The organism is Campylobacter sp. LMG 17559, assembly GCF_024723605.1.
Taxonomy (GTDB): domain Bacteria; phylum Campylobacterota; class Campylobacteria; order Campylobacterales; family Campylobacteraceae; genus Campylobacter_D.
This window is the reverse complement of the sequence record NZ_JANQCZ010000009.1, coordinates 1-57,671: the sequence shown is the minus strand read 5'-3', so window position 1 is coordinate 57,671 and position 57,671 is coordinate 1. Positions and strand designations below refer to the sequence as shown.

58 protein-coding genes, 1 tRNA gene and 1 other RNA gene (1 of these 60 running past the window's edge) are annotated in these 57,671 nt (G+C 29.4%); 39 read left to right on the top strand and 21 right to left on the bottom strand.

Annotated features, from left to right (window positions below; all coding sequences use genetic code 11):
• From CAMP5082_RS05935 to CAMP5082_RS05910, 6 genes are all read left to right on the top strand, one after another.
• Positions 1–386: the 3' portion of a phosphatidylserine decarboxylase gene (locus tag CAMP5082_RS05935; RefSeq protein WP_263702245.1), read on the top strand. 232 nt of this gene lie to the left of the window's left edge; only the last 386 of its 618 coding nucleotides appear in the window; the start codon falls outside the window, past its left edge; the stop codon is at positions 384–386.
• The gene (gene pssA / locus CAMP5082_RS05930) at positions 383–1,093 is read left to right on the top strand and encodes a CDP-diacylglycerol--serine O-phosphatidyltransferase (RefSeq protein WP_257399294.1); all 711 of its coding nucleotides are present in this window, start codon (positions 383–385) and stop codon (positions 1,091–1,093) included. Before CAMP5082_RS05935 ends, pssA begins: the two co-directional genes overlap by 4 nt.
• A gap of 62 nt (positions 1,094–1,155) precedes the next feature.
• The gene (locus CAMP5082_RS05925; protein ID WP_263682382.1) at positions 1,156–1,710 is read left to right on the top strand and encodes a PepSY-associated TM helix domain-containing protein; all 555 of its coding nucleotides are present in this window, start codon (positions 1,156–1,158) and stop codon (positions 1,708–1,710) included.
• Between the two features lie 49 nt (positions 1,711–1,759).
• Positions 1,760–1,849, top strand: a tRNA-Ser gene (locus CAMP5082_RS05920).
• 98 nt (positions 1,850–1,947) lie between these two features.
• Positions 1,948–3,417, top strand: a complete 1,470-nt coding sequence (locus tag CAMP5082_RS05915) for a Y-family DNA polymerase (RefSeq protein ID WP_337206187.1) — start codon at positions 1,948–1,950, stop codon at positions 3,415–3,417.
• On the top strand, positions 3,410–3,604 hold the full coding sequence (locus CAMP5082_RS05910; RefSeq protein WP_257904784.1) for a hypothetical protein: 195 nt from the start codon (positions 3,410–3,412) through the stop codon (positions 3,602–3,604). Before CAMP5082_RS05915 ends, CAMP5082_RS05910 begins: the two co-directional genes overlap by 8 nt.
• An 18-nt stretch (positions 3,605–3,622) precedes the next feature.
• Here CAMP5082_RS05910 and ciaB read toward each other — a convergent pair whose 3' ends face one another.
• Positions 3,623–5,458, bottom strand: a complete 1,836-nt coding sequence (gene ciaB / locus CAMP5082_RS05905) for an invasion protein CiaB (RefSeq protein ID WP_337206186.1) — start codon at positions 5,456–5,458, stop codon at positions 3,623–3,625.
• Between the two features lie 64 nt (positions 5,459–5,522).
• Here ciaB and CAMP5082_RS05900 point away from each other — a divergent pair, with 64 nt between their 5' ends.
• Both CAMP5082_RS05900 and CAMP5082_RS05895 read left to right on the top strand, forming a co-directional pair.
• Positions 5,523–5,927 carry an acyl-CoA thioesterase gene (locus CAMP5082_RS05900; RefSeq protein WP_039619080.1) on the top strand — a complete coding sequence of 135 codons (405 nt, stop codon included), beginning with the start codon at positions 5,523–5,525 and terminating at the stop codon, positions 5,925–5,927.
• A gap of 64 nt (positions 5,928–5,991) precedes the next feature.
• Positions 5,992–6,921: a ribose-phosphate pyrophosphokinase gene (locus CAMP5082_RS05895; protein ID WP_039619082.1), complete on the top strand. Its 930-nt coding sequence runs from the start codon at positions 5,992–5,994 to the stop codon at positions 6,919–6,921.
• A gap of 29 nt (positions 6,922–6,950) precedes the next feature.
• On the opposite strand, the gene CAMP5082_RS05890 is transcribed toward CAMP5082_RS05895, so the two are convergent.
• The 4 genes from CAMP5082_RS05890 to CAMP5082_RS05875 form a co-directional block, all read right to left on the bottom strand.
• Entirely contained in the window at positions 6,951–8,495 is a 1,545-nt protein-coding gene (locus tag CAMP5082_RS05890; protein WP_337206185.1) for a DUF4435 domain-containing protein, read from the bottom strand.
• A 1-nt stretch (position 8,496) separates the two neighbouring features.
• Positions 8,497–12,249 (bottom strand): class I SAM-dependent DNA methyltransferase, encoded by a 3,753-nt coding sequence (locus CAMP5082_RS05885; protein WP_337206184.1) that lies wholly within the window; start codon positions 12,247–12,249, stop codon positions 8,497–8,499.
• 225 nt (positions 12,250–12,474) lie between these two features.
• Positions 12,475–12,833: a transfer-messenger RNA gene (gene ssrA / locus CAMP5082_RS05880) on the bottom strand.
• Between the two features lies 1 nt (position 12,834).
• Positions 12,835–13,245 (bottom strand): histidine phosphotransferase, encoded by a 411-nt coding sequence (locus tag CAMP5082_RS05875; RefSeq protein ID WP_257399298.1) that lies wholly within the window; start codon positions 13,243–13,245, stop codon positions 12,835–12,837.
• Between the two features lie 87 nt (positions 13,246–13,332).
• Between CAMP5082_RS05875 and ruvB the strand changes: the two genes are divergently transcribed.
• On the top strand, positions 13,333–14,343 hold the full coding sequence (gene ruvB, locus CAMP5082_RS05870) for a Holliday junction branch migration DNA helicase RuvB (RefSeq protein WP_337206183.1): 1,011 nt from the start codon (positions 13,333–13,335) through the stop codon (positions 14,341–14,343).
• Positions 14,333–15,376 (top strand): AI-2E family transporter, encoded by a 1,044-nt coding sequence (locus CAMP5082_RS05865; RefSeq protein ID WP_337206182.1) that lies wholly within the window; start codon positions 14,333–14,335, stop codon positions 15,374–15,376. Before ruvB ends, CAMP5082_RS05865 begins: the two co-directional genes overlap by 11 nt.
• A 6-nt stretch (positions 15,377–15,382) precedes the next feature.
• Here the strand turns inward: CAMP5082_RS05865 and CAMP5082_RS05860 are convergent, their stop codons facing one another.
• Complete coding sequence (locus CAMP5082_RS05860; protein ID WP_337206181.1) at positions 15,383–16,684, bottom strand: MFS transporter; 1,302 nt, start codon at positions 16,682–16,684, stop codon at positions 15,383–15,385.
• Positions 16,685–16,772: 88 nt separating this feature from the next.
• On the opposite strand from CAMP5082_RS05860, the gene rdgB reads away from it, so the two are divergent.
• Positions 16,773–17,378 (top strand): RdgB/HAM1 family non-canonical purine NTP pyrophosphatase, encoded by a 606-nt coding sequence (rdgB, locus tag CAMP5082_RS05855; RefSeq protein WP_263702274.1) that lies wholly within the window; start codon positions 16,773–16,775, stop codon positions 17,376–17,378.
• Between the two features lie 24 nt (positions 17,379–17,402).
• Here rdgB and CAMP5082_RS05850 read toward each other — a convergent pair whose 3' ends face one another.
• Genes CAMP5082_RS05850 through CAMP5082_RS05840 form a run of 3 tightly spaced genes read right to left on the bottom strand, consistent with a single transcriptional unit; the run spans position 17,403 to position 21,133 of the window.
• On the bottom strand, positions 17,403–19,868 hold the full coding sequence (locus tag CAMP5082_RS05850) for an efflux RND transporter permease subunit (RefSeq protein ID WP_337206180.1): 2,466 nt from the start codon (positions 19,866–19,868) through the stop codon (positions 17,403–17,405).
• Positions 19,868–20,437 (bottom strand): Tgt2/MlaC family protein, encoded by a 570-nt coding sequence (locus CAMP5082_RS05845; protein ID WP_337206179.1) that lies wholly within the window; start codon positions 20,435–20,437, stop codon positions 19,868–19,870. The genes CAMP5082_RS05850 and CAMP5082_RS05845 overlap by 1 nt, the downstream gene beginning before the upstream one ends.
• Before the next feature lie 9 nt (positions 20,438–20,446).
• The gene (locus CAMP5082_RS05840) at positions 20,447–21,133 is read right to left on the bottom strand and encodes an MlaA family lipoprotein (RefSeq protein ID WP_337206178.1); all 687 of its coding nucleotides are present in this window, start codon (positions 21,131–21,133) and stop codon (positions 20,447–20,449) included.
• Between the two features lie 220 nt (positions 21,134–21,353).
• Between CAMP5082_RS05840 and modA the strand changes: the two genes are divergently transcribed.
• The 4 genes from modA to CAMP5082_RS05820 all read left to right on the top strand — a co-directional run bounded on the left by modA (position 21,354) and on the right by CAMP5082_RS05820 (position 23,839).
• On the top strand, positions 21,354–22,100 hold the full coding sequence (gene modA / locus CAMP5082_RS05835; RefSeq protein ID WP_337206177.1) for a molybdate ABC transporter substrate-binding protein: 747 nt from the start codon (positions 21,354–21,356) through the stop codon (positions 22,098–22,100).
• Complete coding sequence (locus CAMP5082_RS05830; RefSeq protein ID WP_337206176.1) at positions 22,097–22,486, top strand: hypothetical protein; 390 nt, start codon at positions 22,097–22,099, stop codon at positions 22,484–22,486. Before modA ends, CAMP5082_RS05830 begins: the two co-directional genes overlap by 4 nt.
• On the top strand, positions 22,480–23,334 hold the full coding sequence (locus tag CAMP5082_RS05825; protein WP_337206175.1) for an ABC transporter ATP-binding protein: 855 nt from the start codon (positions 22,480–22,482) through the stop codon (positions 23,332–23,334). Before CAMP5082_RS05830 ends, CAMP5082_RS05825 begins: the two co-directional genes overlap by 7 nt.
• 190 nt (positions 23,335–23,524) lie before the next feature.
• Complete coding sequence (locus tag CAMP5082_RS05820) at positions 23,525–23,839, top strand: DMT family transporter (RefSeq protein ID WP_263663411.1); 315 nt, start codon at positions 23,525–23,527, stop codon at positions 23,837–23,839.
• Positions 23,840–23,849: 10 nt separating this feature from the next.
• On the opposite strand, the gene CAMP5082_RS05815 is transcribed toward CAMP5082_RS05820, so the two are convergent.
• Positions 23,850–25,502, bottom strand: coding sequence for a 4Fe-4S dicluster domain-containing protein (locus tag CAMP5082_RS05815; protein WP_337206174.1), 1,653 nt, complete (start codon positions 25,500–25,502; stop codon positions 23,850–23,852).
• An 89-nt stretch (positions 25,503–25,591) separates the two neighbouring features.
• Here CAMP5082_RS05815 and selA point away from each other — a divergent pair, with 89 nt between their 5' ends.
• Genes selA through CAMP5082_RS05795 form a run of 4 tightly spaced genes read left to right on the top strand, consistent with a single transcriptional unit; the run spans position 25,592 to position 30,000 of the window.
• Entirely contained in the window at positions 25,592–26,923 is a 1,332-nt protein-coding gene (selA, locus tag CAMP5082_RS05810) for an L-seryl-tRNA(Sec) selenium transferase (RefSeq protein WP_337206173.1), read from the top strand.
• Complete coding sequence (gene selB, locus CAMP5082_RS05805) at positions 26,916–28,721, top strand: selenocysteine-specific translation elongation factor (protein WP_337206172.1); 1,806 nt, start codon at positions 26,916–26,918, stop codon at positions 28,719–28,721. Before selA ends, selB begins: the two co-directional genes overlap by 8 nt.
• Positions 28,722–28,772: 51 nt before the next feature.
• Positions 28,773–29,486: a thioredoxin fold domain-containing protein gene (locus tag CAMP5082_RS05800; RefSeq protein ID WP_337206171.1), complete on the top strand. Its 714-nt coding sequence runs from the start codon at positions 28,773–28,775 to the stop codon at positions 29,484–29,486.
• Complete coding sequence (locus CAMP5082_RS05795) at positions 29,473–30,000, top strand: hypothetical protein (RefSeq protein WP_263663406.1); 528 nt, start codon at positions 29,473–29,475, stop codon at positions 29,998–30,000. The genes CAMP5082_RS05800 and CAMP5082_RS05795 overlap by 14 nt, the downstream gene beginning before the upstream one ends.
• Positions 30,001–30,022: 22 nt before the next feature.
• Here the strand turns inward: CAMP5082_RS05795 and gdhA are convergent, their stop codons facing one another.
• The 4 genes from gdhA to gltX all read right to left on the bottom strand — a co-directional run bounded on the left by gdhA (position 30,023) and on the right by gltX (position 34,943).
• Complete coding sequence (gene gdhA / locus CAMP5082_RS05790) at positions 30,023–31,390, bottom strand: NADP-specific glutamate dehydrogenase (protein WP_337206170.1); 1,368 nt, start codon at positions 31,388–31,390, stop codon at positions 30,023–30,025.
• A 12-nt stretch (positions 31,391–31,402) separates the two neighbouring features.
• Positions 31,403–32,068, bottom strand: coding sequence for an MqnA/MqnD/SBP family protein (locus CAMP5082_RS05785; RefSeq protein ID WP_263679072.1), 666 nt, complete (start codon positions 32,066–32,068; stop codon positions 31,403–31,405).
• A gap of 248 nt (positions 32,069–32,316) precedes the next feature.
• On the bottom strand, positions 32,317–33,552 hold the full coding sequence (locus CAMP5082_RS05780) for a malate oxidoreductase (protein WP_039628903.1): 1,236 nt from the start codon (positions 33,550–33,552) through the stop codon (positions 32,317–32,319).
• The gene (gltX, locus tag CAMP5082_RS05775) at positions 33,552–34,943 is read right to left on the bottom strand and encodes a glutamate--tRNA ligase (protein WP_337206169.1); all 1,392 of its coding nucleotides are present in this window, start codon (positions 34,941–34,943) and stop codon (positions 33,552–33,554) included. The genes CAMP5082_RS05780 and gltX overlap by 1 nt, the downstream gene beginning before the upstream one ends.
• Before the next feature lie 64 nt (positions 34,944–35,007).
• Here gltX and CAMP5082_RS05770 point away from each other — a divergent pair, with 64 nt between their 5' ends.
• Positions 35,008–35,835 (top strand): peptidyl-prolyl cis-trans isomerase, encoded by an 828-nt coding sequence (locus tag CAMP5082_RS05770; protein WP_337206168.1) that lies wholly within the window; start codon positions 35,008–35,010, stop codon positions 35,833–35,835.
• Between the two features lie 17 nt (positions 35,836–35,852).
• Here CAMP5082_RS05770 and CAMP5082_RS05765 read toward each other — a convergent pair whose 3' ends face one another.
• Together CAMP5082_RS05765 and accB are read right to left on the bottom strand one after the other, a co-directional pair.
• Complete coding sequence (locus CAMP5082_RS05765) at positions 35,853–37,184, bottom strand: acetyl-CoA carboxylase biotin carboxylase subunit (RefSeq protein ID WP_087685488.1); 1,332 nt, start codon at positions 37,182–37,184, stop codon at positions 35,853–35,855.
• A 1-nt stretch (position 37,185) separates the two neighbouring features.
• A complete protein-coding gene (gene accB / locus CAMP5082_RS05760) occupies positions 37,186–37,635 on the bottom strand; it encodes an acetyl-CoA carboxylase biotin carboxyl carrier protein (protein WP_173787016.1) in 450 nt (149 codons plus the stop codon).
• Positions 37,636–37,766: 131 nt separating this feature from the next.
• Between accB and dcd the strand changes: the two genes are divergently transcribed.
• From dcd to CAMP5082_RS05710, 10 genes are read left to right on the top strand one after another with little or no spacing between them, the layout of a single operon-like run.
• Positions 37,767–38,327: a dCTP deaminase gene (gene dcd / locus CAMP5082_RS05755; protein ID WP_012661997.1), complete on the top strand. Its 561-nt coding sequence runs from the start codon at positions 37,767–37,769 to the stop codon at positions 38,325–38,327.
• A 50-nt stretch (positions 38,328–38,377) separates the two neighbouring features.
• Positions 38,378–39,385, top strand: coding sequence for a UDP-N-acetylglucosamine 4,6-dehydratase (inverting) (gene pseB / locus CAMP5082_RS05750; RefSeq protein ID WP_337206167.1), 1,008 nt, complete (start codon positions 38,378–38,380; stop codon positions 39,383–39,385).
• Positions 39,382–40,512: a UDP-4-amino-4,6-dideoxy-N-acetyl-beta-L-altrosamine transaminase gene (gene pseC / locus CAMP5082_RS05745; RefSeq protein ID WP_337206166.1), complete on the top strand. Its 1,131-nt coding sequence runs from the start codon at positions 39,382–39,384 to the stop codon at positions 40,510–40,512. Before pseB ends, pseC begins: the two co-directional genes overlap by 4 nt.
• A 4-nt stretch (positions 40,513–40,516) precedes the next feature.
• Entirely contained in the window at positions 40,517–41,779 is a 1,263-nt protein-coding gene (locus CAMP5082_RS05740; RefSeq protein ID WP_337206200.1) for a DUF4910 domain-containing protein, read from the top strand.
• Positions 41,776–42,558 (top strand): AAC(3) family N-acetyltransferase, encoded by a 783-nt coding sequence (locus CAMP5082_RS05735; protein WP_173787019.1) that lies wholly within the window; start codon positions 41,776–41,778, stop codon positions 42,556–42,558. The genes CAMP5082_RS05740 and CAMP5082_RS05735 overlap by 4 nt, the downstream gene beginning before the upstream one ends.
• 2 nt (positions 42,559–42,560) lie before the next feature.
• Positions 42,561–42,785: an acyl carrier protein gene (locus CAMP5082_RS05730; RefSeq protein WP_039664483.1), complete on the top strand. Its 225-nt coding sequence runs from the start codon at positions 42,561–42,563 to the stop codon at positions 42,783–42,785.
• Positions 42,779–43,681, top strand: a complete 903-nt coding sequence (locus CAMP5082_RS05725) for a class I SAM-dependent methyltransferase (protein WP_173787020.1) — start codon at positions 42,779–42,781, stop codon at positions 43,679–43,681. Before CAMP5082_RS05730 ends, CAMP5082_RS05725 begins: the two co-directional genes overlap by 7 nt.
• On the top strand, positions 43,678–45,201 hold the full coding sequence (locus CAMP5082_RS05720; protein WP_173787021.1) for an HAD-IIIC family phosphatase: 1,524 nt from the start codon (positions 43,678–43,680) through the stop codon (positions 45,199–45,201). Before CAMP5082_RS05725 ends, CAMP5082_RS05720 begins: the two co-directional genes overlap by 4 nt.
• Complete coding sequence (locus CAMP5082_RS05715; RefSeq protein WP_173787022.1) at positions 45,191–46,258, top strand: beta-ketoacyl-ACP synthase III; 1,068 nt, start codon at positions 45,191–45,193, stop codon at positions 46,256–46,258. Before CAMP5082_RS05720 ends, CAMP5082_RS05715 begins: the two co-directional genes overlap by 11 nt.
• On the top strand, positions 46,251–46,469 hold the full coding sequence (locus CAMP5082_RS05710; protein ID WP_173787023.1) for an acyl carrier protein: 219 nt from the start codon (positions 46,251–46,253) through the stop codon (positions 46,467–46,469). Before CAMP5082_RS05715 ends, CAMP5082_RS05710 begins: the two co-directional genes overlap by 8 nt.
• 13 nt (positions 46,470–46,482) lie before the next feature.
• Here CAMP5082_RS05710 and CAMP5082_RS05705 read toward each other — a convergent pair whose 3' ends face one another.
• Positions 46,483–47,721, bottom strand: a complete 1,239-nt coding sequence (locus CAMP5082_RS05705) for a DUF2920 family protein (RefSeq protein WP_173787024.1) — start codon at positions 47,719–47,721, stop codon at positions 46,483–46,485.
• A gap of 61 nt (positions 47,722–47,782) precedes the next feature.
• Here CAMP5082_RS05705 and pseF point away from each other — a divergent pair, with 61 nt between their 5' ends.
• The 8 genes from pseF to pseH are packed head-to-tail and all read left to right on the top strand — an operon-like array spanning position 47,783 to position 53,170.
• A complete protein-coding gene (gene pseF / locus CAMP5082_RS05700) occupies positions 47,783–48,484 on the top strand; it encodes a pseudaminic acid cytidylyltransferase (RefSeq protein ID WP_173787025.1) in 702 nt (233 codons plus the stop codon).
• Positions 48,475–49,161 (top strand): class I SAM-dependent methyltransferase, encoded by a 687-nt coding sequence (locus CAMP5082_RS05695; RefSeq protein ID WP_254450118.1) that lies wholly within the window; start codon positions 48,475–48,477, stop codon positions 49,159–49,161. Before pseF ends, CAMP5082_RS05695 begins: the two co-directional genes overlap by 10 nt.
• 2 nt (positions 49,162–49,163) lie before the next feature.
• On the top strand, positions 49,164–49,838 hold the full coding sequence (locus CAMP5082_RS05690) for a class I SAM-dependent methyltransferase (RefSeq protein WP_337206165.1): 675 nt from the start codon (positions 49,164–49,166) through the stop codon (positions 49,836–49,838).
• Positions 49,835–50,560: a WbqC family protein gene (locus CAMP5082_RS05685; RefSeq protein ID WP_173787027.1), complete on the top strand. Its 726-nt coding sequence runs from the start codon at positions 49,835–49,837 to the stop codon at positions 50,558–50,560. The genes CAMP5082_RS05690 and CAMP5082_RS05685 overlap by 4 nt, the downstream gene beginning before the upstream one ends.
• Positions 50,544–51,368: a UDP-2,4-diacetamido-2,4,6-trideoxy-beta-L-altropyranose hydrolase gene (gene pseG, locus CAMP5082_RS05680; RefSeq protein WP_337206164.1), complete on the top strand. Its 825-nt coding sequence runs from the start codon at positions 50,544–50,546 to the stop codon at positions 51,366–51,368. Before CAMP5082_RS05685 ends, pseG begins: the two co-directional genes overlap by 17 nt.
• Positions 51,365–52,051, top strand: coding sequence for a methionyl-tRNA formyltransferase (locus CAMP5082_RS05675; protein WP_173787029.1), 687 nt, complete (start codon positions 51,365–51,367; stop codon positions 52,049–52,051). Before pseG ends, CAMP5082_RS05675 begins: the two co-directional genes overlap by 4 nt.
• Positions 52,041–52,709 (top strand): PIG-L deacetylase family protein, encoded by a 669-nt coding sequence (locus tag CAMP5082_RS05670; RefSeq protein ID WP_173787030.1) that lies wholly within the window; start codon positions 52,041–52,043, stop codon positions 52,707–52,709. Before CAMP5082_RS05675 ends, CAMP5082_RS05670 begins: the two co-directional genes overlap by 11 nt.
• Positions 52,706–53,170: a UDP-4-amino-4,6-dideoxy-N-acetyl-beta-L-altrosamine N-acetyltransferase gene (pseH, locus tag CAMP5082_RS05665; RefSeq protein ID WP_173787031.1), complete on the top strand. Its 465-nt coding sequence runs from the start codon at positions 52,706–52,708 to the stop codon at positions 53,168–53,170. The genes CAMP5082_RS05670 and pseH overlap by 4 nt, the downstream gene beginning before the upstream one ends.
• On the opposite strand, the gene CAMP5082_RS05660 is transcribed toward pseH, so the two are convergent.
• Genes CAMP5082_RS05660 through pseA form a run of 3 tightly spaced genes read right to left on the bottom strand, consistent with a single transcriptional unit; the run spans position 53,138 to position 55,621 of the window.
• Positions 53,138–53,875: a HisA/HisF-related TIM barrel protein gene (locus tag CAMP5082_RS05660; RefSeq protein WP_337206163.1), complete on the bottom strand. Its 738-nt coding sequence runs from the start codon at positions 53,873–53,875 to the stop codon at positions 53,138–53,140. The two genes, pseH and CAMP5082_RS05660, sit on opposite strands and share 33 nt — an antisense overlap.
• A 1-nt stretch (position 53,876) precedes the next feature.
• Positions 53,877–54,488 carry an imidazole glycerol phosphate synthase subunit HisH gene (hisH, locus tag CAMP5082_RS05655; RefSeq protein WP_173787033.1) on the bottom strand — a complete coding sequence of 204 codons (612 nt, stop codon included), beginning with the start codon at positions 54,486–54,488 and terminating at the stop codon, positions 53,877–53,879.
• Positions 54,485–55,621, bottom strand: a complete 1,137-nt coding sequence (pseA, locus tag CAMP5082_RS05650; protein ID WP_337206162.1) for a pseudaminic acid biosynthesis protein PseA — start codon at positions 55,619–55,621, stop codon at positions 54,485–54,487. The genes hisH and pseA overlap by 4 nt, the downstream gene beginning before the upstream one ends.
• A 111-nt stretch (positions 55,622–55,732) precedes the next feature.
• On the opposite strand from pseA, the gene CAMP5082_RS05645 reads away from it, so the two are divergent.
• Entirely contained in the window at positions 55,733–56,512 is a 780-nt protein-coding gene (locus tag CAMP5082_RS05645) for a sulfite exporter TauE/SafE family protein (RefSeq protein WP_337206161.1), read from the top strand.
• Here the strand turns inward: CAMP5082_RS05645 and flhB are convergent.
• On the bottom strand, positions 56,504–57,580 hold the full coding sequence (gene flhB, locus CAMP5082_RS05640; RefSeq protein WP_264284921.1) for a flagellar biosynthesis protein FlhB: 1,077 nt from the start codon (positions 57,578–57,580) through the stop codon (positions 56,504–56,506). The genes CAMP5082_RS05645 and flhB overlap by 9 nt on opposite strands.
• Positions 57,581–57,671 lie beyond the last annotated feature (91 nt).

The following is a 57,671-nucleotide window of genomic DNA, read 5'->3' as shown; positions in this document are numbered from 1 at the left end:
TTGGCGAATGCATAGAAGTGCAAATTATAAACAATATCATCCATCAAGGCAGCATCATAGCTCCACTTAATATGGATATAGAAGAAACTAGACCAAGACACGGACTTTTTTTATGTCCATTTATGAAAAATACAAATTTAATGGGCGAAAGAATGCTATTTTTAGCACGCTCTAAAGGCAAACAATGGGCATTACGCATCATTTTTGGCGCCTTAAATAGAAAAGTTCATATTGATGATTTTGGTCATCATTTAAACCATGGACAAAATATAGGTTTTATGTTTGATGGCAGTGTGAGTTTATTGCTTCCAAAAGATACTAGAATTTGCGTAAATGAAAACGATAAAGTACGCATTGGTGCATTGATAGGGTATTTAAATCCATGAATTTTAAACTAATTTATATTTTACCTAATCTTTTTACAGCTGCTTCCATATTTTTAGGCATTATTTCAGTGATTGCTTCTATTAATCAAAATTTTGATAAAGCATTAATTTATATCATTTTATCATTAATTTGTGATGGTTTAGATGGACGCGTTGCAAGAGCTACTAATTCTACTTCTAAATTTGGAGTTGAGTTTGACTCACTAGCAGATTTAATAGCCTTTGGCGTTGCACCTGCTATGCTTTTTTATATGAGTATAGGTTATGAATATGATCGTTTTGGCTCCTTAATAGCTGGTTTATTTGTAGTTTTTGGCGCTATACGCTTAGCAAGATTTAATGTCACCACAGGTACTTATGAACCTTCAGTTTTTATAGGACTTCCTATACCAACAGCTGCAGTTGTAAGTGCTTTATGGGTAAGTGCTTATTTATATTATGATTTTTTACGTGATTTTTCTTTGATGATAGTATGTATTCAAATGCTTTTAGCTTTTTTAATGGTAAGCAATATAAGATATCCAAGTTTTAAAAAAATTGATTTAAAACGAGCAAATGTTTTAAAAGTATTAATCCTTTTAGTAATCTTATTTTCCATGCTTTATTTGTATTTTTTAGAAAGTGCGTTAATCGTCGCAAGCTTATATGTACTTTATGGAATCATTCGAAGCTTTTTTACTCTAGCTCGTAAATTTAAAAAAGATTAAAATTTTATTTTCACTTCACTTTTTAATAATATACTTCTCGTTATTTTCAAAAAGGAGTAAAAATGAATAAAAACAAATTATTCAGACAAATTCACATTTACATTAGCTTATTTTTCTTACCACTAGCATTTTTATATGCTGTTACTGGTTTTGCTTATATAGCTGGTTTTGATGGGGAAAGTGGAGCTAAAATTCAAACTCAAAAAGTTCAAGCTATTATCCAAGAAGGCGCTGAAGCTGAATTTTTAATTGATTTTTTAAAGAAAAATAACTTAAAACTTCCTTCATCTTTGGAACCAAAACTTAACAAAAAAGGCGATGGCATAGAGCTTGGCACTATAAACTATACTGCAAGTATTGTCAAAATAGATGAAAATAATTATGAAATTATCACAAAAGAAAGAAGTTTACTTGGAAATATGATTTTACTTCACAAAGATAAAGGTATGTGGTATTTTTCTGTTCTTGGGCTAGCTTTTGCACTTGCTATGATAATCCTTTATATTTCAGGACTTTTAATCACTATCATAGCTATACGCAAAGATAGAGGCAAACAAATCGCAGTTTTAGGTGCCGGTTTTGTTATAACTTTAATTATAGCTTATCTTAGTGTATAAATTTAAGGTATATCTTATAATCAATAAGATATACTTTCCCTTTTAATACGGACAGATGGGTGAGTGGCTGAAACCACACCCCTGCTAAGGGTGCAGATCTTAACGGGTCTCGAGGGTTCAAATCCCTCTCTGTCCGCCACCTTATAAAATCCATTTCCTTTCATCTATTTTAATAGTTTTTATTGCTATAATTAATACTATCAAACTTAATAAATCTAAAGGCAAGCTTCACATACTATGCAAATTTATGCTTCTATTGATTTGAAATCTTTTTACGCTTCAGCTGAATGTGTTTTAAGAAATCTAGATCCTTTAACAACTAATCTCATTGTAGCAGATAAATCAAGAACAGATAAAACCATCATACTAGCAGTTTCACCTGCACTAAAAACTTACAATATACCTGGTAGATTAAGGCTTTTTGAGTTTAAACAAAAAATCCACTCAATCAACCAAGAAAGATTAAAACAAACTCAAAAACACTGCTTTAAAGCTAAAAGTTTTGATACATTAGAACTTAAAAATGATTTAAATTTAGAACTAGATTACATCATCGCCAAGCCCAGAATGGCTACTTATATAGAATTTAGCACAAAAATATACAGCATTTATTTGAAGTATTTTGATGCTAAAGATATTCATATATACTCTATTGATGAAGTTTTTATTGATCTTAGTTCTTATCTTGAAAAATACAAACTATCAGCTTATGAGCTACTTACTAAGGTTTTACTTGATATTTCACACACAAGTAAAATCACCGCAACAGCAGGCATAGGTACAAATTTATACTTAGCTAAAATTGCTATGGATATACTTGCTAAAAGACAAAAAGTAGATGAAAATGGCTTGCTTATAGCCTTTTTAGATGAAAAATTATACAGATATAAATTATGGCAACATAAACCTTTAAAAGATTTTTGGCGTATAGGTAAAGGCATTGTCTTAAAACTTGCAAATTTAAACATTCATACTATGGGAGATCTTGCAAGATTTTCTTTAAAACACGAAGCTTTGCTTTATAAACACTTTGGTATCAATGCTGAATTATTAATCGATCATGCATGGGGTATTGAAACTTGCACGATGAAAGATATTAAAAACTACAAATCGCAAAATCACTCTAAAGTCATGGCTAAGGTTTTGCCTTTTGCATATGATAATAATCAAACAATAAAAGTTTTAAAAGAACTTGTTGATCATTTAGTACTTGAACTTATACAAAATAACCTTAAAACAAACCATATCACGCTAGATATACAATATGATAAAAGCAATTTAGAAAATTCAAGTTTTTTTGATTCTTACAAAGGAGCTATTACTAAAGATAATTATGGAAGAACTATACCTAAAAATGCTCACGGAAGTATGAATTTAGAAAATTTTACCCATTCTTTAAAAATCATCAATAAAAAAGCCTTAGAACTTTTTTGCAAAATCAGCGATAAAAACTTAAGCATTAGAAAAATCAACCTAAGTTTAAATAATATCACAGATAAAGCACAAGAAAATTTCCAAGAATTAAATTTATTTAGTGATTTTAATGCAATTTTACAAGAAAAAAATCAACTTGAAAAAGAAGAAAAGCTCCAAAAAGCAAGACTTCAAATCATGCAAAAATTTGGTAAAAAAGCTATTTTAAAAGCTTCAAGCTTGGATGATGAGACTAAAGAAATTACTTCTTTAATAGGAGGTCATAATGCATGATGATTATAAAGATATAATAAATATAAAATATCAAAAATCAAAACAATTCCCACCAATGCCAAGAGAAAAAAGAGCGGCGCAATTTGCCCCATTTTCAGTGCTAAATGGTTTTAGCAAAGCGATTTTAAAAACACAAAAAGATATGGAAAAAGCATTAGAAAATAGCAAATATCAAGAAGAAAGCTAAGGTCTTCTTGATAAAATTTTATTTTACATTAGAGTATTTTTCAAACTCTCCACTTTCGTCAATTTCATTACCATAAAGTTTGTGTAATTCATAGTAGTATTTTACAAATTCCTTGCATTCTTCATCAAGTGGTAAAAACACCTCATCTTCTAAAACACAAAACTCATCTAAATAATTTTTAGCATCTTCTTTTAGCATATAATGTCTTGCTAATTTATAGTAATTTTGCATAAACACAGCCTTAAAGGCTTCATAAGCCTCCTCATCAAATTTAATGTTTAATTTCTCATTTGCAAAAGATAACACCCCTGATTTAAACAACAATGATAAATGAATCAAACCTTCTGTATAATAAGGCTTAACCTCCTCTACTCTTTGCCAAGCGATCAATCCTATAGCCCTTTTAATAAGCTCATAAAACACAGGAAGCTTTAAATCATCTTCTTCATGTAAAAAGAAATTCACAAGCCCGCCTGCAGTAGCTTTAAACTCTTCTATATTTTTAAACACACCACTTTCATTCATTTTCTTTTCACTATCATTTGCCACAAAGAAAATATGTCCAAACTCATGACCTATGGTAGAAACTTCATAAATTCTTTTCCATAATTTTTCATTGTAAAATAAAATTTCTCTACCATAATCTAAAAATTCTTTTTCAAATACCATAGAAGAAAGCTTCATAAAAGGTTTGGTTTTAGCATTTTCATAAACATAATTTAAAAAAGCAAAGATCTTTTTGCCTGCTATATTGCTTACATATTCATCATTTGGCACTACTTGAGCAGAAAAAAGCCCCTTAAGCTCTGCTCCATAAAAAATCATAGGCATACAAATATAAAGCTGAGTTTTTTCAAGATTAAAATTTACCTCATCAAACAAAGCTTCATCTTCTTCATCTAAATTTGCATACACCATTGCAAAACTTTCTTTGATTTTATCTTTAAACTCACTCCCATTAAAATCACTCACATCTTCTAAGCGTATATCCCACTCAAGTGCTACTGCATGCGTATAAGAGTCTTCATAGTATTCTAAAGGATGACCAATTTGTAATGGACATTTTACTTCCATCCACGCAAGCTCTGCTTCTTGCCATTTTTTAACCACTTCATTATTATCTTTTTCACAAAATGCAAATTTTAATTTTTCTATATAATCAATATAAGCATTTTTTTCATCATCTAACGCACAATTTCTTAGTTTTTCTAAAAGTTTATCAAATTCATATTCAAGCTTTAAAACTTCATTTTCGAAAGCTTTTGCATAAGGTAAAAATCTCCAAAGTGTTCCTATTTTAACTAAAGCTCCATAGCTTCTTTCACAAATTTCACCATCTTGATTAAGCTGATAAAGCTCATTTTGCTTTAAAAACTCCAAAGCATCGCTTAAATTTGGAAATTGTTCTTTTAAGATTTTATTATTTGTATCTAAAATTTGCTTACTCCAAACAAGCTCAAAAGAATTCATAACTACACCTATATTATGCACACCTTGAATTAAAGCCAAATAAAACTCATCAAGCAAATTTTTACTTTTAATCTCATCGATTAAATCTTGGTGCTCAACTTCATAAAAGGCTCTTACTAAAGAAAAAACTTTATATTTTATTTGAGAAATTTCTTCTTCATTTAAACCTTTTTTCTCAAGTTCTTGGACTAAATTTTCCTCTTTTAAATCCACCAAACGACGCAACATTGCCAAAACATTGCTTTTTTCGTTTTCAAAATTAGCTAGTTCTAAAGCTCTATCTATCAAAGGATGACTTTGATTAGTTTGAAGTATATTATAAAGACTATTGATATTTTGTTTCCTATTTTTCACAATTTTTGCTATTTGCTTAAAATCATTCATTTTTTACCTTTCTTTATTTTTAAAACTTAATTATAATGTTTTTTTTAAAACACAAGGAGAATGTATGAAAGATATGGGAGAACCTAAGCTAAGAGTTATAGCTATGCCAAGCAATACAAACCCCGCTGGTAATATCTTTGGTGGTTGGATCATGTCGCAAATTGATCTAGCCGGAGCTATTGCCGCAAGAGAACTTTCCCCACAAAGAGTTGTCACGGTTGCGGTAGATAAGATCATTTTTAAAGAGCCAATTTTCGTAGGTGATTTAGTCTCATGCTATGCAAAAATCATCAAAGCAGGTAATACTTCTATCACCGTAGAAGTAGAAGTAGTTACTCAAAGAGCTAATGAATATGGCCGTGTGTATTGTATGCATGTAACTTCAGCTGTAGTAACTTATGTGAGCGTAGATAAAGATGGAAATAAATTTCCTATTGATGCTGATTTAAAAAGATTACACGGCTTTTAATATGTTTTATTGTATTTTTAAAAAACTTTTTATATCATCACAAAAAACTTTCTAAGGCTTATATATGCGTGGATATAAAATATTTTCTGGTTCAGCAAATGAGGAATTTGCTAAAAAGATCTCAAAATACCTTTCATTACCTCTAAGCAATGCAGGTGTGAAGCGTTTTAGCGATGGTGAAATTAGCATTCAAATAGATGAAAGCGTACGTGGTAAAGATGTGTTTATCATTCAAAGCACTTGTGCTCCAACAAATGATAATTTAATGGAACTTTTAATCATGACAGATGCTCTGCGCCGCTCAAGTGCAAGCTCTATCACAGCTATCATCCCTTATTTTGGTTATGCTAGACAAGATAGAAAAGCAAGCCCTAGGGTGCCTATTACTGCAAAATTAGTAGCAAATCTTATAGAATCAGCAGGAGTAGATAGAGTAGCTACCATAGATTTACATGCTGGACAAATTCAAGGCTTTTTTGATATACCTGTGGATAATCTTTATGGAAGTATTATTTTTAATGATTATATTAAAAATAAAAACTACAAAAACCCTATCATCGCAAGTCCTGATATAGGTGGTATAGCAAGAGCTAGAAGCGTAGCAAAAGCTTTGGGACTTGATATCGTTATAGTAGATAAAAGACGCGAAAAAGCTAATGAAAGCGAAGTGATGAATGTCATCGGCGATGTAAAAGATAAAGAAGTGATTTTAGTAGATGATATCATCGATACAGCAGGAACCATAGTAAAAGCTGCTGAAGTATTTAAAAGCAAAGGCGCAAAATCAGTTATAGCTTGCTGTACTCACCCTGTGCTTAGTGGCGTAGCTTATGAAAGAATAGCCAAAGATGCATTAGATGAGCTAGTAGTAACTGACACTATACCTTTAAAACAACAAATGGATAAAATCAAAGTCCTAAGCGTAGCGCCTATTTTTGGTGAGGTAATACGCAGAGTTTATCACAATGAAAGCGTGAATTCTTTATTTGTATAAATTCTTTGCAAGGCTATCCTCGCAAAGAATTATTCTATAAAGCTTGGAATGTATTTTAAAACTTCTTTTCTAAGCTCTTCATTTTCTCTTAATAATTTTAAAACCGATTTTGTATAAGTATCTTTTGTTTTGCCTACTTTGCTTAAAAATACACCATCATCAAAAATTCCTTTTTGATTAAATATTTTTAATAATTCATCATAATCTTTACTTTCATACACAGAATTAAATTTATTTTCAATATCTTTATGTAAGTTTTCAAAATCTATGAGTTTCTCTAAAGAACTAATCTTTTCTTGCATTTGCTCAAGTTTTTCTAAATTTATATTTATGGTTTCTAATTTATGCTTTATCTCTTTTTCTAGCTTTCTTAAAATTTGTCTTTGTAAAGTATTTTTAAATTTTGTTTTAAAGATATAATCTTTTACTTCTTCAAATTTTTCTCTTGCGTCTGATTGTTCTAAAATAGCTAAAATAATGCATTCTAATAAAAATAAGTTTTCAACTTCAGCCACTTCTAAAACTTTCACTTTATTTTTATTTGCACTATCTATTTCCTCTTGTGTTCTAAAATCTCTATCTATAATCCCATAAGCATTAAAACCATGCAAGGCATTTTGTTCGTTGAAAGTTTTTGTATAGTTTAAAACATTTTCGCAACTACTACATGGTATGATTTGATATTGTGGATATAGTATGCTATAAATTTTAGTGTCTAAACTTTCACTTTTTCCCTCTACAAATAAAATATCTCTTCTAGCACCTAAAAGTTTTAAAAATAATTCTTGCGGTATATCGTTTTTTTCTATTTTTTCTATTTCCCATTTTTGTCCATTGTAGGATTTAATCCAAAATTTATCCGCTTCTATATGATTTGCAGCAAAATTTAAATCATGAGTTATATATACAAATAAACAATCTTGCCTATGCTTTTCTAAAACACTCCAAAGTCTATTAGTTAAAGATGGATGTAAGTGTAATTCTGGCTCATCGATTAAAATAATTTTTTCTTCGATACACAAAACATACATTATCAAGTATAATACAGCTCTTTCTCCATCACTCATATTTCTTGCTTTATATTTATACTCATTCATAATGCATAAAAATTCATCATTATCACCATCAAGATCAATTTCTCTATGAGGAAAAATTTCTTTCCAAATACTTTTAGTTTTGCATATTATATTATTTTCAGTATTTCCTTTTCTTAGCTCTTGATGTTCTTTTGCCAAAACATAACCTATTAATTTTTCATAATCACTATGAAGCATTGTTGTTGCATTTTCAAATCCATTAAATTTTAATTGCCATATATCAGTATATGGGTTAATATTTCCATAGAATAAATCATTCTTAGCTTCTTTATAACTATATCTCATTATACTATCTGATATAGTCGTGTTTCTTTGAGCTGGAATTCTATATAAATTTCTATATTCATTTTCCATCCAAGCTCCAAGCCTACTTTTGCCTGAGCCATTAGCACCTACGATTATGATAGAATTTGCATTTGTTTTAAATTCTTTTTTGTTTCCATTTTCATCAGGTAAATAATAAATATATTCTTCCATCTTAATTCCTTAATAATGCTATATATTCACTTTGTTTTTCGTTTAAGACTTTAAAAGTGCTTATCATGTAAGAAAATTCATCATCACTTAAACCATAAAGTTCTTTAACTAATAAATCATTTTTTGCTCTTATTATATCATAAGCTTTTTTAGTTTTTGGAATTTCATCATTTTGTATATTAAATTCTTGTTTTAGCTCATCAAAATGATGATTTTGATCATTATAAAGCTGTAAAAGCAAGGCGTTTTTAGCTAGGGTTTTGTAGATTTCATTGTTTTGAATTTCATCATCACTTGGTTGAGGCAGAGGAATTCTTTCTAAGTAAGATTTACTTACATTGATTTGCACCATATTTCTTATGATAAAATCAACCACTAAAGAATTTAACAAAGCCAAAATAAATAAAATTCTTTCATAAGGCATTATATCTATACAAATTTTATCATCTTTTAAAATATATTGTTTTGGAATGCTACTATAAGTACTATCAGCTCCACCACAATTTTTTGGCAATAAAGAAGCTATCAAGGTTCTTTCATTAGTATCACTTGCAATTTTTCTATATCCAAGTCTAAAAAATTCTCTATCATATTTTATAAACTCAGGCTTTAATTCTTTGCCGGTGGCCTTTTTAGCTCTATAAAGTTCTTTGCTTTTTAAACGCTCGTCAAAATGAGCCTTTTTTAAAAAATAAGTAGCTTGGCTAAATTCGGCATTAAATTGATGTATCATTTTACCTTCATATAAAGGTAAAAGTCCTTCCCTAAACTCTTCTATAAACAAATCTTTATCATTTGTCATATCAAGCTCTCTTCTAAAATCTATATAATCAAAAGACAAGGTTTGAAAAGCTTTATAAGATTTTCTTAGAATTTCTAAGGCTTGTTTGTCTTTTAACTCCATTAAGGCTAGGTGAGTTGGGCTTAGCTTTTTGATATCTTTTAAGCTTAGAGTTAAAATTTCATCTTTATTTTTTAGTGAGTTTATATCTGTTTTATAAAACATCGTTTTGATTTTATGAGTGTGATTTGCTTGTGTGTTTTTTATAAGCATAAGAGCAAATTTATACCTTGAATCCACATCAGCAAATATAGCTTGTCTATTTTCAAAACTATAAAAACACTCTAAAGTTTTATTTTCTAAAATTTCTTTTCTTAAAGTCAAGCTTCCATCTTCAAACATCAAAGCACTAGGAAGCACATAAGCTAAATTTCCATCTTGTTTTAAAAGAAAAAGATTTTTTTCTACAAAAAGACGAAATAAATTTCCATCTCCACTGCCTTTATTTAGCGGATAAGCTTTTTTATAATACTCGCTTAAATCATTTATATATGCTTTTTGTTTTTCATAATTTTGCTTTATATAATCTTTCGCTAGCAAATTGTCTTGAATTTCTTTTTTCTTGCTAGCGATTAAGCTTCTATAATCGCTTTTGTATTGTGGAAAGAAATCACTATCGCTGAATTTAGTTTTATCCCAAGGTGGATTACCTATGATGATATCAAAGCCTTTAAAGACTTGATTTTCTATGATTTCAGGAAATTCCAACTCATAATTAAAGAAGTTAAATTCTTTTTGATATTTGCTAATGATAGCTTTTGCTTGTTCATTTTGGCTTAAATTTTGTATATCATCTTGACTTAGGGCTTTTAGAATTTGTAATTCCTCTTTGTTAGCAAAATGAAGTGAGTTGATATAGTCTAGATATAAATTTAACTTATCAAGCTTTGGTGTGATTTCATTTTGATAGATTTGTTTGGATTGTTTGATTTGTTCTTCGTTGGTATCTTGTAGATTATCAAGCTTTTCAAATACTTCTTGTAAAATTTCAAATTCTTGAGTAATGGAATTTGTGAAAATATTTTCTTTATTTTGCTTTATTAAATTTTCAAAATCACTTATACTTGAGCCTACCAAAGCATTGCCGCATTTTACGTGATGTTCTATAAAAGAAAGTGGAGTTCCAAAGATAAAACTATCTATCCAAAGACTAAGCTTAGTAAGCTCTATACTAAATGGGTTTAAATCCACTCCATAAATAATGCGTTTTAGCAAAAGTCGTTTTAAAACATCACTTTCATCTAACTCATAATCTTGCGTGAAATCTTTTATATGATTTGCGATATTTTCTTTTTCTTGTTCGTGGAGTTGTTTTAAATTTGTAAAATGTTCAAAATCTGATAAAACAATATGCGTGATAGCATTTAAAACCCCAACTAAAAAATGCCCACTACCGCAAGCATTGTCTAGAATTTTAAATTTCAAAATGTTTTCATTGTTTAGTTTGTCTTTTAAAGCGCTTTGGATTAAAAAATTAGCTATGGATTGAGGTGTATAAAAGCTTGCACTTGCTTTTCTTGAGTTGCTAGTATTTTTTAGATAAATTTGTCCTTTTTCATAAAAAGTGTATTTCTCTAATTTTTTTGATTTTTCTAAAATTTTAAAATCATAATTATCAAAATAACACTCTATTTCTTTTGATTTTTCTTTATAGCTTACATAGTAAATATCTTCATTTGCTACTTCAAAAAAGTAAGAAAGCAAGCCTTCATAAATCGTGCCTAAATGCTCTATGCTTAAGGTTTTATAGTCTCTTTTAAAAGTTAAATTTTTATCTTTGTAGTATAATAATTTTTCTAAAATTTTCTTTAAGTCTTTATCGTTGAAAATCTTTGGTGTGCTTAAAAGAGTAGTTTTGCTCTCATCAAACAACCCACCATTGAAAACAGGCATGTCAAAATTGCCTTTGCCTTTATTATAAATTTGAAATATCATTTCTAAATCACCAAAGCCAGCACTTGAGCTTTCATCATCACTTAAATTTTGCAATAAAGTTTTTATGCTAATTTTGCTTTTGAAGTATTTATGCTTTTCTAAGATATTTTCGAATTTATCTTCAAAATAAGCAATAAATAAAAGCCTAAATACAAAATATAAAGAATTTTCATAGATTAGCTTTAAATCAGCTTTGGTTTTGTTATAAATCTTAGAACCTATAAATTCAAATAAAGATTCATTGCCATTAGTTCCATAGATGATAGATTTTAGATCATCTTCTATTTTTATTTTTGATTCTTTATTAACTTGTAAAGATTTTTCTATGTGTTTTTCTTCTGTATAACTTGCTGAAGCAAAAATACTATAAAAATACGCAAAAGCTTGGTAATTTTTATCTTTTATGATTTGTTCTAAATTTATCTCATAAAATACCTTGTTTGCACTAAGTGTAGAGTTATCATAAAAACGCCAAAATCTACCATTGGTTAAAAAGCCATAATTTTTCTTAAGATTACTAAGATATCTTAAAATTTGAAAATGGGGATTTTCTTTTACTTTTTTATTATCTATTTGCACATCATAGGCTTTTGACTCCATGATGATAGTAAATTCATTGCTTGATTTTTTTGTTTCTTTGTCTAAATTTTCATAATTTGCTTTTATATTTTCATCACTAAAAAGTAAAAAGTCAGGTTTTTCTAATTTACCTTGTATGATTTTTTCATCTTGTCTTATAAATTTCCACCCTAAAATGTCTAACACTTTTGATATAAATTCATCTTCAAATTGATGTTCGTTATAATTTTGAAAATTTCTTTGAGTAGCGTTGTATAGACAGATTATATTATCTAAGATTGTTTTATATGTGTTTTCATTTTTAGTAAAATTATAAATATTTGGAAAATCCACCTCTAGAGCGTAGTTGGTAAAAAGATTATTATCAAGATATTTTTTAATTTCTTCATAAAAATTCATAGAACAACCTTAGTATTTTTTAAAATGATAACAAAAAGAACTTTTTAAAATGCTAAGAAATACTATCAAGCTTTATAATGAATTTAAATTTAGAATTAATAAAAACCTTACCATCTATCTAAAAAGAAGCCTTCCTTGAAGTCCTATCAATAATAAGAAACCTTTGATGAAATTAAATTATTAAAATACTAAATTCTAATAAATTGATATATGAAAGATTAAATTTGGTGGAGACGAGGGGAATTGAACCCCTGTCCAAAAATAAAACAACCACGGCATCTACATGCTTAGCAAAGGTGAAAATTTCATCTAGCCAAACTCACCTTCCAAAATTTCAAGCTAGACTAAGACTTTAACTTCAATCAAAACTTGTCAAATTTCAATCTACACTATCAAAAATGACCAAATTCTAAGCTAGATAGTATCACTTAAAATTCAGGCTCAACTGAACTTACGCAGCTTTAGCGTAAGCAGGAGCAAATTTAACGTTGTTTGCGTTTAATTTTAATTTGAGCTTTATACGCTTTGCTCAAAGCGACATGCCACCAAGGCCACTCTACTCCTGTCGAAGCCAAGTCGTCCCCGTTATTTAGAAATTTTATCAGGAACATTTGCAATTTGAGGGTTAAATACGCTTAAAAAAGAAGCATTTTTTTCATAATCACTGCAATATCTATCAAGCTGCTCACCCACTAAAAACATCCAATCCACAAATTCATCGCTAGCAGGCCCATCAAATTTAGCTGCTTCTTGCATAATTTCCTCACAGAATGTGCAAAAATTTGCAATCTCATCTAAATTTAATCTTTTAGCAGCCCAAACTACATTGTGGATATTTTGTTCTAAGTCTTTTAAAGCTTCTTTGTATTTTAAGCTATCACTGCTTAGCTTTACTATCAAAGGCTCTAAAACATCGCAAAGACTTCTAAAAAAATACAAAAAACGCTCGATTTCTTCAAGCTCGTAATCTAACTCTAATTGCTCTAAAATTCCCATAAAAACTTCTATAATCTAAGTTTAAATGTTTATTTTAGCAAATTTTAGATAAAATTAAAATTTCTTACAAAATAAAATGGAAAAAATATGGATAGAATCGTAGAGATTGAAAAATTCTCCCCTGATGAAACTTATGAAACAAGTCTTAGACCTTCAAATTTTGATGGCTACATAGGACAAGAAAACATTAAAAAAAATTTAGAAATTTTCATCAAAGCTGCTAAAAAAAGAAATGAATGTCTAGATCATATCCTTTTTAGTGGACCTGCAGGACTTGGTAAGACAACTTTAGCAAACATTATCTCATATGAAATGAATGCAAATATCAAAACTACCGCTGCACCCATGATAGAAAAAAGCGGGGACTTAGCTGCGATTTTAACTAACCTTAGCGAAGGAGATATTTTATTTATCGATGAAATTCATCGCTTAAGCCCTGCCATAGAAGAAGTGCTTTACCCTGCTATGGAAGATTTTCGTCTTGATATTATCATAGGTAGTGGTCCTGCTGCACAAACGATAAAAATCGATTTGCCCAAATTTACTTTAATAGGTGCTACTACAAGAGCAGGTATGCTGAGCAATCCTTTACGTGATCGCTTTGGCATGCAATTTCGCTTGGAGTTTTATAAAAATGAAGAGCTTGCTATCATTTTAGAAAAAGCAGCTCTAAAGCTTAATAAAACTTGTGAAAAAAAAGCTTCTTTGGAAATAGCCAAACGCAGTCGCTCAACTCCAAGAATTGCTTTAAGATTACTTAAGCGTGTAAGAGACTTTGCTGATGTAAATGATGAAGAAATCATTAGCGAAAAAAGAGCTAAAGAAGCGCTTGATTCTTTAGGGGTAAATGAGCTTGGTTTTGACGCGATGGATTTAAGGTATTTAGAGCTTTTAACTGAAGCTAAAAGAAAGCCCATAGGACTTTCTAGTATATCTGCAGCATTGAGCGAGGATGAAAATACCATAGAAGATGTAATAGAGCCATATTTACTAGCAAATGGTTATATAGAAAGAACAGCCAAAGGTCGCATTGCGAGTTTAAAAAGCTTTGATGTTTTAAAATTAAAATACAACAAAGGTTTATTTGATGAAAAGTAGTAATTTTTTCTTGATTAGTTTTATTTTAATCATTTTATTTTGGGTACTTTTTTTATTTAAACCTTTTTTGATGAATATAGCCATAGCAAGTTTAATGGCTGTTTCTACTTCTAATGTTAATGTTAAATTCTTAAGTATTTTTAAAGGTAAAAAAGTCGTTGCTGCGGCAGCTACTACTGCTTTTATGCTAGCTTTATTTTTTATCCCTTTTGTATATGCTATTATAGAGCTAGCAAAGGCTGCAAAAGGTTTTGATATAAGCTATTTTCACAATACCATAGAATATTTTAAAAATTATTCTTTACACCTACCTGAATCCTTAAGCTTTATAGAGCCAAAAATCAAAGAAGCACTAGCAAGTATTGACTTAAATTCTATCTCTAAAAATATTTTAACCTATCTTTCAAGCGCAACTAAATTTGGGACTAAATTTCTAACTGATATGGTGTTAATTTGTGTGTTTTATTTCTTTGCTAATCTTTATGGAGCCCAACTCATTGGCTATATAAAAAGCATAGTACCTATGAAAAAAGAAGAAACTCAAGGCATTTTAAGTGAAGTGAGCAATGTAATGTCTGTTGTGTTTTATTCTATGGTGCTAAATGCCATTTTGCAAGGAGTGCTTTTTGCTATCATTACTAAATTTTATGGTTATGATGCGATTTTAATGGGAATATTATTTTGCTTTAGCTCTTTAATCCCTGTTGTAGGCGGGGCATTAGTTTATGTGCCTGTTTCTTTATATGAATTTGCAAATAATAATCTAAGCGGTGCTTTAGTGATTTTCATTTATAGTGTGGTAATGATATCTTTTATCGCAGATACTTTAGTAAAACCTTATATCATTAAATGGATCAATGAAAAACTTGTTCAAATTCCAACGCAAATTAACGAACTTTTAATTTTCTTTGCGATGATAGCAGGAATTTCAAGTTTTGGATTTTGGGGTATTATCCTTGGACCTGCTATTTTAACTTTCTTTATTTCTACTTTAAAATTATATGTGATTTTAAAAGAAAAGCATTTTGTATAAAGGCGATTATTTTTCAATAATCGCTAAAATTTCTTCTTCGCTTGTAAGTTTTTTATTGTATTTAATCACTAAAAATTTAGAGTTTTTATACACATCTAAAACTCCATTTATACCTTTAATATTATTTAAATCATGCTTTGTTTCTAAAGATAAATAGACATTTTTAAAATCTGCTGGACTTTGTAAAAACAAAAGCAATACAAACCAAATTACAGACAAAGCTATCAAAATAAAAGCAAGAGAAACTAAACTAAAATGGTGTAAAAAATACCCCCCTACAACACCACCTAAAAAGCTTCCAAAATAGCCAAAAGCATTAAACACACCCAAAGCTGCGCCTTTTTCATTTACTTTGGCAAATTTACTCGCACAACTTTGCATAATAGGCTCATGCAAATTAAATCCTATAAAAAATACTACAACACCCACCATAAACACTAAAGCATTATACGAAAAAGCAAATATAATATAAGCGATGATAAAAAATGCCACACCTAAAAGCAATATCTCTTTGCTTAAGCCTCTTTTTTCTCCCAAAGATCCTGATAAACCCATAGCCAAAAACCCAAGCACCATAGAGCTAACATAAACATGCCATAAATTCTCACTTGGGTAATTAAACTCATGCACCAAAACCAAAGGAATACTTAAAAACGCAATACTCATAAGCATTTTTTGCATACAATTAGTAAGATTCATCAAAGCTAAGTTTTTTTCTTTTAAAAGTTTTTTCAATGGAGTTTTAGTATTTTCATGTACTATTGTATGCTCTTTTGGCACAACGCTAAATAAAAGCACGATACAAATTAAACTCAAAATAGCACTTAAATCAAACAAACTTGAAAGTCCAAATTTAGCACTCATTAAAGGAGAAAGCACCAAAGAAGCTGCAAAAGAAAGTCCTATAAATGAACCCATGATAGCCATAGCCTTACCACGATTTTCTTCATTAATAAAATCGCTTATCATAGCAGTAGCTACTGCTCCTATGGCTCCTGCACCTTGTAAAAGCCTTCCAAACATCATCGTATAAATATCATCAGCATATGAACATACCAAAGAACCTATGATAAACACCACAAGTCCTATTAGCATAGTTTTTTTACGCCCTATTTTATCTGAAATAATTCCAAAAGGAACTTGCAATGCCATTTGAGTTAGAGCATACACACCTACCAAAAGCCCTACTAAAAACTCATTGGCTCCTTTTAAATTTAAAGCATATAAACTTAAAACCGGCAAAACTATAAACAATCCAAAAAATCTAGTTCCTACAATAAAAGACAAAGGTAAAACGGTTTTTAACATCTTTTCTCCTTATAAAGGATAATTTTACTATGATTTTGATAAACTTTTTTTAAAGTCAAAACAAAAAGAGTAATTTATGAAGAAAAAATTGAAAATCATTCTAGCAACTTCTAACGCACACAAAGTAGAAGAAATCAAAAAATTTTTAACTACTTATGAAATTTATGCCTTAAATGAAATCATCACCCCTTTTGAAATCATCGAAGATGGCACGAGTTTTAAAGAAAATGCTTTGATAAAATCTAAAGCTATTTTTAATGCTTTAGGCAAAAAACAAGATGAATTTATCACCTTAAGTGATGATAGCGGTATAAGCGTAGAGGCTTTAGACAATGCACCGGGGATTTTTTCTGCAAGATACTCTCAAGAAGGCACTGATGAGGCCAATAGAAACAAACTCATCCAAGCCTTACATGAAAAAAATCTACATCAAAGCAAAGCTTTTTACACTGCAGCCATAGCTATAAGCTCAAAATATGGACATTTTAGTACGCATGGATATATGCATGGCCTTGCTATTGATACTCCAAGGGGTAATAATGGCTTTGGATATGATCCTTTATTTATCCCAAAAGGTTTTGATAAAACCTTAGGTGAATTAGATGAGCAAGTAAAATTAAAAATTTCACACCGCTCACAAGCACTAATGTTTGCTACTTACATCTTAAGAGCATTAGAAAAAATGGAGTATTAATGAAACAATTTATAAAATATATGCTTATTGCTTTTGGGCTTTATGTGATTTGGATGTTGCTTTATTATAATTTTGCTTAAGATAATGATAGCTTAAAATAAAACTTGGTAATAAAAAAAGCGAACCAAATAAAAGCAAACTCATAGCCAAAACCGTAAGCAAACCAAAATAAATCGTCGGGATAAAATTACTACTAATCATTACCAAAAAGCCTAGAATAATCGTAACACTAGTATAATAAATCGCACTTCCTATACCCATATGCGAAGCTTTTATAGCCTCTTCTAAGCTTTTATGTTTTAATTCTTCTTTAAAACGATGAATATAATGAATCATATCATCAACCCCTATTCCTATACAAATAGCAGCTATGGTAATACTCATAATATCAAGTGGTATATTGAAAACACCCATTAAGCCAAATACTAAAGCCAAAGGTATGAGATTGGCCAAAATCGCTACAAAAGCATAAACAAAACTTCTAAAAATCACCACAAATAAAGCAAAAATCACAAGCACCACAAAGGCTAAAGTGTCAAACTGTGATGAAAAAAGACTTTGAAGCATATTATTATACAAAGGCATAATACCACTGATTTTAACCTCTACATTATCTTTTTGTAAAAGTTCTTTTAAGTCTTTTTCAAGCTGTTTTAAAAAAGCATCACGTCTTAAATTTGGATCACTATCTAGCATACGCACGCTAAATCGCAACTCATTATTTTCCACACTTACAAAAGGGGTTAAAACTTGCTTTTTAAAATTCTTATCTAAATTTTCATATAAAAACGCTAAAGCAAAATCATCTAAAGCCTTACCATCATTAATGCTTTTTCCAAGCTCTAGCAAACTTTGCAAGCTAAGCACAGAGCCTACATATTTTTGCTTACTTAAAAACTCATGAACCTTAGCAGCTATTCTTGTTTTTTCACTACTAAAAAAATATCTATCATCTTTAGCTAAATCATCGAATTCTTGCTCAAACTCATCTAAACTTTCATTTTGTTTTGGACCTTGCTTAAACTTGATAATCACATCTAAAGGCATAGTTCCGCCTAGTTCTTTATCTATAATCAACAAACCTTGTTTAATCCTAGAACTATCTTTAAAATAACTCACAAAGCTATTTTCTACTTTAATTTGTAAAATTCCATACAAAGCAAAAACTACACAAAATAAACTTATGCCATAGATAATTTTTCTATGTTTTAAACTTACATTTGCACAAAAACTTAAAAATTTCAACGAATTTTGATTAAGCTCTTTAAAATTTAAACGCGGCATTAGTACCAAAATACTTGCAAAATAAATATAAGCTAAAATCAAACTCACGCTAATACCAAGACTCATCATAATACCAAGTTTAATAATAGGCTCAATATCTGAAAAAACAAAACTTAAAAACCCAACAACTGTGGTTAAAATAGCATAAAAACTAGGACTTGCTTTATCAAGTAAGGTTGAGAGCAAAAGCTTATAAACACTAGCTTTTGGGTGTTTGTGTAAATTTTCTATAAAATGTACGATCAAATGTATCACAACAGAAACAGTGATAATAAGCACCAAAGCTACATAGTTTGAAGACACTACGGTAATATCAAAGCCCAAAAGTGCGAAAATCCCACTTGAAGTAAAAAGCGAAATCACACAAATTCCCAAAGCCAAAAACACCAAACGCAAAGAGCTAAAAAACCACCAAAGTGCTATAAATAAAAGCCCTATTAAACTAAGTCCATAAATTTTTAAATCACTTTTTACATAATTAATCATATCATTAGCGATCATTTCTACACCACCAAGGTGTAAAAAGTCTCCATTTTGACTATATTTAGATACTATTTTAGTAATTTCTTCTAATCTTTTTGCACTAAATTCTCTTGAATTTTCTTGATGTTTTTTAATCAAGGCTCTAAAATGCTCTTTTTCATTTTCACTTTTTGCATTATCCCTTGAATTAATCAAGTCATTATAAACAAGATCAGGTGCTAGATAAATCAAAACTCCCGTTGTTTTTCCATCTTTTGAGATGATATTATTTTTATAAAAGGGTTGGTTTAAAATTTCTTTTTTAGCTAGATTAATATCCACATCTTGACTAAAAATATTAGGTATATTTTGGATAAGTTCTTTTAATTCTTTACCTTTAGAACTTGCAAGTAAAGGTGCATTAGTGATAGAAAATACCTTTTGCACACCATTGATTTTTTCTAAATCAAGAGTTAAATTTTTTATAGTTTCTAAATTTTCTTTAGCGAAAATATCTTTATCTTTAGGAGCAAAAGCAAGCATTAAAAAATTATCATTGCCATAACGTGCTGAAACTTCTCTATATAGTTTCAAACCCTCATCATGCTCTAAAAGCAAGCTTTCAGCACTTGCATCAACACTTAAATTTTTAGCAAAAAAACTAAAAAATATACAAAAGATTAAAGTAATCCCCAAAGTTAGCTTTGGGAAATTAAGAAAGATTTTTAAAATTTTACTTAGCATTATTTAGAAAAATCAACACTAGAAAGCTTTTCAAGCAAGGTTTTAAAATCGCCATTTTGCAAGACATCTTTAAATTGTGAGCGATAAGTTTGTATGATACTTATGCCAAAAATATCTACATCATAAATTTGCCAATCATTATTTTTATCATAAAATTTAAAAATTACAAAATTTTCTTTGCCATCTACTATCATAGAAGTTTTCAAAAAAGCTCTTTTGTTTTTTTCTTCTAAATTAATCACTTTTAATTTTTGAGAATCATACAAAGCAAGCTTATCTGTGAAACTTTTTTTAAGATTTTTTTCAAAGGCTTTGTTAAATTCATTTTTTTCATTTTCACTTAATTTTTCATATCTTGTAGAAAGACTAAGTTTGGCCATAAGCTCATAATCAAAAACACCATCAAATAAAACAAAGATTCTTTCCGCTGCTTTAGCTTTATCGTTTTTATTTTGATCTAATATCTTTAAGCTCTCATCAATTTTTTCTTGCATAGTTTTAGAAATATCTTGCAAATTTAAAGCAAAAGCAAATACTACACTAAAAAATAATACTATGATTTTTTTCATTTTATCTCCTTATTTGATGAGTTCTTGGCGTCTTTGTTCATACGCATCGCGTATAAAAGTATAATAATCTACACTATTTTGGTAAATATCATCTATTTTTTCATACTCAAAACTTAATTCATTGAGTTTTAATGCAGCATTTACACCCACTCCAACCCAAAAATTCTCAATATACCCCTCAGGCACCATAAACCAATTTACAGGCAAAGCTAGAGCATCTCTTACATTATAAGGACCTAAAAGTGGAAGCACCAAGTGTGGTCCACTACCTACTCCCCATTTACCCAAAGTCGTTCCAAAATCAGCCTCATAACTTTTTAAAGGAGTTTTACTTGCACTATCTAACAAACCAAATCCAAAAATCACATTCACACAAAATCTTCCAAATTCCTCACCGGCTTTTCTAAATTCTAAACTTAAAAGGTGATTGATAAATCTAAAAGGCGATCTTGTGGTATCAAAAGCATTTTTTACTCCTGTTCTTATAAAACTTGGAGTAACACTTTTGTAAGAAAGTGCAACCGGTCTTAAAAAATAAGTATAAAGATCATAATTAAACTTACTCATAGCTTTATTATAGCTATAAAAGCTATCTTTGACTTCTTTTTTTTGATATTCTTGTTCAAAATCTTCAAAGTCATTTGCTAAAATCAAAGTGTTAAAAAATAAACACAAGGTTAGTATGTATTTTAACAAGCTTTTTCCTTTTAAAATTTCATAAATTAAAATCTTAAATTATACAAAAATTAAAATAAATTTTTACATTAAAATGCTTTTAAAATATTCTTTAAAAAAATTAAAATTTTTTATTTGCTTATGAAATAAGTCTTAGAAAATATGCAAAAAATACAAATTTATTTTTGCTTTTAAAAATAAGCTATAATTTTTTCAAAATTTACTACCAAAAGGATAAAAAATGAAAAAAATTTTCACCCTACTTTTTTTATGTATTTTCAGCTATGGCGCTGATGTAAATATCGCTGCAGCTGCAAATGTAGCTTATGCTTTTAAAGCCTTGCAAAAAGAATTTCAAAAAGAAAACCCTGATATTAGTATCAATGTGAGCTTAGGCGCTAGTGGAAATTTAGTCTCACAAATTAAAAATGGTGCGCCATTTGATATATTTATGGCTGCAAATATGAAATTTGCACAAAGCTTGTATGATGATAATTTTGCTAGCACAAAACCTGTTATTTATGCTCAAGGAGCTTTAGCTTTACTCAGTGTTAGAATGGATTTAAGCAAAGGATTAGACACGCTTAAAGAAGAAAAAGTAAAAATCATCACCATAGCCAATCCCAAAGCTGCTCCTTATGGTCAAGCTAGCATAGAAACTTTACAAAATGCTAAAATTTATGAGCAAACAAAAGCTAAAATCATCGAGGCAAAATCTATAGGAGAAGCACTTGCTCAAACACTAAAAGCAGCCGATGTGGGTTTTATAGCAGCAAGTGCTTTATATGAAGATACGCTAAAATCTTATAAACTCCAAGAAGGAAAAAATTATATTTTAATCGATCCAAAGCTTTATGAACCAATCAATCAAGGCATTGTTATCACTTCTTATGGTAAAGATAATGCTAAAGCTAAGAAATTTTATGATTTTATTTTAAGCAAAAAGGCTAAGGAAATTTTCAAAGCTTATGGCTATAATATCCCATGATTAAAGCTAAAATAAATACTATAAAAAATCATGAAAATATAAACTGGGTAGAATTTCTTATAAATAAACATAAATTATATATGCTTGCTTTAGAACTTGATGAAAAAGCAAGCATTGATCAAGAAGTTTTACTTGCTTTTAAAAGTAGCGAGTGCTTGCTTAGTAAAAAAAATTTAGAAAACTCATTTTTAAATACCTTTTATGCAAAAATCATTGATATTTTTCAAGGACAAATCATCACTATCATAAAATTAAAAAATGAAATTTGCACTTTCGAAGCTCAAATTAGCACCCATGAGTTTTTAGAACAAAATTATCAAAAAAATGATTTTGTATTTGCTTATGTACATCCTAGTGCTTTATTTATCAAAGAGTATTTATGCTAAAACTTGACTTTGAAAAAATCTTTAAAAATAAAGAAAAAGAATTTAAACTTAATGTTAAATTTGAAGTTAAAGAAGGGGATTTTTGTGCTATTTTTGGAAAAAGCGGTAGTGGTAAAACTACGCTTTTGAGAATTTTAGCGGGTTTTGAAAAAGCGCAAGGAATTTGCACTTTTAACGATACTATATTTTTTGATGATAAAAACTTTCTAAGCCCACAAAAAAGAAAACTTGGTTTTGTTTTTCAAGATTATGCTTTATTTGAAAATATGAATGTAGAGCAAAACTTACTTTTTGCCAAAAAAGATCTAAAATTTGCTAATGAACTTTTAGAACTTTTAGATTTAAGCAAACACAAAAAAAGTCATATTTTAGAACTAAGCGGGGGACAAAAACAACGCGTAGCTTTAGCAAGAGCTATTATGCAAAAACCCAAACTTTTACTTTTAGATGAGCCATTTAGCGCCTTAGATAATGAGATAAAACTACACTTACATGATTATCTTTTAAATATACATAAAACTTATAAAATCACTACTATTTTAATCAGCCATGATGTAAGTGAAGTTTATAAACTAGCTAATAAAGTCATTGTTTTAGAAAATGGAGCCATCATCAAAGAAGGCTCGCCTAGTGAAGTTTTTTTAAAGACACAAGGCTCGCAAAAATTTGCCATAAAAGCACGTATTTTAAAACTACAAAAGCAAGATAGCATATTTATAGCCATACTTGCCATAGGTAATCAAATCAGTCAAGTAGCACTAAGCCCCTTAGAAGCTAAAGATTTTAAAGAAAATGATGAGGTGCTTTTAAGTCAAAAAGCTTTTGCACTAAATTTAACTAAGATATAAAAAACAATGCTAAAATAAGATAAATTATTGCAAGGTTACAAATGACTTATGGGTTTTTTATTTTAAAATTTTATACAAGCTTATGGACAAAATGGAAGATAAAAACTGCATATGGTTATTTTTTCTACGCCATAGCCCCGCCTTTTATCCTTTTGTAATTTCATTTTAAATTAATTTAAAAGGATATAAAATGCATTGGTTAGTATTAGCAATTAGTATAGTTTTTGAAGTGATTGCAACAAGCTCGATGAAGTATGCAAGCATAAGTAAAAATAATCTTTATTTAATCGTTTTTGCGGTGTTTTTTTCATTTTCTTTAGCAGGTTTATTTTATGCTTTGAAAAAAATTGATTTAAGCATAGCTTATGCAACTTGGGCAGGTTGTGGTTTGGCACTTGTTAGCGTGGTGGGATTTTTAATCTTTAAAGAAGCAATAACCATTAATAAAATCATTTTTATTATTTTAATCATCACTGGAGTGGTGGGATTAAAACTTAGTGCTTAAGCCTTTTGGCTTAAAGCACATTCATACTTTGTATCATTACTTTTGCTTTACATTCAGCACAGCAATATAGTGTTTTTATCTTAGCTTCATCACCCATAAATCTTGGCTTCATAATGCTAGCGATTTTCTCAATAGCCTTTTTAGTAGCAAATTCTTTCCCACATTCTACACAGGCAAAAAGTTCATCTTGAGCTAAAACCATAAAAGAAAAATACTCTTTTTCTAGATCTATCCCGCTTCTTTGAAGCATTAAAGTATCTTTTTCAGCACAACTTGCCTCACAATATCCACAGGTAGTACATAAGCTTGCATTAAATTTCAAAGAATTATCCTTAGTATCAGCTACCAAAGCTCCTACATTACAAGCTCCCACACAAGAAAGACATAAGGTACAGGTATCTGTATTGATAGTGATTTTTCCATAGCGTATCCATTCTTTGCTTGGGATATTGCCTAAATTTTCTTCCTTTATAAGCTCTCTTAATCTTATAGCAAAATCTTCTCTTTTTAAAAGCGCAGGATTATAAGAAATAAATTTGAGATTTTCTATAAAATGTGCTTGATTTATAGCCTCCAAAAGTTCTTTTTCATCTTTAGCTAGAAAAATTGCATTTTGTTTAAATTTTCTTTGAAAAATTTCATTCATCAAAGCTATCACTTCTAAAGCACCTTGCGATAAGCCATCGCTATAAAAAACCACACTCGCACCACTTGTTTGAAGCATAGCTAAAAAATGTGCTTGATCAAGATAGTTTTCACCTTTAATCATAAAAGGCATTACATCTTCTTTTAAAGTGATATTTAAATTTTCTATAGACATTTTTTCAGGGATGATTAAAATGATTTTATCTTCATAAAATTTTAAAATTTCATAAAAGCTATTGCGTGGCATAGGTGCATAATCAAGCGCCCCGCTAGGACAAATTCCTACACAATCACCACAGCTTAAACAATCCACATGAGAAAATTCTAATTTTCTTTGCTCATCATCTTTTAAAATAGCCACACTAGGACAAATTTCAGCACATTTTCCACAATGAACACTTCTTCTTTCATGGTATTGACAGATGCTATCATCATAACTAATATAATTTCTAAATTTATATTTTGGAGAATTAGAATTTAAAAGCTTTATAAGTTCTTCTTGACTTAAAGTAGTTAAATCATAGCAACCACTTTGTTGATCAAAACTTTCTTTTTTTACATCATATAAGAAAAAATCACAATCAATCTCTACTTGCTCATTATCTTTTAAAGCTATCACACAAAGCTCGCCCACGCAACCTAAAACACCCAAACATTGCTCATTACTTAGTTTTAAAACCTTGTATTCTTGTTTTTTTAAGCTTTCAATAAGCTCATTTTGATCCTCATTGCTTACAATAATTACATTTTTACCCACTTCTTTGGTGTATTCTAAATCAAGTCCTAAATCATAAACTTTAGATCTAATCTTATATAAAGACTCAATAGTTTTGGCTTTTTTAAGCACATCATCTTGTGAGTTTTTAAGGTAAAAATTAATCTCAGGTGCATAAACTTCAGGATTTAAAAGCTTTGAATTTCCTATAAAAACTTCTTCATTACAGGCTTTTTGAACTATACTAATATCATCACTTAAAGGAATTAAATCTTCATTTTCTAAAAATACAAAATCTTTCATAACGCTCTCTTTTAAATTTTTTAATCTTAATTATATAAATTTCATTATAAAAAAGTTATAATTTTACTAATTTATTCTTAAGGTTTAAGATGAACAAATTTAGAAATTTTCCACCCATAAACACGCTTATAAACGATGAAAACTTGGCTAGCTACCCTTTATATTTAAGATCTCATTTTGCAAAAATAGTTGTTTCAAATTGTAAAAAAGAACTAAGTAAAGATGAAAATTTAAATTTTAGCTTGCAAGATTTGCTAAGTAAAATTACTCAAAGCATTGATGAGTTTTTAAACATGCAAAGTCAAAGTTTGATCAATGCTACTGGAGTTATCATACATACTAATCTTGGTCGTAGCATTATTGATGAGAGTATTTTTGAAAGAACTAAAGAATTCATCTGTTCTTATTCAAATTTAGAGTTTAACATGCAAAGTGGCAAAAGAGGCTCAAGGTATGACGCACTTAGTGCGAATTTAAAAATATTATTTGATTGTGAAGATTGTTTGGTTGTTAATAATAACGCCTCGGCTGTATTTTTGATCTTAAACACCTTAGCAAAAAATGAAGAAGTTATTACTTCAAGAAGTGAGCTAGTTGAGATTGGGGGAAATTTTAGAATTCCTGAAGTTATGCTAGCAGCTGGTGTTAAGCTAAAAGAAATAGGCACGACCAATAAAACTCATTTATATGATTATGAAAAAGCTATCAATGAAAATACTAAGATGATTTTAAAAACTCATCGCTCTAATTTTGCTTTTAAAGGGTTTTTTGAAGAAGTAAGCTTAAGCGAAATTCATGCTTTAACAAAAAAGAAAAAACTCATATCTTATTATGATTTGGGTGCTGGCTGGTGTGAAAAGATTAATAAACAACTTAGTAAAAATGAGCCGAGTGTAAAAGAGCTTTTAAAACATTGTGATATTTTAAGTTTTAGTGGTGATAAGCTTTTTGGCTCTACGCAAGCAGGCATTATACTTGGAAAGAAAAAATACATTCAACAACTAAAGAAAAATCAACTTCTAAGAATGTTAAGGGTTGATAAAATCACCCTAGCTTTTTTAAATGAAACTACCAAAGCATACTTAGAAAAAGAATATGAAAAAATTCCTACACTAAAACTTTTAAATGATGATTTAAAAACCATAGAAAAAAAGGCTCTCTTTATCAAAGAAAAAATTCCTATTAAGTGTGAATTAAAAGCTTCTAAAAGTTTAGTAGGCGGTGGCTCTATGCCTGATAAAAGCTTAGATACTTTTGTGTTAAGTTTTGATGAGAAAGCTTTGCTTTTACAAGAAAAATTTAGAAAAAAAGGCGTAATCGGCCGTGTTGAAAATGGGCATTTTGTGCTAGATTTTAGAAGTATTTTAGAAAAAGATTTAAACCGTTTAATCCACACTATCAAAGAGGTATTTCATGCATAGTATCATCATAGGCACTGCTGGGCATATTGACCATGGTAAAACTTCGCTTATTAAAGCTTTAAATGGTTTTGAGGGTGATGATTTAAAAGAAGAGCAAGAAAAAGGCATTACGATTAATCTTAGCTTTTCAAATTTAAAAAGTGAAAATTTAAACATTGCTTTTATTGATGTGCCTGGGCATGAAAGTTTGATTAAAACTATGATAAGTGGTGCTTTTGGCTTTAGAGTGTGTATGTTTGTCATAGATATAAACGAGGGTTTAAAGGCTCAAAGTATAGAGCATTTAAGAGTTTTGGAATTTTTAGGCGTAAAAGATGTGGTGCTTATTTTGAGTAAGGTTGATTTATGCAAAAATTTAACACAAAAGCAAACAGAGCTTTTAAAAGAATTAAAAGCCTTTAAAATCAATATCTTAAAAGTTTTTCCAACAAGCATTTATGATGAGCAAAGTATATTAAATTTAAAAAACTATCTACTTAGTTTAAAGCCTAAAGAAAATGATGAAAATTTGATTTTTAGATACTACATTGATAGGGTTTTTTCTCTAAAAGGTATAGGAACGGTAGTAACAGGAAGCTTAAATGAAGGAAAAATCAGCAAAAATGAAAAAATCTTTTGCCTTGAAAATCAAAAAGATATCATTGTAAAAAATATACAAATTCATGAAGAAAATGTTTTAGAAGCAAAAGCTTATAATAGAGTTGCTTTGAGTTTAAATTGTGATTATCATGAGTTAAAAAAAGGCTATGTATTAAGCAAAAAAGGTGTTTTTAAAAGCTTTAAAAGTATCGATGGGGTTGTTTTTAATACAGAGATTAAACACGGGAGTATTTTAGAATTTTGTAGTGGCTCAAAAAAGCTTAATGCAAAAATTATTGTAATCAAAGAATTTGAAGATAAAACTTATATTAGTTTAGAGTTTGATAAAAACTTACCTTTGTGTTTTGATGATAAATTTATCTTGCTTGAAAATGGGCGTATTAAAAGCGGTGGCGTGGTATTAAATGCAGTGAGTGAGCCTTTAAAAAAAGATATAAAAGCTAAGTATTTAGCACTTTTAGAACAAAAAGATTTTAAAAAAGTATTTGAGTTTTTAAAACAAACTCACAAACTTGGCTTTGGCTTACTTTCAAGCTATCAACGCTTTAAACTCACTCATGAACAAGCTTTAAACTTAGCAAAAAGTTTAGATCATGTTTTTGTCGATGAGCAAGCTTTAAATGTATATGATTTAAATGCTATGCAAACTTTGAAAGAATTTATTGATTTTATTTTCTCTAAAAATCCTTATGCTTTAATCTCACCTCATTCTATCGCCTTAAGGCTTAGCTGGGCGAGTGAAAATTTTTGTGCTTATGTACTCAAGCAAATGCAAGAAAAATTAGATTTTAAAGACGGCATATGGTTTTTAAAAGGACAAAATTTTGAAAAATTACAAGAAAAGGCTCATTGTGAGCTTTATGAAATTTTAAAAAAAGAAGGTATAAAACCTACCGCACCTTATAATCTTTATGAATATTTAGAGCTTGATAGGAAAAATGGAGATCTTATCTTAAAAAAACTCACCAAAGAAAACAAAGTCAAAAGATTAGCGCATAATCTTTTTATAGAAAAAAATGCCCTTGAAAATCTCATGCAAGAGTTTTTAAAGCTTTTACAAAATCATCATTTAGATGTCGCTTTTGTAAAAAATCATTTTCAAATTTCAAGAAAATACGCCATAGCTTACTTAGAATACCTTGATAAAAACTATCCTCAAGTGGTAAAAATCGAGGAAAAAAGAATGCTAAAAGTCTAAGTGTTAAAATTTACATTTTATAATGATACAAATTTAAATTAAAGGAAAAAAATGAAAAAATCTCTAGCTCTTTTAACTCTTGCTAGCTCTTTATTTGCTGCAAGTAATGAAGAAATTATTAATTTTTTTAAGAAAAATCCAAATTTATCAAATGCAAATATTAGTGTTTCTAGTAGAGAAAAAATTCCTGATACAAACTTTGAAGCTGTGATAGTTAATTTTGAAATTAGTGGTAAAAATTTCCAAGAAATCGTTTTCACTCAAGATAATATCATCACAACCGAAGTAATTGATGTAAAAAAAGGTGAATTTTATTCTCAAGTTTATCAAGCAAAACTCATGGAAAAACAACAAGCTGAATTTTCAAAAAAAGCTCTAGTGGAACTTAAAAAAGAAAAAATGTTTATTTCTTTAGGCGATAAAAACAAACCTTTGCTTTATGTTTTTAGCGATCCTGAATGTCCATACTGTAGAATGCATTTAGATAAAATAGAAGAAACACTAAAAACTCATCAAGTTAAATTTATCTTAACCCCTATCCATGATACAAGCGCATTTGAAAAATCTGCATTAATCTATAAAGAAAGCAAAAATGCTAAAAACGATGCGCAAAAAATCGCTATCATGAAAAAATACTACGATAAAGATATAAAAGATTATAAAAAACCTAGTGAAGCTGAAGTTAAAGCAGTAAGAGAAACTTTTGCAAAATACTCTAAACTTGGTCTTCGCGCCGTACCAACCATAATCGATGCTCAAAAATAATCTTTTCTTGCTTGTGCTTGCACTATTTTTAAGTGCTTGCACAGGCCCTATGCAAACTTTTATCCAAACAAATAATGAGGGTATTTTCCTACATGCTAATAAAAATCAAAGTTTTTCTTTACATATCAATAATCCTTCAAAATTAAACACAAATTTAGAGGCCAAACTCGCTCAAAAATTACAAAATTTGGGATTGGTTTTAGATAATACTCAAAGTGATTATAAAATTTATATCAATATAGTAGATTTTAAGAAATTTTCTTATGCACAAAGACTAATTGCTTCTAATGCGAGATTTTTTTATAATGACTTTGATAAAATAGATAATGTTTTTGAAATGGAAGTAGAAAATTACTATCTTTTGCAAGTTAATTTACAAATTAGTTCCAAAAACTCTACTCAAAGCACCTCACTTTTAGCAAGAACTGCTTATCTTGGCAATATAGATAGAGCCAAAGAATCTTTAGAAGAAAAAATCGCTAATCAAATAACAAGCTTTTTTTATATGCATTAAAGATGGCATTTAAGCCATCTTTTTAAATATAACCATGATCAATCATCGCATCAGCTACTTTTTTAAAGCCTGCTATGTTTGAACCTACTACTAAATTTCCTTCATGATTATAAGCTTTTGCATACTCGTATGAATTTTCAAAAATATTTTTCATAATCTTATGCAATTTTGCATCAACTTCATCAAAACTCCATTGACACATACTTGCATTTTGTTGCATTTCAAGTTGAGAAGTCGCTACACCGCCTGCATTTGCAGCCTTAGCTGGAGCAAATAAAAAGTCTTTTTGATTTAACATAAAATCAATCGCTTCAAGTGTGCTTGGCATATTAGCTCCCTCTGCTACCATACGACAACCATTGTGATATAAGGTTTTAATATCTTCTAAATTTAACTCATTTTGCGTAGCGCTTGGAAAAGCTATATCACAAGGTATACTCCATACTCCATTACAACCTTGTTTATACGCGCTTTTTGGAGTAAAAACAGCACCTTTTTTTAGCGCTGCATAATCACTCACCCTAGCTCTTTTTACTTCTTTAATTTCTTTTAATAAATCTAAATCTATTCCATCTTTATCATAAACAAATCCATCGCTATCGCTTATTGTGATTGCTTTTGCGCCAAGTTGATGCAATTTTTCTATGGTATAAATTGCCACATTTCCACTACCTGAAACTGCACACTCTTTTCCTTCTAATGCATTGTTGTATTTTGCTAGCATTTCTTGAGTAAAATACACGCAGCCATATCCTGTTGCTTCTGTTCTTGCTAAGCTTCCACCCCATGGAATTTTCTTTCCCGTTAAGGTTCCATCAAAATTAGAGCTAATTTTCTTATAAGCTCCAAACATATATCCAATTTCCCTAGCACCAACCCCTATATCGCCCGCTGGCACATCAGTGCTTGCACCTATGATTTTTGAAAGCTCGGCCATAAAAGCTTGACAAAAACGCATAATTTCTGCTTCGCTTTTACCCTTAGGATCAAAATTTGCTCCACCTTTGGCACCACCTATCATCAAACCCGTTAAAGAATTTTTGAAAATTTGCTCAAAACCTAAAAATTTCAAAACATCTAAATTTACACTAGGATGAAATCTAATCCCACCTTTATAAGGACCTAAACTAGAGTTAAACTGCACTCTATAGCCAAAATGTGTTTGAGCTTTACCCGCATCATTGATATATACAACTCTAAATATAGTTGTTTTTTCAGGCATTACAATACGCTCTAATATCGCATGATCTTGGTAGGTTTTATTAGATTCAAGTAAAGGCTCTAAGGAATTTAATACCTCAGTTGCTGCTTGAAAAAATATAGGTTGTCTTGGGGAAATTGTTTGAATTTTTTCTAAAGTTTCTTTGATATATTGTTTAGCCGTACTCATAAATTGTCCTTTTTATAGTATCTTGCTGTTTGTTTTAGCTAAAAATTTTTTTAGCGCCATTTGCTCCTTTGTTCCTATTTTGTAGTAAATTAGCTTTAAGTATGCGCTAATTTCCTTTTGAGAAAGATTTCTTGATTTAGAATAATCTAGCAAAATATATTGTGGAATGAAAATTTTACTTTTTGTGAAATTTTTCATCATTCTTTTATAAATAGAAAAATTTTTAACACAAGAAAAACGCGCAAAAACAAAAGGTAGTTTTGTCTTTTCATACCATAATTCACACAAATCAATATAATCTTTTGGATTTTGCAAATAAAGTTTTAAAGCCTTATCACCGATGATAACCTCCCCTTTTTGCTTTAAAACTTTTGCAAGAGCATTAGAAGTTGCAGAACTTGCATCTTCTTTGCTTTGAGAATGTTTTTTTACTAAAACGCTTTTTACCTTTTTGCTTGCGCAAATTCCCACATTTAAGGTTTTGTATTTTTTTCTACGACTTTCAATACTTGAAATAATCGCTGCATCAATACGTCTAAAATACAAATGGCGATTTAGCTTACTAGGAACCCCTTTTTTGTATTCTGTAGTTTGCTTAACATAGCTAGGAAAAGCTGCTTTTTTAAGATAGATATGCAAAGGGAGTAAATTAAGATAATCTATCTTTCCAAAAACCATCTTAGCCTTTCTATTATTAAGTATTAGTATCCTATAAAAAAATATCTTAAATATAAATTAATTTAATTAAAAATATAATCAATACTAAAATTTATATCAAAATTTAACATTTATTGTAAAAAATTATTTTGTAATCTTAGATTATTAAGTAAAAAATTAAAATAATAGAAAAGTCAAATTGAAAGATTAAAAATAAAAATTAAGTTTTATTCAAAAAAATATTTTAAATAAAACTTAATCTATAAAAACTATTGTAAGCTTGCTAGATATTTTTGATAGTCAAATTCTTTCACCAAAGCCACTCCATCTTCAACTGCAGCTTTTGCCACAGCAGCACTAACTACAGCTTTTACCCTACTATCAAATGGTTTTGGTATCACATAATCTCTACCAAAGCTAAGCTCTTCTACTCCATAAGCTTGTTTTACCTCATCAGTTACTTCAAGCTTAGCTAAATCAGCCAAAGCTTTAGCAGCAGCTACTTTCATATTTTCAGTGATTTTAGTCGCTTTTACATCTAAAGCTCCTCTAAAAATAAAAGGAAAACCTAAAACATTGTTAATTTGATTTGGATAATCACTTCTACCTGTTCCAACTATAGCATCATTTCTAACCCTTTTAACATCTTCAGGCATTACTTCAGGCACAGGATTAGCTAGTGCAAAAATCACAGGATCTTTAGCCATACTTAAAATCATCTCATCATCTAAAATCTTAGGCGCGCTTAAACCCAAAAACACATCAGCACCTTTTAAAGCCTCTCTTAAAGTGCTATCTTTAGTATCACTTACAAATTCTAGTTTGTATTTATTTAAATCATCTCTTTGGGTATTAATCACGCCTTTACTATCTACTAAAACGATATTTTTAACCCCTAAATTTCTATACATTCTAGCACTTGCAATACCCGCTGCACCCGCACCACTTACTACTACTTTAATATCTTCAAATTTTTTACCACTAATTTCCATAGCATTCATTAATCCTGCTGTAGAAATGATCGCAGTACCATGTTGATCATCATGCATTACAGGAATTCCAAGATCTTGTAAAGCAGCTTCTATTTCAAAGCATTTTGGTGCTGAAATATCTTCTAAATTAATTCCTCCAAAAGTAGGCGCTATAGCTTTACAAAATGTAACAATCTCATCTACACTATGGGCATTAATTTCTAAATCATAAGCATTAACATTAGCAAATTTTTTAAACAAACAAGCCTTTCCTTCCATCACAGGTTTACTTGCACTTGCTCCTATATTGCCAAGCCCCAAAACCGCACTACCATCACTTACTATGGCAACCAAATTAGCTTTATTAGTGTATTTATAAGCCAAAGTTTCATCTTTTGCTATCTCAACACAAGGTTCAGCAACCCCTGGAGAATAAGCTAAAGACAAATCATGCGCACTATCCATAGGCTTTCTAGCAATAATATCTACTTTACCACCTAGGTGATACTCTAAAGCCTCTTCTTTTAAATTCATTATTTCTCCTTCATGTAAGTTAGTAAATTTTCTATTCTAAGCTTAGCTTTTTGCACTCCTAAAAATTCTAATACTTCAAATATACTAGGACTTACCGAGCTTCCAGTGAGTGCAATGCGTATAGCTTGGGCTAGATCTTTTAACTTAAGATTATTTTCTTCTAAGAATTGATTAGTTAATTCTTCAAATTCGCAAGCATTTTTTTGCTCATTTAAAACCATAGCGTATTTTTCCAAATAAGTTAAATTTGTTACATTAAGAAATTTATCTACAGCCTTTTGATCATATTCTTTTGGGTCATTTAGTAACACTTTAGCCCCGCTAATAATATCATGTAAAGTTTTAGCTCTCTCTCTTAACATATCTAGCAAAAAGCCTGCTTTTTCATACTGACTTAAATCAAAACCTAAATCTTTTAATTGTCTATTGATTTCTTCAAAAGGTAAAGTTTTAATATAATGAGCATTAAGCCATTCTAACTTTTTAAAATTATAACAAGAAGCACTTTTATTAATATGATTTGGATCAAAAAGCTCTTGCATACTTTCTAAAGAAAAAATTTCATCATCGCCATGACTCCAACCAAGACGCACTAAGAAATTTAGCAGGGCTTGAGGTAAAATCCCCATATTTTTATACTCCATCACATCGGTTGCTCCATGACGTTTAGAAAGTTTTTTACCATCTTCACCATGTATCATAGCCACATGATAAAATTTAGGAATTTTAAAGCCTAGTGCCTCATAAAGAACGATTTGTTTTGGGGTATTTGATAAATGATCATCCCCTCTTATAACATCACTCACACCCATTAGCGCATCATCAATTACAACGGTTAAATTATAAATTGGACTACCATCGCTTCTTGCAATTACAAAATCATCTAAAATATCTTCAGCCTTAAAACTAACCTCGCCTTTAATACCATCTATAAATTTAATCTCTCCACTTTGTGGTGCTTTTATACGCACTACAGGCTCAATACCACTTGGGGGAGTTCCTTTAAAATCTCTATATCTACCATCATATTTTGGGCGCTCTTTAGCTGCTTCTTGCTTAGCTCTTAACTCATCAAGCTCTTCTTTACTCATATAACAATAATAAGCCTTACCCTCATCTAGTAATTTTTGAATGTATTTTTTATAAATATCAAATCTTTGGGATTGATACTCAATCATCCCATCATAATCAAGCCCACACCATTTAAATGCTTCTATAATAGCTTGTGTAGCTTCTTGTGAATTTCTTTTTAAATCCGTATCTTCAATACGCAATAAAAATTTACCCTTGTTTTTTCTTGCATAAAGATAATTATACAAAGCCGTTCTAAGCCCTCCTATGTGCAAATATCCTGTTGGAGAAGGAGCAAAACGCGTTGTGATTTCTTGCATATTTTTACCTTTTTTAAATTTTTATTGTTATAATGCTATATTTACACTTAAATAAAGGTTTTATATGAGAAAATTTTTAATATCTTGTTGTTTTGCTGCAAATATTTTATATGCTCAAACCCTTGGTGGCGTAGCAATGGTAGTAGAAAATCAACCTATCACTCTTTATGATATAGAACAAACCATGAAAGAATTAAAAACTGACGATAAACAAAAAGCTATAGCATTTTTAGTAGATGATAAAGTTCAACAAAGTGAAGCTAAAAAGTTAGGAATTTATGTAAGTACTTTTGAACTTAATGAAAAATTAGCCCAAATAGCAAAAGGCAATAAAACCGACATTAATGGTTTGCAATCAAAGATAGAAAAAGATGGTTTAAGTTTTGAAGTTTTTAAAAATAAGGTTAGAAAAGATCTTGAAAGAGAAAAGCTTTATAGAAGCATAATGCAAAATGCAAAAATCAATATCGATGATGAAACACTAAAACATTTTTACGAAAGCAATCTTGATAAATTTAGCACTTTTTCAAATATAGACTTAGTTGTTTATAATTCTACTAATCCAGAACTTTTACAACAGCTTGCACAAAATCCTATGTATAAAAATTCTCAAATTAAATCAAAAGCCATTAGTTTAAACGCAGCTAGTTTAGATCTAAGATTACTTGCTTTATTAAACAATACAAAAATAGGAGAATTTACTCCGGTATTAAATGGTGAAAATGCTTATATAGTATATTTTGTAAAAGAAAAATATGGTAAAAATCCTATCGAATTTGACTTAATCAAAGATCAAGTTAGCAATGTCTATACCCTAACTCAAAAAGAACAAGCCTTAAAAAATCATCTTGATAAAATCAGAGCAAATGCTCATATAGAAGAATTAAGATAGGTTAAACCTATCTTAAATTAATGTCTTGAAAGATAATTTGTATCATAATTATTATTGATAAAATCTGCATTATCCATCATTGCTAAATGAAAATCTTTAGTTGTTTTAATCCCACCTACAATAAGCTCTTGCAAGGCTATTTTCATTTTAGAAATAGCTGTGTTCCTATCTTCTCCCCAAACAACTAATTTTCCAATCATAGAATCATAATAAGGAGGTACACTGTAATCTTGATAACAATGACTTTCCATTCTTACATTGCGTCCTGCTGGAGCTACGTATTTTGTGATTTTACCTGGGCAAGGTAAGAAAGTTTTGGAATCTTCAGCAGTGATTCTACATTCTATAGAATGACCTTTAAGTTTAATTTCTTCTTGCTTTGGTAAAGGATACCCTTCTGCTACTTTAATCATAAGCTCAATAATATCTACCCCACTTACCATCTCACTCACACAATGCTCAACTTGCAAGCGCGTATTCATCTCGATAAAATAAAAATCTAAATTTTTATCCACTAAAAACTCAAAAGTTCCCGCACCCTCATAATCAATAGCCTTAGCAGCTTTAACTGCTGTTTCATGAAGTCTTGCTCTTGTTTTTTCATCTAGTAAAATTGCAGGAGATTCTTCTATAAGCTTTTGATGGCGTCTTTGCATAGAGCAATCTCTCTCACCCAAATGTATCACGTTACCAAAGCTATCTCCTATGATTTGCACTTCTATATGGCGTGGGTTTTGGATGTATTTTTCCATATACATAGTTCCATCACCAAAAGCACTCATCGCTTCACTTTCTGCTGACCAATAAGCTTTTTCTAAATCTTTTTCATCTTCAACTACACGCATACCACGACCACCACCACCTGCTGCTGCCTTTAAAATCACAGGATAGCCTATTTCTTTAGCAAGCTTTTTAGCTGCTTCAACCCCACCTAAAGCTCCATCGCTTCCTGGGATTACAGGCACACCTGCTCTTTGCATTACTTGTTTAGCTTTGCTTTTATCACTCATTAGTGCCATAGCAGCTACTGAAGGGCCTATGAATTTAATATTATGTTTTGCACAAATTTCAACAAAATTTTGATTTTCACTTAAAAATCCATACCCTGGAAAAATCGCATCCGCTTCGCTAATTTCAGCCGCACTAATAATAGCTGGGATATTTAAATAACTTTCTGAACTTCTAGCATTTCCTATACAAATACTCGCATCAGCGTATTTTAAATACAAAGCATCTTTATCTGCAGTAGAATACACACAAATTGCTTTTTTTCCCATTTCTTTTACAGTTCTTAAAGCTCTTAATGCAATTTCTCCACGATTTGCTATTAAAACTTTTTTAATTTCCATTTTATAATTTCTCCACCACAAATAAAGGCATGCCAAATTCTACAGGCTGGCCATCTGCAACTAAAACTTCTACTATCCTACAGTCATATTCAGCTTCGATTTCATTCATGATTTTCATCGCCTCAATAATTGCTATAGTACTTCCTTTTTTAATAGTTTGTCCTGCTTTAGCAAAAGGTGCTGCACCTGGGCTTGGGGCTTGATAAAAAGTACCTACCATAGGGCTATTGATAGTTGGTTTATTAGAAGAGTTTGAGCTTGCTTTGGTTTCATTAACTACATTTACATTAATTGGCTGTGGAGCTGGGGCAACAGGAGCTGGAGCTGGCAATTCACAACATAAATCTTTTTCTAGTTCTATTTCAAATCCATCTTGTTCTTTTATTTTAATCTTGCTTATACTTGCCTCTGCAAAAAGTTGCATTAATTCTTTGATTTCTTCTTTTGTCATATATTCTCCTTAATTTATAAGACTTAATTTATAATTATATATAAAAATACTAAAAATAACTTCAATTATTTATTTTTTACTTTTATTTTAAGATATAATTTAAAAATTCACTTTAATTATAAAGGACAAAAATGGGCTTAAAAGCAGATAATTGGATCAAAAAAATGGCATTAGAGCACAATATGATAGAGCCATTTTGCGAAGCAAATATAGGCAAAGGTATAGTTAGTTATGGGCTTTCAAGCTATGGATATGATATAAGAGTTGGAAGAGAATTTAAAATTTTCACTAATGTAAATTCCACTGTTGTAGATCCTAAAAATTTTGTAGAAGAAAATGTAGTAGATTTTGTAGGTGATGTATGTATAGTACCTGCAAATTCTTTCGCGCTTGCTAGAACGGTTGAGTATTTTAAAATGCCAAATGATGTTTTAGCAATTTGTCTTGGTAAAAGTACTTATGCAAGATGTGGTATTATAGTGAATGTAACTCCTTTTGAGCCAGGTTTTGAAGGACATATCACTATAGAAATTTCAAACACAACCCCACTACCTGCTAAAATTTATGCCAATGAAGGTATAGCTCAAGTTTTATTTTTACAAGGAGATGAGCCTTGTGATGTAACATATGCTGATAAAAAAGGCAAATACCAAGCCCAAACAGGCATAACTTTACCAAGAATTTTAAAATAATTTTATTTTCAGCCGATATAAAAACTTAGTCAAGTAATAGGAAAATAAATATGTTTAATGGAAAAAGCATTTTAATCACCGGTGGTACAGGAAGTTTTGGAAAAACTTACACTAAAACTTTACTTCAAAAATACAACCCCAAAAAAATCATCATTTATTCACGCGATGAACTCAAGCAATTTGAAATGGCAAGAGAATTTAATGATAATTGCATGCGTTATTTTATAGGTGATATAAGAGATAAAGAAAGATTAAATATAGCGATGAAGGATGTTGATTTTGTCATCCATGCAGCTGCTATGAAACATGTGCCAATTGCAGAGTATAATCCAATGGAATGTATAAAAACCAATATCCACGGAGCGCAAAATGTAATCGATGCGTGTTTAGAAAATAATGTAGAAAAATGTATCGCTCTTTCAACTGATAAAGCATGCAATCCTATTAATTTATACGGAGCTACAAAGCTTGCAAGCGATAAGCTTTTTGTAGCAGCAAATAACATAGCAGGAAATTCTCATACTAAATTTAGCGTTACAAGATATGGCAATGTAGTAGGCTCAAGAGGCTCTGTTATACCATTTTTTAAAAAACTAATCAATGAAGGCGCTAAAGAACTTCCTATCACAGATGAGAGAATGACAAGATTTTGGATATCTTTAGAAGATGGGGTTAATTTCGTGTTGAATAACTTTACATATATGCATGGAGGGGAAATTTTCGTGCCAAAAATTCCTTCTATGAAAATTGTAGATTTAGCTAAAACCATGGCTCCTAATTTAGCTCATAAAATCATAGGCATAAGAGCAGGTGAAAAACTACATGAAATTATGATTTCAAGTGATGATAGTCACTTAACTTATGAATTTGAAGATTATTATGCCATTAGTCCAAGTATTAAATTTACTAATATGGAAATTGATTTTAGCATAAATGCAAAAGGGCAAAAGGGTAAAAAAGTTTCCAATGATTTTTCTTATAGCTCAGATAATAATCCATCATGGATTAGCCAAGAAGAGCTTTTAAATATAATAAATCATACAGAGCTTGAAAAATGATAACTTATTCTCATCAAAATATTGACGAACAAGATATACAAGTAGTTTGCGAGGCTTTAAAAGATGATTTTTTAACCGGCGGAAAAAAGGTTGAAGAATTTGAACAAGCCCTTTGTGAATATGTAGGTGTAAAATATGCTTGTGTGCTAAATTCAGCCACTTCTGCTTTACATCTTGCATATTTGTCTTTAAATGTAAAAGATAAAATTGTTTTAACAACTCCCATCACCTTTGCTGCAACTGCAAATACTGCTTTAATGGCAGGTGCTAGGGTTGAGTTTATAGATGTAAAAAGTGATGGAAATATTGATGAGAAAAAACTTGCTTTAAGACTAAGCCAAGATAGCTCTAATATAGGGGCAATTTGTGTTGTCGATTTTGCGGGAAATAGTGTAGAAATGGATAAAATCTTAGCCTTAGCTAAACAATACAATATCCCACTAATTGATGATGCAAGTCATGCTCTAGGTGCTATTTATAAAGATCAAAAAGTAGGTTCTATGGCAGACTTGAGTATATTTTCTTTTCATCCTGTTAAACCTATCACAACCTTTGAAGGTGGTGCGGTTGTTAGCAATGATGAGAAATTAATCTCAAAAATCAAGCTTTTAAGAAGTCATGGCATAGTCAAAAAAAGACTTTGGGATAGTGATATGATTGAACTAGGCTATAATTATCGCTTAAGTGATGTAGCTTGTGCTTTGGGTATAAATCAACTTAAAAAACTTGATAATATGCTAGAAAAAAGAGAAATCATCACAAGTTTTTACGATAAAGAATTTGAAAAAAATCCTTATTTTAGCACTATAAAAATCAAAGATTATAAAAAAAGCTCAAGACATTTATATCCTATTTTGCTTTTCCCTGAGTTTTATTGTCAAAAAGAGATTATTTTTGAAAAATTATTGAATTTAGGCATAGGCGTGCAAGTACATTATAAGCCTACTTATGAGTTTAGTTTTTATAAAAATTTATATGGAAATTTATTTTTAGAAAATGCGGATAATTTTTATAAAGCTGAACTTAGTATACCTGCTCATCAAGAAATGAGTTTAAAAGAAGCACAATTTATTAAAGATAGTTTATTTAAGATTTTAGAAGAAACTAAAAAGGCTTGTTGTGAGTAAAAGTATGTATGAGCTAGCTTGTGAGCTTTTTCCTATATGCAGAAGCATTACCGGGAAAGGCTTTAGACAAAGCTTAAAAATACTTGATGAGGCTATGGGGGGGGGTATATTAAAAATTCACTCTATAGCAAGCGGGAGCAAAGTGTTTGACTGGGAAGTACCTGCTGAATGGGAGATAAACGATGCTTATATCATCACTCCAGATGGAGAAAAAATTTGTGATTTTAAGCAAAATAATCTTCATGTGTTAAACTATAGCGAAGGTATAGACACAGAGCTTGATCTAGCAAGCTTACAAGAATGCCTTTACTCTATAGAAGAAATGCCCGATGCCATACCTTATGTGACAAGCTATTATAAAAGGTGCTGGGGGTTTTGTATAAAACATAAAGATAGAATTAAACTAAAAGAAGGAAAATATAAAGTTTTCATTGATGCAAAGCACCATGAAAATGGAGTTTTAAACTATGCTGACTTACTCATACCTAGCACGCAAGAAACAAAAGATGAAATTTTAATCTCTACTTACCTTTGTCATCCATCTATGGCAAATAACGAGTTAAGTGGCCCTGTGGTAGCTGTGTTTTTAGCTAAATGGCTTTTGGGACTGAAAGAGAGAAAATATAATTATCGTTTTGTTTTTATCCCTGAAACTATAGGGAGTATAGTTTATATTAGCAAACATTTAAAGCACTTACAAAAACACACTAAAGCAGGTTTTGTACTCTCTTGCATAGGTGATGATAATGCTTACTCACTCATTCACACTCCAAGTGAAAATACCCTAGCAGATAAAGTAGCCTTGCATACCTTGAAAGAAAAAAATAATTTTAAAGAATTTAGCTTTTTAGATAGAGGAAGCGATGAAAGACAATACTGTGCTCCTTTGGTAAATTTACCCGTAGTTGGAATTTGTAGAAGTAAGTATCTAGAATATAAAGAATATCATACTAGCAAAGATGATTTAAATTTCATCAGTGAAGAAGGATTGCAAGGTGGCTTAAAAGCTATGCAAGAAATCATTATGAATTTAGAAGTAAATGAAATTTATCAAAATACTGTATTTTGCGAACCCAATTTAGGCAAAAGAGACTTATACCATACTATCAATACTTCTTCAACCAATGATATACCAATATCATGTAATTTTTTAGCATATTGTGATGGTAAAAATGATGTTTTAGATATAGCCTCAAAGCTAAACACACAAGCTTATAAATTAAAAGATTTAATAGAAAAATTAAAATTTCACGGATTAATAAAATGAAATATTTCTTAGAATACAATGATAAAAAATACTCTAATGTTGACTTAATAGAAGCTTTTAAGAAACTTGGCATCAAAAAAGGCGATATTTTGTGTGTGCATACTGAACTTTTTAATTTTGGCACACCCTTGCTTCCTAGAAATGAATTTTTACAAACTATATTAGATTGTTTTTTTGAAGTTATAGGTAAAGAAGGTACTTTAATCATGCCTACATTTACCTATAGTTTTTGCAAAAATGAAGTTTATGATAAATTAAATTCTCCTACAAAAATGGGTGCTTTAAATGAATATTTTCGCAAACAAGCAGGGGTAAAACGCACTAATGATCCTATATTTTCCTTTGCTATAAAAGGAGCCAAAAAAGAATTGTTTTTAAAAGACACTACAAGTTGTTTTGGTGAAAATTGTGTGTATGATGTTTTAACACAAGAAAATGGAAAATATATACTTTTTGGAAGCACTACAGGACACACTCTAACTCATTATATCGAAGAAGAATACCGAGTAGATTACAGATATTTTAAAGATTTTCACGGAAAAATAATAGATGAACAAAACAGAATACATGATAAAAAAATAAAATTTTATGTAAGACATTTAGATAAAAAATCTTTACCAAATGTCGATAATATAAACTATATTACTAAAAAAACAAAAAATTTTATATACGAAAATTTTGGTGGTGCAACTATATGTTTATTTCATACAAAAGAATACAAAGAAGCGATAAAAAATGCTCTTGATGAAGATAAAAATATTTTTATATTACAGGATTAATCATGGAAAATAAATTTTATGAAATTTTAGAAAATATACTCGAAGTAAAAGTCAATGAGAATTCAAATTTAAGCATGCAAAATTGTAAAAATTGGACTTCTTTAAACCATATTGATATAATCATGAGTTTAGAAGAAGAATTTGAAATCAAATTTAGCAAAGATGAATTAAGTCAGCTAAAATCACAAAATGAACTTTTGCAAGCTATTAAGGAGAAATTATGCTAGAAAATACAAAAGAATTATTTAAGCTAATAGAAGAAAAAAATCCACTACACAAAAAATGTTTAGATGGATTACAACTCTCTAAAGAAGAATATGAAGATTTAGAAAAGCTTATTGTTTATTACAAAGATACACTAAATATTACTTTAGAAGAACAAGCTCAAAGCTATATAGTTGTATTAAATGATACTTTAGAAGAAACTAGATATTTTATAGAATTTGGAAAATATAGATATAGCACCTTAGCAGAAGTAGAAAATATGGTGTATTTTAATGAAAACTATATGAAGCAATACATGGTGGGTCTTGCCATATCTTCTTTTATATGGAATGCTCATATTGAGGTTAGAAGATATTTTGCTAAGTATATAGATGAAAAACAAAATCAAGAAAATACCTATCTTGAAATAGGGCCAGGGCATGGTGAGTTTTTTGTTAAAGCCCTAAGAAGTCAAAAATTTAAAGAATATTTTGGTATTGATATATCTCCTATAAGTTGTCAAATGAGCAAGGATATGGTAGAAAATCAGTTTGGTAAAATAAATACTAAATGCGAATTTATATGTAAAGATTTTACCAAATGTGAGTTTAACAACAAAGCTGATTTGGTAGTAATGGGAGAAGTTTTAGAACATGTTGAACAACCTTTACAATTTATGAAAGATGTAAAAGCCTTATTAAATGATAATGGAGAAATCTTTGCGACTATACCTATCAACGCTCCTGCTATTGATCATATTTATTTATTTTCTCATCCTGATGAAGTCAAAGAATTACTTAATAAAGCAGGATTGAAAATCAAAGAATGTGAATATTTTATGGCAAATAATTATTCTTTAGAAAAAGCACTAAAAACAAAGAATGCTATTGTAATGGCAGTAGTTTTGGTAAAAGAATGAATCTTTTTTCACCGAATTTAAAAAGAAATGATCTCATAAAATTTAGCAAAGAAAATCATCATAAAAAAATTACTATCAATGTCTTTAGAAATCATTCTTTTGAAGTGATTTCAAGCATACTAAACGCATTTTTAGCCTTTAGTAAATTAAAGGCTGAATTTAACATAAGCTCTTATGATGATAGTTTAAGTTATGATAATTTTCAAAAAGCAGATTTAAACATCATTTTTATAGACTTAAACAATTATAAAAAAAATGCAGATGATTTTATCAAAGAAAAAATACAAGAACTATCAAGCATTAGCAACGCTCCTATCATCACACTTTTACTTGGCGATACAAGCTTAAAAGAATATAGTATTTGTGAAATACTAAAGCCCTTTTTAGATGAAAATCTCATCATAGATGATAGTAATTTTGAAATAAATGCAAGCAGACTTAGCAATAAAGCTTGTGTAAAATTAGCCCAAATTCTAGGACTAAAAATCCTACCTAGCTTTTTACAACCGACTTTAAAAGCAATCATCATAGATCTTGATAATACCTTATACCAAGGAATTTTAGGTGAAGATGGCATTGAAAATCTTGCTTTATCTAGCAATCATAAAGCCTTGCAAAGTGAGCTTTTAAATTTAAAAAATCAAGGTTTTTTACTTGCCATTGCTTCAAAAAACGAAGAAGAAGATGTGAAAAAACTTTTTACACAAAGAAAAGACTTTTTATTACAACTTGATGATTTTAGTATGATCAGGGCTAATTGGAAAAGTAAAGACGAAAATATTAAAGAAATTGTAAATTTTTTTAATATAGCTTTTGATAGTGTGTTATTTATTGATGATAATATAGCCGAAATTGAAAATGTATCACACCTTCATATTAACACCTTACTAGCTGATGAAAATAGTGCTTATAGTTTAAAGCTCTATCCTAAACTTTTAAAAACAAGCTTTAGCAAAGAAGATGAGTTAAGAAGTGCTGATATTAAAGCAAATTTACAAAGACAAGAGCTTAGCAAGCTTAGCCCTAAAGAGTATTTTGAAAAATTACAAATTTGTTTGAAATTTCATATCAACCACGCAGATGAACTTGAAAGAATTTCACAACTACTTAATAAAACTAATCAATTTATATCAAATTACTCAAGATTAAGCTTAAAAGAGTGTGAAGAATTTATGCAAAAACATGCTATTTTGACTATAAGCATGAGTGATAAATTAAGTGATAGTGGCATTATAGCAATTTTTTTAGCTTATAAAGATGAAACAAATTTAATCATAAAAGATCTTTGCATAAGTTGCAGAGCCTTAGGAAGAAAGCTTGAAAAAATTATGCTATATAAGGCTATAGAGTTATTACATGTGCATTTTAATACAAAAGAATGTATTTTATACTTTCAAAAGGGCGAAAGAAATATGCCATTTTTAGAATTTTTATATAGTTTAAATGCAGATATAAAAGAAAATTTTGCTCTAATCCAAAAAGAAATGATAAATTACGAAGGACTTATAATTGAAAGCTAGTTTTAATAAAGCCAAAATAGCAGGCATAAGCGTTTGCGTGCCTAATAAATGCATAAATATAGATGATTGCTTAGAAGATGTTTTTCAAAATGATGTCAAAATGCTAAAAAGAATGAAAAAAATTTCAGGCATACAAGAAAGATTTATTGCTGATGAAAATATTAGCACAACAGATTTAGCCTATGAAGCAAGTATAAATTTATTTAAAATGCTTGATTTTGATAGAAATGAGCTTGATATGGTGATTTTTGTTACACAAACTCCTGATTTTTTTATGCCATCATGTGCAAACTATCTTCACAAACGATTAAATTTAAAGCCTCAAACTATAGCTTTTGATGTAAATCAAGCGTGTTCGGGATATTTATATGGCTTATTTATAGCTTTTTCTTTTTTAGAAAATCAAAATGCAAAAAATATTTTATTAATTTGCGGTGATACTTTAAGCAAAACCATAAATCCTTTGAATGCAAATTTAGCTCCAATCTTTGGCGATGGAGTAAGCGCAACACTCATAAGCTGTACAAATGAAAAATCTTTTTTTAAGCTTTATTCTAATGGAGAAGGTTTTGACAAACTCATCATACCCAATAGAGCTTTTGCTAAACTTGATGAGAGTAAAAGCTCTAATAAAGAGATATTTCAAACTAATGGATATAGAAGCTTAGATGATCTTTATATGGATGGAGCTGAAATTTTTAACCAAGCACTTAATCTTGAGAGCCAAAGCATAAAAGAAATGCTTGATTTTTGTGAAAAAAGTAAAGATGAAGTGGATTATTTTTTATTGCACCAATCCAATCAATTTTTAGTTGATTCTATTATAAATGATTTGGGTATTGATAACTCTAAAACACCAAATTTTTTGATGTCAAAATATGCTAATTTGAGTGCTTGCTCTTTACCTGCTTTACTTTGCACAATGCAAAAAAATAATTTTAACGCTATTTTAAGTGCTTTTGGTGCTGGATATGCCTGGGGAAGTGCTTATATAAATTTTGATAAAAACTTTAAAACTGATACAATTTCAATTTATAAAGGAGAAAAAAATGACTAAAGAAGAATTACTAGAAGCTATTAGCGAAGCTATGCATATGGATGAAACACTGAAAGAAAATATGATTTTAGATGATATTGATGAATGGGATAGCTTAGCTTTTGTATCTATCATGGTATTATTTAAAAACTCACTTGGTAAGCAAATTAACGGTGATGATCTTAAAAAATGTGAAAAAGTAAGTGATCTTTTAGCTTTAGCTGGTGTTTAAACAAAATATTTGTTTAAACCCTTTCCACACTTAAAACAATCTGCTCATTTTCCTCTTTAAAAGTATATATTAAATCATCACACTTGTATGAGATTTCTTTTTTACAAGTTTTATCTTTTAAAGGTTCTTGTAAAATTTGTGGTAAGTGTTTTTTAATAAGTAGTTTCATAGGTATACCCATACCATGAGTTAGATTTTTAATAAACTTACCATCTATTTGTTTTTCATCTATAACTTTTATAAATTCAACATCAAATCCATGTTTTTTTAAAGTATCAACATATTCTTCTTTTTCTTCTAAAGACACCCATTCATCAAATTTAGAATGATAAGCAATGTATTTTGGATTTGGATATTTTGCTTGTATATTTAGATGATCTTTATTTAATGTTTCTCTAATTAGTTTTCTAGCAAGTGAAAAATAATAATGTGATTGTTTATTTGTAGTCCAAAATGTTTTATCACAACAACATAGTCTTATATTTTGAAAGAAATTAAAAGTCGCAACCGAATAATACTCGGTAAAATCAACTTCTTTGCCAAAACCTATAACCCTCCATAAATCAGTAAGGCTAACATGGGAAGAATTATCCACCACAACATCAACAAGCCAAGGAGCTAATTTTGCACATAAATTTGCCAAATATCCTCCATGAGATGCTCCAACTAAAATATGCTTTATATCCCTCCTCATAGCTTTAAAAGCGAAATTTTTTCTAATATATAAAAGAGCATTTAGTATATCTGTTGCTTGCATGATACCAAAATTTTGATATTCATTCTTTGTAGGCTGTAAACTTGCACTTAAATCTAAATGATAACTCCTATCAATCTCCCAATCATTTTTATTTTTTTGAATTTCTTTATTAAGATAATCCATAGCAGGATGAAATTCTTCAAAAGAATTAAGTTTTGATATATCATAAGGAATTTCTATACCAATAGCCTTTACACTTGTGTCAAATATAAGTCTATCAATATCATCAAGATAAATCTTAGCTCCAGTTTGAGGACGATTTCCTATGCAATGATAATTTACATTTAAAACTGCTACATTATAATTTCTAGCACAATAATCACTTATATATAAATCATCTTTTATATCCCCACCAATGCCACTTATAATACAAACAATAGCCTCTATTTCTTTACTATCATCATAAGTTAATTTAAATTCTAATTTACTTTCTCTTTTTATATTTAATTCTACATCGTCACAAGAGTCTATGAAATAGGTTTGATTTATGAGCATGTTAAGCCTTTTAAAATTAAAATTTAATTATACTTATTTTTTATAAAATTAAAGAGAGTTTATGAAAAATCTTTGTATTATCCCTGCGCGTGGTGGTTCTAAACGTATTCCTAGAAAAAATATCATTGATTTTTTAGGAAAACCCTTGATTGCTTATAGCATAGAAAGTGCTTTAAATTCGAGTATTTTTGATGATGTGATTATCTCAAGCGATGATGAAGAAATCATCAAAGTAGCTTTAAAATATGGTGCAAAAGCTCCTTTTGTGCGCAAAAAAGAATTAAGTGATGATTATGCAAGCTCAACCGCTGTAATCCAAAATGCCATCATCACTCTAGAAAAACAAGGTAAAATCTATGAAAATGTGTGTTGCTTATACGCAACAGCTCCGCTTATAGATGAGTTTATCTTGCAAAAAGCTTTTGAGCAATTTAGCCAAAATGAGTGTAAATTTTTATTTTCAGCTTGTGAATTTGAATACCCTATACAAAGAGGTTTTTACCTTGATGAACAAAACAAAGTTTATATGTTTGATGAGTCAAATTATCACAAACGCTCACAAGATCTTACTAAAGCTTATCACGATGGTGGCGCATTTTACTTTGGCAAAAAAGAAGCATGGCTAGAAGAAGATTTTATGTTTAAACCTTATTCTAAAGCCTTTTTACTTCCAAGGAATAAAATTTGCGATATTGATACTTTCGAAGACTTGGAATTTGCTAAAATACTATATCAGTTTCACAAAGGTAATAAATGTTTATAAATAAAATCAAAGGTTTTAAGTATCCTGATATGGAGCTTGTAAGATGGTTTTTTAAAAACAAGCTCGATACCTTAAAAAATGCAAAAGTCTTAGAATTTGCCTCTCATAATGGCAATAATCTTTCTTTATTTGCAAATTATGATTATGAGTGTATTGGAGTAGAACTTAGTAAACAAAATCATGAAAACGCTATTTATAATTTTAAAGAAATTATGCATTATCAAAAGGCAAGTTTTTTTAATGAAAATATGCTTGATTTTGCTAAAAATCATCAAAATATAAATGCGGATGTATTGTTAATACCTAATGTAATTAATTATATTACAAAAGATGAATTTAAAATTTTACTGCAAGATACAAAACAAAACAACCTATATCAAACAAATAAATTAGGATATGCTCATTTTTTCTTAAGAGCAAGAAGTGTTAAAGATCATCGCTACGGACTTGGAGAAAAATTAAAAAACGATAGTTTTATTTTAAACTATGATGAATTTAGTGGCGAGAAAAATTGTCTTTGCACAGCATATCAAGAACATGAACTTGTGGGAATTTTAAAAGAAAATTTAAATTTATATGATTTTGAAGTTATCACAAGTGAAAATATCAATATAAAAAATAAAGTTTATATCAAAGATAGCGATATAATCATCTATGGTAAAATCACTAAGGAGTAAAAATGTACTTAAGAGATTTAAAAGGTTTAAAATTTCCAGATTTAGCTGTAATTAAATTCTTTTTTAAACAAGGATTGCACCAACAAAACAATCAAAAAGTTTTAGAATTTGCTTGTTCTAATGGTAATAATCTTTCTTTATTTGCAAATTATGATTATGAATGTATTGGGGTTGATTTAAACAAAGAAAATATCAACAATGCCAATTATAACTTCAAAGAAATAATCCAATGCAAAAACTATCAGTTTTTTCATGATGATATCTTAGAATTTCCCTTAAAAAATCCAAATATTAACGCAGATATTTTTATGATTCCTAATGTGATTAACTATCTTTTGAAAGAAGATTTTTTAAAATTATTAAAAATTTCAAAAGAAAATTCTATGTATAAAGAAAATGCTTTGTTTTTTTTAAGAACAAGAAGCATAAAAGATTATAGGTATGGCTATGGAGAAAAAATAGCTCATAATTGTTTTAAAATCACAAATGATAACACCACAGGAGAGCTTGGATGTATAAACACTCTCTACCAAGAATACGAACTTGTAGAAATTTTAAAAGAATATTTAAATTTATATGATTTTAAAGTACTTACTTATGAAAATACCAATATCATGGGAGAAGATGAAAGATTAGTTAATGATAGCGATATTGTAATTTATGGAAAAATTAAGTGAAAATAGCCATCATGCAGCCAACCTTTAATCCATGGCTTGGCTATATATATATGATACAAAGTGTTGATACTTTTGTCTTTTTAGATAATGTGCAATTTGAACGCAGATCGTGGCAAAATAGAAATAAAATCAAACTACAAGATAAAACTTTTTTACTAGGACTAAATTTACAAAAAGCACCACAAAAAACATTACTTCAAGATATATTATTTGAAAAAGATGATAAATGGAAAATTAAATTTTTAAAAACTATTCATCATGCTTACTCTAAAAGTATTAATTTTAATAAATACTACAATATCTTAGAAAAAGCTTTATTTAAACATACACATTTAGCACAATTTAACATGGAGTTAATCAAAATATATTGTGAACACTTAAACATTAAAACTCCTATTTTACAAACTTCTTCTTTAAATTTAAAAAACGAAAAAAAAGAAAAATTACTACTTGAAATTTGTCAAACATTAAAAGCTGATCATTACCTCTCTCCAGAAGGCTCAAAAAACTACCTTGAAAAAGAAGCGGCAAAAGAAATTTTTAAAAATGCAAATATAAAAATTGAATATTTTGATTTTATCCATCCAACCTATACTCAATTGGGTGTAAATTTTATAGCTTATTTGGGAATTTTAGATTTTTTATTTAACGAAAAAGAGCCTTGTATCAAATTTCAAGAATGTGTCAAAATAAACGAGTGTAATAATGAGAGTTCTTTTTAGAAGCGATAGTTCTAGCGCTATAGGACACGGACATATCAAAAGAGATCTTTTGTTAGCCAAACAATACCAAGATGTATCTTTTGCTTGTTTACCACTAAAAGGCTCTTTAATAGATGAAATTCCTTATCCTGTATATGAGCTAACAAGTGCTAGTATATATGAACTCATCAATCTCATCAAAAAGGAAAATTTTGATCTTTTAATCATTGATCATTATGAGATCACTGCAGATGATGAAAAACTCATTAAATTAGAAACAGGAATTAAAATTCTTAGCTTTGATGATGAGATAAAAGAACATTTTTGCGATATTTTACTTAATGTCAATGCTTATGCTAAAGAAAGTGATTATGAAAATTTAGTGCCAAAATATTGTGAATTAAGATGTGGCTTTTCCTATGCTCTAATACGCGATGAGTTTTACCAAGAAAGCAAGATAAAAAGAGAGAAAATTTATGATTATTTTATCTGTATAGGGGGAAGTGATCCAAAAAACATTTCCTTTGATATAGCAAATAAACTAAACAAAAATAAAACTATCATCATAGCTACCACAAAAGCAAATTCTCATCTAAATTTGCTTCAAAAATTAAGCCAAAAAAACTCTAATATACAAATTCTCATTGACCATCCTAGCCTTGCTAGATTAATGAATGAAAGTAAAAAACTCATCATTAGCGCAAGCTCATTAGTCAATGAAGCTTTGATTTTAAAAGCAAATTTTAAAGCCATAGCTTATGCTAAAAATCAAGAAAAACTTGCAACTTGGCTTGCTAAAAAAGGCTATGAAGTGGAGAATTTTATATGAAAATAATTATTGCTACTCTTAGACAACATAATATCAACAATTTCTACAAAATAAAAGAATTATATAAAACATATACTTTTTACCTCATAACAAAAAAAGACGATCTTACTTTAGAAAAAATAACAAAAATAAATCCAGATTACATATTCTTCCCGCATTGGTCTTTCTATATACCTCAAGAAATTTACAATAACTATCAATGTATTATTTTCCACCTTGGAAATTTACCATTTGGAAGAGGAGGTTCACCTTTACAAAATTTAATCATAAGAGGGGTATATAAAAGCAAAATTTGTGCTTTAAAAGCTTGTGATACATTAGATGGTGGAGAAATATATCTAAAACACAATATTAGTTTTAAAATTTCAAATGCACAACGAATTTATGAAAAAATCTCAAAAATCATATTCTTTAAACTAATACCAAGAATTTTACATACAAAAATCAACCCTCGCATACAAAAAGGGAAAGTAGTAATTTTCAAAAGAAGAACAAAAGAACAAAGTAATATCAATACACTCGAAAATCCAAATTTGATAAAAATATATGATTTTATACGCATGCTTGATGCCATTGATTATCCAAAAGCTTTTTTGGAATTTGAAAATATAAAAATGGTTTTTCAAAACGCAAAAAAACACAATAATAAAATAAAAGCAGAGGTAATATTTTATGAAAAATAACAAAATTTTAATTATAGCAGCTCACCCAGATGATGAAGTTTTAGGATGCTTTGGAACTATAGCAAAATATATTCAACAAGGATATGAAGCTTATACTTTAATACTTGGAGAAGGTAAAACAAGCAGAGAGATAAATAGCAAAAATGAACAAGAAATTTTAGAAGATGAGTTATTTAAAGCAAATAATCTTTTAGGCATTAAAAAAGTTTTTAGAAAGTTTTTTCCTGATAATGCTTTTGATAAAATACCATTATTAGAAATAGTCAAGAGTATAGAAGAAGTTAAAAATGAAATTAAACCAAATATAATTTTTACACATTATGAAAAAGATCTCAATATAGACCATCAAATTACATACAAAGCAACAATTACTGCTACAAGATCTCTACAAGAAGAAAGTGTTAAAGAAATTTATAGTTTTGAAATTCTTTCGAGTACAGAATGGAACTATCCATTAAGCTTTCAACCTGATGTATTTTTTGATATTAGCGCGACACTTGATTTGAAACTAAAAGCTATGTCTTTTTATCAATCAGAACTAAGAAATTATCCTCACCCAAGAAGCTTAGAGGGGATAAAAATCAATGCGCAATACCAAGGAATGAGAGTTGGTCTTCAATATGCTGAAGTGTTTAAAAGTGTAAAGGTTATAAAGTGATTTTTTATAAAAATTTTACTAATCTTACAAAAGAAGAAAAAAAAGAAATTTTTTATATAAGAAATTCTCCAAATATCTCTAAATTTATGAAAACAAAAAATATAAATTATAAAAACCACTTAATATTTTTAAAAGAACTAAACAAAAGCAAAAACAAAAAATATTTTTTATTGATAAAAAATAACGAGAAGCTAGGAGTAATATATTTTAACAATATCATAAATTTATCCTGTGAATTTGGGCTTTATGGTATAAAAAAAGGTATAGGCGAGCTTTTAATGCAAGAAGTTAAAAACTATGCTTTTAATATTTTAAAAGTTCAAACTTTAAACGCTTGTGTTTTCAAAGAAAACACAAAAGCTTTAAATTTATATTTAAAACATGGTTTTAAAATTATTAAAGAAGATAATAATTTTTATTTTGTAAATTTAAACAATCCTCACAGGGATATTATTTTTTAAAAGCTCATTTTTAACATCATTTGGAGTATATTGACTAAAATGAAATATAAAAGCACCTGCTAATGCATTCGCACCAAGTTGTATAGCTTTTACCCCATCTTGGGGCTTAGAAAGCCCTCCATTAATAATGAGTGGAATTTTTAATTTACCTTTGAAATACTCTAGTAATTCCCAATCATACCCCAAAGAACTTCCTTCTTTATCAACACTTGTTAAAAGTATCTCCCCTGCTCCTAAAGATTCATATTTTAATGCAAGTTCTAGCGGATCAATATCTAAAATTTCATTATTAAAAACTTTAAATTTATTTTTATCTTTTTTTACATCAATCGAGCATACTACACAAGAACTTCCAAAAGTATTTGCCACCTTTTTGACAAAATCTGGATCTTGCAAAGCCATAGAATTAATACTAATTTTATCTGCACCTATATCTAGCAATTTTCTAATATCTTCTAAAGTTCTAATCCCACCTCCAATGGTTAAAGGCATAAAACACTCATTAGCTATATCTTCTAAGCTTTCAAAATCTATAACGCCATTTTTATTAATATCCAAAACTATAAGCTCATCAACATTTCTAGCATTATATATCCTAGCTGTGCTTATTACATGCCCAATAGTCCTAAAAGAAGAAAAATTGATACTTTTTACAAGCTGATGATCTTTTAATAACACGCAAGGTATGATTCTTGTTTTAAGCATATTAGGCCTTTAAATTTGCAAAATTTTCCAAAAGTTTCAAACCCACATTTTGGCTTTTTTCAGGGTGAAATTGCGCAGCAAAAATATTATCTTTTTCAAAACTTGCACAAAAAGGTTTTTCATACTCACAAAAAGAAGTTTCCACCCTCTCTAAACATTCTACATAATAAGAATGCACAAAATAAAAATCACTTTTTTCTAAAATTCCATCAAATAACTTGCTTTTTTTATCACTAAATTGTAAATCATCCCAACCACTGTGCAATAATTTTTCTTTACTTAAATCAAATTTCAAAACCTTTGCTTTTATAAAATCAAGCCCTTCACACTCTCCGCCCTCATATCCCTTACTGGAAAAAAGTTGCATACCAAGACAAATTCCTAAAATAGGCTTTTTATCTTTTAAAACACATTCTTTTAAAAGCTCATCTAGTGCAAGTTTTTTTAAATTTTCCATACCTTGTTTAAAAGATCCAACGCCTGGCAAAACTAATTTAGAAGCATTTTTTATATCTTCTTTTTTAGAACTTATAATCACTTCTTGATTAAGTTTTTCAAAAGCTTTTAAAACAGATTTAAAATTTCCAAGATGATAATCAACAATACAAATCATTTCAAAATAAACTCATCTTTTTTTATCAACGACCCATCACTATCTCTTAAGAATTTACCATTTTCATCGCGTTTAAATATCTTTTTATTAGTATAAGAATCTACAATTTTTTCAAATTCTTTTTCACTAAAACCACTAAATTCCAAATATTTCTTAATAGCCTTTTTAGGTGGCTTTCCATCATATTTATTTACAAGCCTCACGCCCTCTTCACGGCTAATATAGCCAAGTCTTATATCCAAGCACGCATTATCCGTAGCTCTTCCAAAACCATATTTGCAGTATTTTAAATAATCATGCACATGGTTTGAATAACAATCTAAATTTTCAAAATTCTCATAAGTAGTTTCAACTGGTTTTGTACTAGTTTTAAAACCATTTTCTTGGGCTAATTTTAAATTATACTTATAATCCCATTTAAAATAATATCCCAAAAATAACCCTGTAACTCCTACTCTTTGAAGCTCTTCATCACTTGGATAAGTATAAAAATATAAATCCTTCTCTCTAATACCATCAACTCCAATCATATCAGAAATTCTATTACCCAAAAGTCCGCCAAATTCTTCAAGCCACTCTCTACCTAAAGTGTTTTTTTCTTTAGAACTAGCTGGTCCACCATATTCAATCTGCGGACTTTCCCCCCAAATAATCAAAGGAATGTCAAAAGCAACAGCTACTTTTGGAACACAAGTAAAAATTCCCAAATGGTTTTGCCATTCATTATCGCCCGTTCTTACAAAAGCTTCACGGGATAATTTTTTATATACCAAAGGATTTCTTTTTATATGGATCAAATCAACACCAAGATTGTTTAAATTTTTTAAATTCTTTTTACCTATTTTAGTAGGGATACTTGGTTCAAAACAAACACACAAAGGATTAAGCCCAAACTCAAGACATTTTAAAACTTGAAAAGTAGAATCCTTACCGCCACTTACTCCTATGACACAATCATACACGGGGTGTTTTTTATATTTTTTCACAAGTTCTAGAAATTCTTTTTCACGCTCTTGCCAGTTTATGTGATGATTTTTCGCTTCTTGCGAGCAACACGCATCACAAATTCCCTCATCATTAAAATACAAGTCAGGCTTAGTATCTGGCATAACGCATTTTTTACAAAATTTCATATTAACTCCAAAAAAATATTTATAATCATCATAAATCGACTATGATTATATTTTCTAAAGCTAAATAAATTTTATTTTGTTACAATTTTTTTATTTAAAGGTTTATAGATTATGGATTTAACTTTACTTCCTTATATGATTATAGGGATTTTTTCAGGTATGGCTTCAGGGGTTTTTGGTATAGGTGGTGGTATGATTATCGTTCCTTTCATGCTTACTTTAGGGCTCAGCTCTCACCATGCTGTTGCAATTTCTGTTGTACAAATGATTTTTGCTTCTATTTTTGGTTCTTATTTAAACTATAAAAAGAAAAATTTAATCTTAAAAGATGGACTCATCATAAGCTTTGGAGGCTTTTTAGGTGCGATGTTTAGTGGGCTTTTGCTCTCATATTTTTCAGATATAACTTTAACAAGTATTTTTCTATGCGTGAGTATTGTATTTTTTTTAAAATTTGCTTTTAATCAAAAAAGCTCCATTGGAAATATCAACCACTCTAATATCTTAAAAAATTCCATTTTGCTAATTTGTGGCGTATTTACAGGAATTTTTGCTATATCTTTAGGGATTGGCGGTGGGCTTTTAATCACCCCTATTCTAGCTTATTTTTTAGGCTATGATACTAAAAAAGTAGTGCCGCTTAGCTTATTTTTTGTGATTTTTGCTTCCATTTCAGGAATTAGTTCTTTTGTATATAATGACATCATTGATAAAGAAGTCTTGCAAAATGGAAGCTTAGTAGGACTTAGTTCTATGCTAGGGGTTTATCTTGGTATTAAAATCATGGAAAAAATCAACCTTAAATCCCACCGCATAGCGCTTTTGGGCATTTACACTCTTTCTATAACTATGACTATTATAAGCTTGATTAAAAAGCTAAATTTATTTTAATCTATCAGCAAATTTTTGTCTATTGGAAGTATAAACAAAGCTTAAAACCTCTGCCACTGCTTTAAAAAGCTCTGGTGGAATAAGATCATTTACCTCGCAAGCTTTATAAAGTTCTCTAGCTAAAGGAGGATTTTCATAAATCATAACATTGTATTCATATGCCATATCTTTTATACGCAAAGCTAAAAAGTCCACTCCTTTAGCTAAAACTTTTGGCGCAGCTTCTTTAGAGCTATCATAACGCAAAGCAACCGCATAGTGAGTAGGGTTAGTAATCACAACATCAGCACTAGCAACATCTTGCACCATTCTACGCCTTGCTGCTTCCATTTGCAAACGACGAATTCTTCCTTTTACCAAAGGATCTCCTTCGCTTTGTTTGTATTCATCTTTGATTTCTTGTTTGCTCATGCGTAAATTTTTAAAGTACTGATACCTTACCAAAAGCACATCTAAAAGTCCTATAATCAAAAAAGCTATAATCACAATAGCCGCAAGTATAATAGCCTTATCCCTAAGCCATAAAAGTTGTGGATAAATCATATAAAGCTCTACTCTAGGAAGTTCTTTCATAAATTGTAATAAAAAAATAAAAGCTATTCCAAAAACCACTCCAACTTTAAGAGTAATTTTTAAAGCTTCAATGATTTTTTTCAAAGAAAAAAGATTTTTAAGACCATTAATAGGGTTAATTTTGTTAAAATTTGGAGTAATAGGTTTGGTGGTAAAAATAAAACCAAATTGCATTAAATTTCCAAGCACGCCTGCAACCATAATCGTTAAAGTAATAGGTAAAACCATAATAAACATTTCTATCATGGTTTTTATAATAATTTTTTGCAAGATTTTTAAATCAAGTTCTATACCTATAAAGCTTTGATAAAACCTATACAAACCGCTAATTCTCTCACCTATAAAAGGCAACATAAACAACACCACAACCACAGCTATAACAAGCACAGCCACAGCAGATGCATCTTGGCTTTTTGGGACATTGCCCTCTTTACGAGCATCTTCTATTTTCTTGGATGTGGGTTCTTCTGTTTTTTCTTGATCATCAGCAGCCATAAAAAACCTTTAAATTTTTAAAGCAAAATTATAGCATTTAATCCAAGTATCAACAAATTTGACTACTTGGATTTAGCTTATCCCAGCCACT

Coding starts and splice junctions, on each gene's coding strand:
- pssA (WP_257399294.1), top strand. CDS start 383: ATGAATTTTAAACTAATTTATATTTTACCTAATCTTTTTACAGCTGCT.
- CAMP5082_RS05925 (WP_263682382.1), top strand. CDS start 1,156: ATGAATAAAAACAAATTATTCAGACAAATTCACATTTACATTAGCTTA.
- CAMP5082_RS05915 (WP_337206187.1), top strand. CDS start 1,948: ATGCAAATTTATGCTTCTATTGATTTGAAATCTTTTTACGCTTCAGCT.
- CAMP5082_RS05910 (WP_257904784.1), top strand. CDS start 3,410: ATGCATGATGATTATAAAGATATAATAAATATAAAATATCAAAAATCA.
- ciaB (WP_337206186.1), bottom strand. CDS start 5,458: ATGAATGATTTTAAGCAAATAGCAAAAATTGTGAAAAATAGGAAACAA.
- CAMP5082_RS05900 (WP_039619080.1), top strand. CDS start 5,523: ATGAAAGATATGGGAGAACCTAAGCTAAGAGTTATAGCTATGCCAAGC.
- CAMP5082_RS05895 (WP_039619082.1), top strand. CDS start 5,992: ATGCGTGGATATAAAATATTTTCTGGTTCAGCAAATGAGGAATTTGCT.
- CAMP5082_RS05890 (WP_337206185.1), bottom strand. CDS start 8,495: ATGGAAGAATATATTTATTATTTACCTGATGAAAATGGAAACAAAAAA.
- CAMP5082_RS05885 (WP_337206184.1), bottom strand. CDS start 12,249: ATGAATTTTTATGAAGAAATTAAAAAATATCTTGATAATAATCTTTTT.
- CAMP5082_RS05875 (WP_257399298.1), bottom strand. CDS start 13,245: ATGGGAATTTTAGAGCAATTAGAGTTAGATTACGAGCTTGAAGAAATC.
- ruvB (WP_337206183.1), top strand. CDS start 13,333: ATGGATAGAATCGTAGAGATTGAAAAATTCTCCCCTGATGAAACTTAT.
- CAMP5082_RS05865 (WP_337206182.1), top strand. CDS start 14,333: ATGAAAAGTAGTAATTTTTTCTTGATTAGTTTTATTTTAATCATTTTA.
- CAMP5082_RS05860 (WP_337206181.1), bottom strand. CDS start 16,684: ATGTTAAAAACCGTTTTACCTTTGTCTTTTATTGTAGGAACTAGATTT.
- CAMP5082_RS05850 (WP_337206180.1), bottom strand. CDS start 19,868: ATGCTAAGTAAAATTTTAAAAATCTTTCTTAATTTCCCAAAGCTAACT.
- CAMP5082_RS05845 (WP_337206179.1), bottom strand. CDS start 20,437: ATGAAAAAAATCATAGTATTATTTTTTAGTGTAGTATTTGCTTTTGCT.
- modA (WP_337206177.1), top strand. CDS start 21,354: ATGAAAAAAATTTTCACCCTACTTTTTTTATGTATTTTCAGCTATGGC.
- CAMP5082_RS05830 (WP_337206176.1), top strand. CDS start 22,097: ATGATTAAAGCTAAAATAAATACTATAAAAAATCATGAAAATATAAAC.
- CAMP5082_RS05825 (WP_337206175.1), top strand. CDS start 22,480: ATGCTAAAACTTGACTTTGAAAAAATCTTTAAAAATAAAGAAAAAGAA.
- CAMP5082_RS05820 (WP_263663411.1), top strand. CDS start 23,525: ATGCATTGGTTAGTATTAGCAATTAGTATAGTTTTTGAAGTGATTGCA.
- CAMP5082_RS05815 (WP_337206174.1), bottom strand. CDS start 25,502: ATGAAAGATTTTGTATTTTTAGAAAATGAAGATTTAATTCCTTTAAGT.
- selA (WP_337206173.1), top strand. CDS start 25,592: ATGAACAAATTTAGAAATTTTCCACCCATAAACACGCTTATAAACGAT.
- selB (WP_337206172.1), top strand. CDS start 26,916: ATGCATAGTATCATCATAGGCACTGCTGGGCATATTGACCATGGTAAA.
- CAMP5082_RS05800 (WP_337206171.1), top strand. CDS start 28,773: ATGAAAAAATCTCTAGCTCTTTTAACTCTTGCTAGCTCTTTATTTGCT.
- CAMP5082_RS05795 (WP_263663406.1), top strand. CDS start 29,473: ATGCTCAAAAATAATCTTTTCTTGCTTGTGCTTGCACTATTTTTAAGT.
- gdhA (WP_337206170.1), bottom strand. CDS start 31,390: ATGAGTACGGCTAAACAATATATCAAAGAAACTTTAGAAAAAATTCAA.
- CAMP5082_RS05785 (WP_263679072.1), bottom strand. CDS start 32,068: ATGGTTTTTGGAAAGATAGATTATCTTAATTTACTCCCTTTGCATATC.
- CAMP5082_RS05780 (WP_039628903.1), bottom strand. CDS start 33,552: ATGAATTTAAAAGAAGAGGCTTTAGAGTATCACCTAGGTGGTAAAGTA.
- gltX (WP_337206169.1), bottom strand. CDS start 34,943: ATGCAAGAAATCACAACGCGTTTTGCTCCTTCTCCAACAGGATATTTG.
- CAMP5082_RS05770 (WP_337206168.1), top strand. CDS start 35,008: ATGAGAAAATTTTTAATATCTTGTTGTTTTGCTGCAAATATTTTATAT.
- CAMP5082_RS05765 (WP_087685488.1), bottom strand. CDS start 37,184: ATGGAAATTAAAAAAGTTTTAATAGCAAATCGTGGAGAAATTGCATTA.
- accB (WP_173787016.1), bottom strand. CDS start 37,635: ATGACAAAAGAAGAAATCAAAGAATTAATGCAACTTTTTGCAGAGGCA.
- dcd (WP_012661997.1), top strand. CDS start 37,767: ATGGGCTTAAAAGCAGATAATTGGATCAAAAAAATGGCATTAGAGCAC.
- pseB (WP_337206167.1), top strand. CDS start 38,378: ATGTTTAATGGAAAAAGCATTTTAATCACCGGTGGTACAGGAAGTTTT.
- pseC (WP_337206166.1), top strand. CDS start 39,382: ATGATAACTTATTCTCATCAAAATATTGACGAACAAGATATACAAGTA.
- CAMP5082_RS05740 (WP_337206200.1), top strand. CDS start 40,517: ATGTATGAGCTAGCTTGTGAGCTTTTTCCTATATGCAGAAGCATTACC.
- CAMP5082_RS05735 (WP_173787019.1), top strand. CDS start 41,776: ATGAAATATTTCTTAGAATACAATGATAAAAAATACTCTAATGTTGAC.
- CAMP5082_RS05730 (WP_039664483.1), top strand. CDS start 42,561: ATGGAAAATAAATTTTATGAAATTTTAGAAAATATACTCGAAGTAAAA.
- CAMP5082_RS05725 (WP_173787020.1), top strand. CDS start 42,779: ATGCTAGAAAATACAAAAGAATTATTTAAGCTAATAGAAGAAAAAAAT.
- CAMP5082_RS05720 (WP_173787021.1), top strand. CDS start 43,678: ATGAATCTTTTTTCACCGAATTTAAAAAGAAATGATCTCATAAAATTT.
- CAMP5082_RS05710 (WP_173787023.1), top strand. CDS start 46,251: ATGACTAAAGAAGAATTACTAGAAGCTATTAGCGAAGCTATGCATATG.
- CAMP5082_RS05705 (WP_173787024.1), bottom strand. CDS start 47,721: ATGCTCATAAATCAAACCTATTTCATAGACTCTTGTGACGATGTAGAA.
- pseF (WP_173787025.1), top strand. CDS start 47,783: ATGAAAAATCTTTGTATTATCCCTGCGCGTGGTGGTTCTAAACGTATT.
- CAMP5082_RS05695 (WP_254450118.1), top strand. CDS start 48,475: ATGTTTATAAATAAAATCAAAGGTTTTAAGTATCCTGATATGGAGCTT.
- CAMP5082_RS05690 (WP_337206165.1), top strand. CDS start 49,164: ATGTACTTAAGAGATTTAAAAGGTTTAAAATTTCCAGATTTAGCTGTA.
- pseG (WP_337206164.1), top strand. CDS start 50,544: ATGAGAGTTCTTTTTAGAAGCGATAGTTCTAGCGCTATAGGACACGGA.
- CAMP5082_RS05675 (WP_173787029.1), top strand. CDS start 51,365: ATGAAAATAATTATTGCTACTCTTAGACAACATAATATCAACAATTTC.
- CAMP5082_RS05670 (WP_173787030.1), top strand. CDS start 52,041: ATGAAAAATAACAAAATTTTAATTATAGCAGCTCACCCAGATGATGAA.
- CAMP5082_RS05660 (WP_337206163.1), bottom strand. CDS start 53,875: ATGCTTAAAACAAGAATCATACCTTGCGTGTTATTAAAAGATCATCAG.
- hisH (WP_173787033.1), bottom strand. CDS start 54,488: ATGATTTGTATTGTTGATTATCATCTTGGAAATTTTAAATCTGTTTTA.
- pseA (WP_337206162.1), bottom strand. CDS start 55,621: ATGAAATTTTGTAAAAAATGCGTTATGCCAGATACTAAGCCTGACTTG.
- CAMP5082_RS05645 (WP_337206161.1), top strand. CDS start 55,733: ATGGATTTAACTTTACTTCCTTATATGATTATAGGGATTTTTTCAGGT.
- flhB (WP_264284921.1), bottom strand. CDS start 57,580: ATGGCTGCTGATGATCAAGAAAAAACAGAAGAACCCACATCCAAGAAA.